At 68.4% G+C, this 57,671-nt stretch carries 56 protein-coding genes and 1 tRNA gene (2 of these 57 only partly in view); 42 read left to right on the top strand and 15 right to left on the bottom strand.

Features of this window, described 5'->3' with window-relative positions:
• A protein-coding gene (locus JOE30_RS19710; RefSeq protein ID WP_204868665.1) for an NAD(P)(+) transhydrogenase (Re/Si-specific) subunit beta crosses the window boundary here: on the top strand, positions 1-1,361 show its 3' portion. The gene continues 82 nt to the left of window position 1, outside the view; only the last 1,361 of its 1,443 coding nucleotides appear in the window; its start codon lies off the left edge, out of view; the stop codon is at positions 1,359-1,361.
• Positions 1,362-1,398: 37 nt separating this feature from the next.
• Here JOE30_RS19710 and JOE30_RS19705 read toward each other — a convergent pair whose 3' ends face one another.
• The 3 genes from JOE30_RS19705 to pdhA form a co-directional block, all read right to left on the bottom strand.
• Positions 1,399-2,052: a hypothetical protein gene (locus JOE30_RS19705; protein WP_204868664.1), complete on the bottom strand. Its 654-nt coding sequence runs from the start codon at positions 2,050-2,052 to the stop codon at positions 1,399-1,401.
• Between the two features lie 69 nt (positions 2,053-2,121).
• On the bottom strand, positions 2,122-3,150 hold the full coding sequence (locus JOE30_RS19700) for an alpha-ketoacid dehydrogenase subunit beta (RefSeq protein WP_204868663.1): 1,029 nt from the start codon (positions 3,148-3,150) through the stop codon (positions 2,122-2,124).
• Positions 3,147-4,226 (bottom strand): pyruvate dehydrogenase (acetyl-transferring) E1 component subunit alpha, encoded by a 1,080-nt coding sequence (gene pdhA, locus JOE30_RS19695; RefSeq protein WP_204868662.1) that lies wholly within the window; start codon positions 4,224-4,226, stop codon positions 3,147-3,149. Before pdhA ends, JOE30_RS19700 begins: the two co-directional genes overlap by 4 nt.
• Before the next feature lie 260 nt (positions 4,227-4,486).
• Here pdhA and JOE30_RS19690 point away from each other — a divergent pair, with 260 nt between their 5' ends.
• From JOE30_RS19690 to JOE30_RS19675, 4 genes are all read left to right on the top strand, one after another.
• Positions 4,487-5,971 carry a cryptochrome/photolyase family protein gene (locus JOE30_RS19690; protein WP_204868661.1) on the top strand — a complete coding sequence of 495 codons (1,485 nt, stop codon included), beginning with the start codon at positions 4,487-4,489 and terminating at the stop codon, positions 5,969-5,971.
• A 71-nt stretch (positions 5,972-6,042) separates the two neighbouring features.
• Positions 6,043-6,870 (top strand): SDR family oxidoreductase, encoded by an 828-nt coding sequence (locus JOE30_RS19685; RefSeq protein WP_204868660.1) that lies wholly within the window; start codon positions 6,043-6,045, stop codon positions 6,868-6,870.
• A 1-nt stretch (position 6,871) separates the two neighbouring features.
• The gene (locus JOE30_RS19680) at positions 6,872-8,089 is read left to right on the top strand and encodes an acyl-CoA dehydrogenase family protein (RefSeq protein WP_204868659.1); all 1,218 of its coding nucleotides are present in this window, start codon (positions 6,872-6,874) and stop codon (positions 8,087-8,089) included.
• Between the two features lie 47 nt (positions 8,090-8,136).
• Entirely contained in the window at positions 8,137-9,138 is a 1,002-nt protein-coding gene (locus JOE30_RS19675) for a phosphotransferase family protein (protein ID WP_204870581.1), read from the top strand.
• Positions 9,139-9,208: 70 nt separating this feature from the next.
• Here the strand turns inward: JOE30_RS19675 and JOE30_RS19670 are convergent, their stop codons facing one another.
• Positions 9,209-10,384 carry a benzoate/H(+) symporter BenE family transporter gene (locus JOE30_RS19670; RefSeq protein ID WP_204868658.1) on the bottom strand — a complete coding sequence of 392 codons (1,176 nt, stop codon included), beginning with the start codon at positions 10,382-10,384 and terminating at the stop codon, positions 9,209-9,211.
• Entirely contained in the window at positions 10,381-10,821 is a 441-nt protein-coding gene (locus JOE30_RS19665) for a thioesterase family protein (RefSeq protein WP_204868657.1), read from the bottom strand. The genes JOE30_RS19670 and JOE30_RS19665 overlap by 4 nt, the downstream gene beginning before the upstream one ends.
• Positions 10,822-10,979: 158 nt before the next feature.
• Here JOE30_RS19665 and JOE30_RS19660 point away from each other — a divergent pair, with 158 nt between their 5' ends.
• A complete protein-coding gene (locus JOE30_RS19660; RefSeq protein WP_204870579.1) occupies positions 10,980-11,723 on the top strand; it encodes a GntR family transcriptional regulator in 744 nt (247 codons plus the stop codon).
• 59 nt (positions 11,724-11,782) lie between these two features.
• Entirely contained in the window at positions 11,783-12,628 is an 846-nt protein-coding gene (locus JOE30_RS19655; RefSeq protein WP_204868656.1) for an SDR family NAD(P)-dependent oxidoreductase, read from the top strand.
• A gap of 9 nt (positions 12,629-12,637) precedes the next feature.
• Here the strand turns inward: JOE30_RS19655 and JOE30_RS19650 are convergent, their stop codons facing one another.
• Together JOE30_RS19650 and JOE30_RS19645 are read right to left on the bottom strand one after the other, a co-directional pair.
• Positions 12,638-13,096 carry a PTS glucose transporter subunit IIA gene (locus JOE30_RS19650; protein WP_204868655.1) on the bottom strand — a complete coding sequence of 153 codons (459 nt, stop codon included), beginning with the start codon at positions 13,094-13,096 and terminating at the stop codon, positions 12,638-12,640.
• Positions 13,093-13,323, bottom strand: coding sequence for a glucose PTS transporter subunit EIIB (locus JOE30_RS19645; protein ID WP_204868654.1), 231 nt, complete (start codon positions 13,321-13,323; stop codon positions 13,093-13,095). Before JOE30_RS19645 ends, JOE30_RS19650 begins: the two co-directional genes overlap by 4 nt.
• A 273-nt stretch (positions 13,324-13,596) precedes the next feature.
• On the opposite strand from JOE30_RS19645, the gene JOE30_RS19640 reads away from it, so the two are divergent.
• Genes JOE30_RS19640 through JOE30_RS19625 form a run of 4 tightly spaced genes read left to right on the top strand, consistent with a single transcriptional unit; the run spans position 13,597 to position 17,620 of the window.
• The gene (locus tag JOE30_RS19640) at positions 13,597-14,847 is read left to right on the top strand and encodes a PTS transporter subunit EIIC (RefSeq protein ID WP_371831731.1); all 1,251 of its coding nucleotides are present in this window, start codon (positions 13,597-13,599) and stop codon (positions 14,845-14,847) included.
• Entirely contained in the window at positions 14,844-16,025 is a 1,182-nt protein-coding gene (locus tag JOE30_RS19635; protein ID WP_307806252.1) for an amidohydrolase family protein, read from the top strand. The genes JOE30_RS19640 and JOE30_RS19635 overlap by 4 nt, the downstream gene beginning before the upstream one ends.
• Positions 16,006-16,785 (top strand): glucosamine-6-phosphate deaminase, encoded by a 780-nt coding sequence (gene nagB, locus JOE30_RS19630; protein WP_204868653.1) that lies wholly within the window; start codon positions 16,006-16,008, stop codon positions 16,783-16,785. The genes JOE30_RS19635 and nagB overlap by 20 nt, the downstream gene beginning before the upstream one ends.
• Positions 16,786-16,816: 31 nt before the next feature.
• A complete protein-coding gene (locus tag JOE30_RS19625) occupies positions 16,817-17,620 on the top strand; it encodes an SDR family oxidoreductase (protein ID WP_204868652.1) in 804 nt (267 codons plus the stop codon).
• 18 nt (positions 17,621-17,638) lie between these two features.
• On the opposite strand, the gene JOE30_RS19620 is transcribed toward JOE30_RS19625, so the two are convergent.
• Together JOE30_RS19620 and JOE30_RS19615 are read right to left on the bottom strand one after the other, a co-directional pair.
• Positions 17,639-18,457, bottom strand: coding sequence for a shikimate 5-dehydrogenase (locus JOE30_RS19620; RefSeq protein ID WP_204868651.1), 819 nt, complete (start codon positions 18,455-18,457; stop codon positions 17,639-17,641).
• Positions 18,458-18,503: 46 nt separating this feature from the next.
• A complete protein-coding gene (locus JOE30_RS19615; protein WP_204870575.1) occupies positions 18,504-19,169 on the bottom strand; it encodes an HNH endonuclease family protein in 666 nt (221 codons plus the stop codon).
• A 133-nt stretch (positions 19,170-19,302) separates the two neighbouring features.
• Here JOE30_RS19615 and JOE30_RS19610 point away from each other — a divergent pair, with 133 nt between their 5' ends.
• From JOE30_RS19610 to JOE30_RS19580, 7 genes are all read left to right on the top strand, one after another.
• The gene (locus JOE30_RS19610) at positions 19,303-22,134 is read left to right on the top strand and encodes a DEAD/DEAH box helicase (protein WP_204868650.1); all 2,832 of its coding nucleotides are present in this window, start codon (positions 19,303-19,305) and stop codon (positions 22,132-22,134) included.
• The gene (locus JOE30_RS19605) at positions 22,134-22,895 is read left to right on the top strand and encodes an SWIM zinc finger family protein (RefSeq protein ID WP_204868649.1); all 762 of its coding nucleotides are present in this window, start codon (positions 22,134-22,136) and stop codon (positions 22,893-22,895) included. The genes JOE30_RS19610 and JOE30_RS19605 overlap by 1 nt, the downstream gene beginning before the upstream one ends.
• Before the next feature lie 64 nt (positions 22,896-22,959).
• Entirely contained in the window at positions 22,960-24,468 is a 1,509-nt protein-coding gene (locus JOE30_RS19600) for a CoA-acylating methylmalonate-semialdehyde dehydrogenase (RefSeq protein WP_204868648.1), read from the top strand.
• An 11-nt stretch (positions 24,469-24,479) separates the two neighbouring features.
• Positions 24,480-25,619, top strand: a complete 1,140-nt coding sequence (locus tag JOE30_RS19595) for an acyl-CoA dehydrogenase family protein (protein WP_027507241.1) — start codon at positions 24,480-24,482, stop codon at positions 25,617-25,619.
• Positions 25,616-26,725 (top strand): enoyl-CoA hydratase/isomerase family protein, encoded by a 1,110-nt coding sequence (locus JOE30_RS19590; protein WP_204868647.1) that lies wholly within the window; start codon positions 25,616-25,618, stop codon positions 26,723-26,725. The genes JOE30_RS19595 and JOE30_RS19590 overlap by 4 nt, the downstream gene beginning before the upstream one ends.
• On the top strand, positions 26,722-27,615 hold the full coding sequence (gene mmsB / locus JOE30_RS19585; protein WP_204868646.1) for a 3-hydroxyisobutyrate dehydrogenase: 894 nt from the start codon (positions 26,722-26,724) through the stop codon (positions 27,613-27,615). Before JOE30_RS19590 ends, mmsB begins: the two co-directional genes overlap by 4 nt.
• A 5-nt stretch (positions 27,616-27,620) precedes the next feature.
• Positions 27,621-28,403 (top strand): enoyl-CoA hydratase, encoded by a 783-nt coding sequence (locus tag JOE30_RS19580; RefSeq protein ID WP_204870574.1) that lies wholly within the window; start codon positions 27,621-27,623, stop codon positions 28,401-28,403.
• 68 nt (positions 28,404-28,471) lie between these two features.
• On the opposite strand, the gene JOE30_RS19575 is transcribed toward JOE30_RS19580, so the two are convergent.
• Positions 28,472-29,002 (bottom strand): MarR family winged helix-turn-helix transcriptional regulator, encoded by a 531-nt coding sequence (locus tag JOE30_RS19575; protein WP_027507237.1) that lies wholly within the window; start codon positions 29,000-29,002, stop codon positions 28,472-28,474.
• Between the two features lie 221 nt (positions 29,003-29,223).
• Between JOE30_RS19575 and JOE30_RS19570 the strand changes: the two genes are divergently transcribed.
• Positions 29,224-30,039, top strand: a complete 816-nt coding sequence (locus tag JOE30_RS19570) for a hypothetical protein (protein WP_204868645.1) — start codon at positions 29,224-29,226, stop codon at positions 30,037-30,039.
• A 69-nt stretch (positions 30,040-30,108) separates the two neighbouring features.
• Complete coding sequence (locus JOE30_RS19565) at positions 30,109-30,756, top strand: alpha/beta family hydrolase (protein ID WP_204868644.1); 648 nt, start codon at positions 30,109-30,111, stop codon at positions 30,754-30,756.
• Between the two features lie 27 nt (positions 30,757-30,783).
• On the opposite strand, the gene JOE30_RS19560 is transcribed toward JOE30_RS19565, so the two are convergent.
• The 3 genes from JOE30_RS19560 to JOE30_RS19550 form a co-directional block, all read right to left on the bottom strand.
• Positions 30,784-30,856, bottom strand: a tRNA-Arg gene (locus JOE30_RS19560).
• Between the two features lie 60 nt (positions 30,857-30,916).
• Complete coding sequence (locus JOE30_RS19555) at positions 30,917-31,624, bottom strand: DUF305 domain-containing protein (protein WP_204868643.1); 708 nt, start codon at positions 31,622-31,624, stop codon at positions 30,917-30,919.
• Positions 31,621-32,517, bottom strand: coding sequence for a DUF3105 domain-containing protein (locus JOE30_RS19550; protein WP_204868642.1), 897 nt, complete (start codon positions 32,515-32,517; stop codon positions 31,621-31,623). The genes JOE30_RS19555 and JOE30_RS19550 overlap by 4 nt, the downstream gene beginning before the upstream one ends.
• Before the next feature lie 157 nt (positions 32,518-32,674).
• Here JOE30_RS19550 and argS point away from each other — a divergent pair, with 157 nt between their 5' ends.
• The 20 genes from argS to JOE30_RS19450 all read left to right on the top strand — a co-directional run bounded on the left by argS (position 32,675) and on the right by JOE30_RS19450 (position 53,584).
• Positions 32,675-34,327: an arginine--tRNA ligase gene (gene argS, locus JOE30_RS19545; RefSeq protein ID WP_204868641.1), complete on the top strand. Its 1,653-nt coding sequence runs from the start codon at positions 32,675-32,677 to the stop codon at positions 34,325-34,327.
• Positions 34,324-35,742, top strand: coding sequence for a diaminopimelate decarboxylase (gene lysA, locus JOE30_RS19540; RefSeq protein WP_204868640.1), 1,419 nt, complete (start codon positions 34,324-34,326; stop codon positions 35,740-35,742). Before argS ends, lysA begins: the two co-directional genes overlap by 4 nt.
• 17 nt (positions 35,743-35,759) lie before the next feature.
• Positions 35,760-37,100, top strand: a complete 1,341-nt coding sequence (locus tag JOE30_RS19535) for a homoserine dehydrogenase (RefSeq protein WP_371831730.1) — start codon at positions 35,760-35,762, stop codon at positions 37,098-37,100.
• 91 nt (positions 37,101-37,191) lie between these two features.
• On the top strand, positions 37,192-38,124 hold the full coding sequence (gene thrB, locus JOE30_RS19530) for a homoserine kinase (RefSeq protein ID WP_204868639.1): 933 nt from the start codon (positions 37,192-37,194) through the stop codon (positions 38,122-38,124).
• A 292-nt stretch (positions 38,125-38,416) separates the two neighbouring features.
• Complete coding sequence (rho, locus tag JOE30_RS19525) at positions 38,417-40,657, top strand: transcription termination factor Rho (RefSeq protein WP_307806251.1); 2,241 nt, start codon at positions 38,417-38,419, stop codon at positions 40,655-40,657.
• Positions 40,658-40,807: 150 nt separating this feature from the next.
• Entirely contained in the window at positions 40,808-41,041 is a 234-nt protein-coding gene (rpmE, locus tag JOE30_RS19520) for a 50S ribosomal protein L31 (protein WP_027507227.1), read from the top strand.
• 100 nt (positions 41,042-41,141) lie between these two features.
• Positions 41,142-42,221 carry a peptide chain release factor 1 gene (gene prfA, locus JOE30_RS19515; protein WP_204868638.1) on the top strand — a complete coding sequence of 360 codons (1,080 nt, stop codon included), beginning with the start codon at positions 41,142-41,144 and terminating at the stop codon, positions 42,219-42,221.
• 45 nt (positions 42,222-42,266) lie between these two features.
• Complete coding sequence (prmC, locus tag JOE30_RS19510; RefSeq protein ID WP_204868637.1) at positions 42,267-43,148, top strand: peptide chain release factor N(5)-glutamine methyltransferase; 882 nt, start codon at positions 42,267-42,269, stop codon at positions 43,146-43,148.
• Positions 43,149-43,209: 61 nt separating this feature from the next.
• Positions 43,210-43,872, top strand: coding sequence for an L-threonylcarbamoyladenylate synthase (locus tag JOE30_RS19505; protein WP_027507224.1), 663 nt, complete (start codon positions 43,210-43,212; stop codon positions 43,870-43,872).
• Between the two features lie 131 nt (positions 43,873-44,003).
• The gene (locus JOE30_RS19500; RefSeq protein WP_081821490.1) at positions 44,004-45,092 is read left to right on the top strand and encodes a glycosyltransferase family 4 protein; all 1,089 of its coding nucleotides are present in this window, start codon (positions 44,004-44,006) and stop codon (positions 45,090-45,092) included.
• Between the two features lies 1 nt (position 45,093).
• Positions 45,094-45,555 carry a hypothetical protein gene (locus JOE30_RS19495; protein ID WP_204870571.1) on the top strand — a complete coding sequence of 154 codons (462 nt, stop codon included), beginning with the start codon at positions 45,094-45,096 and terminating at the stop codon, positions 45,553-45,555.
• Positions 45,556-46,032: 477 nt separating this feature from the next.
• Positions 46,033-46,758, top strand: a complete 726-nt coding sequence (gene atpB, locus JOE30_RS19490) for a F0F1 ATP synthase subunit A (protein ID WP_371831729.1) — start codon at positions 46,033-46,035, stop codon at positions 46,756-46,758.
• A 79-nt stretch (positions 46,759-46,837) separates the two neighbouring features.
• Positions 46,838-47,083, top strand: a complete 246-nt coding sequence (locus JOE30_RS19485) for an ATP synthase F0 subunit C (protein ID WP_204868635.1) — start codon at positions 46,838-46,840, stop codon at positions 47,081-47,083.
• 7 nt (positions 47,084-47,090) lie between these two features.
• On the top strand, positions 47,091-47,657 hold the full coding sequence (locus JOE30_RS19480; RefSeq protein WP_204868634.1) for a F0F1 ATP synthase subunit B: 567 nt from the start codon (positions 47,091-47,093) through the stop codon (positions 47,655-47,657).
• Complete coding sequence (locus JOE30_RS19475) at positions 47,654-48,484, top strand: F0F1 ATP synthase subunit delta (protein WP_204868633.1); 831 nt, start codon at positions 47,654-47,656, stop codon at positions 48,482-48,484. Before JOE30_RS19480 ends, JOE30_RS19475 begins: the two co-directional genes overlap by 4 nt.
• Positions 48,485-48,612: 128 nt before the next feature.
• The gene (gene atpA / locus JOE30_RS19470; RefSeq protein WP_204868632.1) at positions 48,613-50,256 is read left to right on the top strand and encodes a F0F1 ATP synthase subunit alpha; all 1,644 of its coding nucleotides are present in this window, start codon (positions 48,613-48,615) and stop codon (positions 50,254-50,256) included.
• Positions 50,257-50,298: 42 nt separating this feature from the next.
• Positions 50,299-51,273 (top strand): F0F1 ATP synthase subunit gamma, encoded by a 975-nt coding sequence (locus tag JOE30_RS19465; RefSeq protein ID WP_204868631.1) that lies wholly within the window; start codon positions 50,299-50,301, stop codon positions 51,271-51,273.
• Between the two features lie 2 nt (positions 51,274-51,275).
• The gene (gene atpD, locus JOE30_RS19460) at positions 51,276-52,727 is read left to right on the top strand and encodes a F0F1 ATP synthase subunit beta (protein ID WP_204868630.1); all 1,452 of its coding nucleotides are present in this window, start codon (positions 51,276-51,278) and stop codon (positions 52,725-52,727) included.
• Positions 52,728-52,733: 6 nt separating this feature from the next.
• A complete protein-coding gene (locus tag JOE30_RS19455; RefSeq protein WP_027507214.1) occupies positions 52,734-53,102 on the top strand; it encodes a F0F1 ATP synthase subunit epsilon in 369 nt (122 codons plus the stop codon).
• Between the two features lie 47 nt (positions 53,103-53,149).
• Positions 53,150-53,584: a DUF2550 domain-containing protein gene (locus JOE30_RS19450; protein ID WP_239532424.1), complete on the top strand. Its 435-nt coding sequence runs from the start codon at positions 53,150-53,152 to the stop codon at positions 53,582-53,584.
• 24 nt (positions 53,585-53,608) lie between these two features.
• Here JOE30_RS19450 and JOE30_RS19445 read toward each other — a convergent pair whose 3' ends face one another.
• Complete coding sequence (locus JOE30_RS19445; RefSeq protein WP_204868628.1) at positions 53,609-54,190, bottom strand: cob(I)yrinic acid a,c-diamide adenosyltransferase; 582 nt, start codon at positions 54,188-54,190, stop codon at positions 53,609-53,611.
• Positions 54,191-54,255: 65 nt separating this feature from the next.
• Between JOE30_RS19445 and murA the strand changes: the two genes are divergently transcribed.
• Positions 54,256-55,509 carry a UDP-N-acetylglucosamine 1-carboxyvinyltransferase gene (gene murA, locus JOE30_RS19440; protein WP_027507211.1) on the top strand — a complete coding sequence of 418 codons (1,254 nt, stop codon included), beginning with the start codon at positions 54,256-54,258 and terminating at the stop codon, positions 55,507-55,509.
• Positions 55,510-55,527: 18 nt separating this feature from the next.
• Here the strand turns inward: murA and JOE30_RS19435 are convergent, their stop codons facing one another.
• On the bottom strand, positions 55,528-56,910 hold the full coding sequence (locus JOE30_RS19435; protein ID WP_307806250.1) for a PLP-dependent aminotransferase family protein: 1,383 nt from the start codon (positions 56,908-56,910) through the stop codon (positions 55,528-55,530).
• A gap of 123 nt (positions 56,911-57,033) precedes the next feature.
• On the opposite strand from JOE30_RS19435, the gene JOE30_RS19430 reads away from it, so the two are divergent.
• Positions 57,034-57,671 carry the 5' portion of a pyridoxamine 5'-phosphate oxidase family protein gene (locus JOE30_RS19430; RefSeq protein ID WP_239532423.1) on the top strand. The gene runs 58 nt beyond the window's last position, so only the first 638 of its 696 coding nucleotides appear in the window; the start codon lies at positions 57,034-57,036; its stop codon lies beyond the right edge, outside the window.

The following is a 57,671-nucleotide window of genomic DNA, read 5'->3' as shown; positions in this document are numbered from 1 at the left end:
CGGCGGTGCGTGGTAACTGGATCGCCGCTGTCGGTATGGGTATCGCTGTGGTGGCGACTCTGATCGAGGTCCGCGACACGGCGGCGATCAACTGGATTCTCATCGCCGCGGGTCTGGCGATCGGTGTCCTGCTGGGTGTGCCGCCGGCCAAGCGCACGAAGATGACGGCGATGCCGCAGCTGGTGGCGCTGTTCAACGGCGTGGGCGGCGGCACGGTCGCGTTGATCGCGTGGTCGGAGTTCATCGAGACCGACGGTTTCTCCGCGTTCCAGCACGGTGAAGAGCCGACGGTGCACATCGTCATCGGATCGCTCTTCGCCGCGGTCATCGGCTCGGTGTCGTTCTGGGGTTCGCTGGTGGCGTTCCTCAAGCTGCAGGAGCTGCTGAACAAGAAGGTGGAGAAGGCGTTCGTGAAGAACGCCCGCATCTTCCAGCTCACCAACATCGTGTTGCTGCTTCTCGCGGTGGCGGTGTCTATCTACATCGGTCTGCGCGCCACCCCGGGGGAGGGCACCTCGCAGTGGTGGATCGTGCTGGTGCTCGTCGCGGCGGCACTGATGGGCCTGTTCGTGGTGTTCCCCATCGGCGGCGCGGACATGCCGGTGGTGATCTCGCTGCTCAACGCGTTGACGGGTCTGTCCGCTGCGGCGGCGGGGTTGGCGCTGAACAACACCGCGATGATCGTGGCGGGCATGATCGTCGGCGCGTCCGGCACCATCCTCACCAACCTGATGGCGACGGCGATGAACCGGTCGATCCCGGCGATCGTGTTCGGGTCCTTCGGTGGCGGCGGCGGCGCCGCGGTCGGTGGCCCGGACGACGCCGGCGGCACGGTGAAATCCACCTCGGCGGCGGACGCGGCGATCCAGATGGCGTACGCCTCGCAGGTCATCGTGGTCCCCGGCTACGGTCTCGCGGTCGCGCAGGCTCAACACGCGGTCAAGGACATGGCGTCGATCCTCGAGTCCAAGGGCGTCGAGGTGAAATACGCGATCCACCCGGTCGCCGGGCGCATGCCGGGTCACATGAACGTGCTGCTCGCCGAGGCCGACGTGGAGTACGAGGCGATGAAGGAGATGGACGACATCAACGGGGAGTTCTCCCGCACCGATGTCACCCTCGTCATCGGCGCCAACGACGTCACCAACCCGGCGGCGCGCAACGATCCGAGTTCGCCGATCCACGGGATGCCGATCCTGAACGTCGACGAGTCGCGGTCGGTGATCGTGCTCAAGCGGTCGATGAGCTCCGGCTACGCCGGTATCGACAATCCGCTGTTCACGGCGGACCGCACGTCGATGCTCTTCGGTGACGCCAAGAAGTCCGTCAACGCCGTCATCGAGGAACTCAAAGCCCTCTAGGACGCGCCTGCTGCACCGGCCCTGATGCCCCGCCCGCTCACCGGCGGCGGAGCATCAGGGCCGCGGTGTCGAGAGGGTTCCTGGCCTCGCGGGCAGCCGCGACGGGGGAGTGCGCCATGACCACACCGGCCGCGCCCCACCACATCCCGGTGACCAGCAGCGCCCCGACGATGCCGATGCCTGACGCCCCCGCGGTGACCACGGCGGCGAGGGCCACGCCGGCGACGAGCGCCGAGCCCAGCCCCAGTACGACGGGACGCAGCCGACCGGGCACGACCAGCGCACCCGACACGATCACCGAGGATGCCGCGACCACGCGGCCGTCGGGAAGTGCCGACGTCGCGAGGTGATCGGACAGCCATGCCGACCCGGCTGCGGCGGTCAGCGTCGACCCGAGGCACAGCATGAGGATCGCTCCGATGCCGTACGGCAACTTGCGCACCACCGCGACCACCGTCAGCGCGGCGACCACCACCAGCACGGTCGTCACGTCGATGACGTCCAGCACCGTGTCGGCCGGGGCGTACAGAGCCTCGAGCGCGACCGACGCCGGCGGGTAGCGCACGCCCAGCAGTGGTAGGACGGCGTAGAGCACGACCAGTGCCGCCGCGGACACTCCCGTCAGCGCCCACCACCGAGGGGTGGTGCGGCGGGCGCGAAGCGCGATCTGTTGCGTCGTCGTGGTACTCACGGGTCCCCATGATGGCGCACGAGGCTGGCAGATTCCTGTGACGGGGCGCGATTGTTCCTGTGCGGCGCGTCAGCCTGCGAGAACCGTGTCGACTCCCGTGAGGATCCGATCGACGTCCGGGAGATGGTGCCGCTCGAGGCGCGCCGGCGGGTATGGCACGTGGAAGCCCGTGACGCGCTGAACGGGTGCCTCCAGCGAGTAGAAGCATTCCTGCGACACCTGGGCCGCCACCTCCGCCGCGATGCCGAGGTAGCCCGTGTCCTCGTGCACGACGACGAGGCGCCCGGTCCGACGCACGGACCGACAGACCGTGTCGGTGTCCAGTGGTGAGAGCGACCGGAGATCGACGACCTCGAGGCTGTGGCCCTCGGACTCCGCCACCTCGGCTGCCTTCAGTGCGGTCTGCACCATCGACCCGTAGGCCACCACCGTCGCGTCGGTGCCGGTGCGGCGCACGCGAGCGGCGCCCAGCGGCAGATCGGGCGCATCGGTCGCCCACTCGCCCTTGTCCCAGTACCGGCGCTTGGGCTCGAGGAACACGACCGGATCCTCCGAGTGCACGGCCTGCTGGATCATCCAGTACGCGTCGTGAGGCGTGCTCGGGCTGACCACCCGCAAACCGGCCGTATGGGCGAAGTACGCCTCGGGCGACTCGGAGTGATGTTCCACCGCTCCGATGCCGCCGCCGAAGGGAATGCGGATGACCATCGGAGCGCCGACGAGTCCGGCGGTGCGATACCGGATCTTGGCCACCTGGGACACGATCTGGTCGAAGGCGGGGTAGACGAACCCGTCGAACTGGATCTCCACGACCGGGCGGTAGCCACGGAGCGCCATGCCGAACGCGGTGCCCACCATGCCGGACTCGGCGAGAGGCATGTCGAGTACGCGCTGGTCGCCGAAGTCCTTCTGCAGTCTGTCGGTCACGCGGAACACACCGCCGAGCTTGCCGATGTCGAGGCCCATCAGCACGACCTTGTCGTCGTCCTCGAGGCATGCACGCAGACCGGCGTTGATCGCGCCACCGAGGGTGCCCTTGACGTGGAGATCGGACGACGCGGTGGTCGCGCCGGCGCGGGAGAGAGTTCCGGTGGTCATCGCAGTGTCTCCTTCTGGCGGTCCACCACAGCGTGTGGTTCGGCGTAGACGTGGTCGAGCAGGGTGGTCGACTCCGGATCGACGGCGGAGATCGTGGCGGAGCGGAGCCGCGCGGCGACGTCGTCGGCGGTCGCGGCAATGTCTTCGCGCACGGACGGCGTCAGCGCGCCCTCGCGGGTGAGCAGTCTGTCGAGTCGATCCAGGGGATCGCGCGCCGCCCACACGTCGCGCTCGGCGTCGGCGCGGTACCGCGTCGGATCGTCCGAGGTGGTGTGCGGGCCCATGCGGTAGGTCATCGCCTCGATGAACGTGGGGCCACCGCCGGTGCGGGCTCGGTGCGCGGCGGCGCGCGTCACGGCGAGGACGGCGAGGGCGTCGTTGCCGTCGACACGCAGGGCGGGCATGCCGAAGCCGGCGGCACGGGACGCGAGCGGGAGCGGGCTCTGCAGCGCGACGGGCTCGCTGATGGCCCAGTGGTTGTTCTGGCAGAAGAACACGACTCCGGCTCCGAACGACACCGAGAACGACAGCGCCTCCGAGATGTCGCCTTCGCTGGTAGCGCCGTCGCCGAAGTAGGCGACCGTGGCGATCTCGGCACCGTCGAGCCGCGCTGCCATGGCGTAGCCGGTGGCATGCAGACCCTGCGCGCCGACGATGATCGCCGGGTTGGTGATGTTGTACTCGTCGGGATCCCAGCCGGAGTGCGCAGTACCGCGCCACAGTGCGGTGAGCTTCTCCACCGGCACGCCTCGGCAGTACGCCACCGCGTGCTCGCGGTAGCTCGTGAAGATGTAGTCGTCGGCGGTGACGGCGTGGGCGGAGCCCACCTGGGCTGCTTCCTGACCCAGCAGCGGTGCCCACAGTCCCAGTTCGCCTTGACGCTGCAGCGCGGTCGCCTCGGTGTCGATGCGGCGCGCGACCACCATGTCGCGGTACATGTCGAGCATGTGGGCGGCGTCGACGTCGGCGACGAGTCGCCAGTGCTCGGGGTCGTGCACTCGTCGGCCGTCGGGTTGGACGAGTTGCACGGGATGCGCGATGCGATCGCCCCGCGGTGATGTGTTTGATCGGGTCATGGTCTTCCTCTCCGCCGGTGCGCGGACCTCGTCGTGAGAGGAGGGCGCACAGTGTGGACGAGCCGTGTGTGGCTCACCTCACAGCATGCTCGCCTGACCGTATTGCGCAAGTGATAGCTGCGAGAGTGAGCAACTCGCTCGGTGGTTGCCCCACCGACACGCACAGAACGAGCAGGATGGGCGTCGGGTGACGGTGTCGGACGGTCACGCGTAGCGGTTCCCGGCCGGTTGGCCCCGCGGAGGACGGGGAACAGCAGAGCATGTCCTCTCCGGCTCCGCTCTGGGTGTTCGCCGATCAGCTCGGCCCCCACGTCCACTCGTCCGAGGAGATGGTGGACCGCGACGTCGTCATCATCGAGTCCGCACGCGCGCTGGGACGTCGACGGGGTCATCGGCAGAAGGCCCACCTGTTGCTGAGCGGCATGCGGCACCTCGCCGAGGAGTTGGGCGATCGAGCGACGTACATCCGTGCGGACACCTACCGCGAGGGACTCGCTCGCGTAGGGCGCCCGGTCGTCGTGCACGAACCGACGTCACGGCGGGCCGAGGCCTTCGTCCGTCGTCTTGCCGACGAGGGCCTGGTCGAGGAGATCGTGCCGACCCCGACGTTCGCTCTGTCCCGTGCGGACTTCGCCGACTGGGCGGGCGGCAAGAAGGCGTTCCTCATGGAGAACTTCTACCGAGAGCAGCGCCGCCGGTTCGACATCCTGATGGACGGTGAGAACCCGGTGAGCGGAACCTGGAACCTCGATGCGGAGAACCGAGAGAAGCCGCCGAAGAAGCGGACGACCCTCGGTGTTCCCGAACCGTGGTGGCCCGAGGAGGACGACATCGACGCCGGCGTGCGCAAGGATCTCGACGCCATGGACGTCGACTGGTCCGGGGAGGACGGACCGCGTCTCTTCGCCGTCACCGCAGCCGAGGCGGCGTCGGCGATGGAGACCTTCGTGGCCACCCGCCTCGCCACGTTCGGTCCCTACGAGGACGCGGTGATGGCGGCGGACTGGACCATGTCGCACTCGCTGTTGTCGGTGCCGTTCAATCTCGGTGTTCTGCACCCGTTGGACGCGGCGCGCGCTGCCGAGCAGGCCTACCGGGACGGCACGGCCCCGCTGGCGAGCGTCGAGGGGTTCGTACGCCAGATCCTCGGGTGGCGCGAGTACGTGTGGCACCTCTACTGGCATCTGGGCGAGGACTACATGCGCACCAACGCCCTCGATGCCGACACTCCGCTGCCCGGATGGTTCCAGACCCTGGACGCGGAGGAGGTCACCGCCGCGTGTCTGTCCGACGCTCTCGCCGGCGTGCACGATCGCGGGTGGGTGCACCACATCCCACGCCTGATGATCCTGGGAAACCATGCGCTGCAACGGGGGTACGACCCGCGGGCGCTCACCCGGTGGTTCACCGAGCACTTCGTCGACGGGTACGAGTGGGTCATGCCCGTCAACGTCTTCGGCATGAGTCAGCACGCCGACGGAGGAGTGATCGCGACCAAGCCCTACACGTCCGGCGGCGCGTACATCGACCGGATGACCGACCACTGCAAGGGCTGCGCGTTCGACCCGAAGAAGCGGGTCGGCGAGGACGCGTGCCCGTTCACGGCGGGGTACTGGGCCTTCACGCACAAGCATCGCGAGCGGCTGGCGAAGAACATGCGCACACGTCGAGCGGTCAGTTCGATGGAGCGGCTCGGCGACATCGACGAAATCATCGAGCAGGAGCGGCACCGGACCTCTTTCTGAACTCGAGGTCGACCTCGAGTTCGCGGACCCTGGAAGCCCGTCACCCACCACGCATGCCTACTATCTGAATGATGCGGGTCACAGACAAGGTCGCCATCGTCACGGGAGGTGGCGCCGGGATCGGCGCCGCCCTCGCCACTGCACTGGTCGAGGCCGGGAACTCGGTCCTGGTCGCCGATCTCGACGGGGCGGCCGCCGATGCGGTCGCCGCACGACTGGGGGAGCGGTGCATCGCCGTCGGCGGGGACGTCGCCGACGACGCGGTGATCGCCCTGATGATCGAGCGGGTCGAGGAGGCGTTCGGGCCACTCGACATCTACATCGCCAACGCCGGGACGACGGCAGGGATGGGACTCGACAGCACCGACGCCGCCTGGGACACCGCGCTGTCGGTCAACGTGCTCGCCCATGTGCGCGCAGCGCGCGTGGTGATCCCGCGATGGATCGAGCGCGGAACGCACGGCTACTTCCTGTCCACCGCGTCCGCGGCGGGGCTGCTCACCCAGATCGGATCGGCCACCTATTCGGTGTCCAAGCATGCGGCCGTCGGCTTCGCCGAATGGTTGTCGGTCACCTACGGCGACAAGGGCATCGCGGTGAGCTGCCTGTGCCCGATGGGCGTCAACACGGCGCTCCTGAACTCGGGCTTCGACAGTGACGCCGAGGGCGCCTCGGTGGCGGCCTCCGCCGTGACCGGCGCCGGCACCGTCCTCGAACCGGAGGACGTCGCTCGCATCGTCCTCGAGGCGATGGAGACCGAGAAGTTCCTCGTTCTTCCGCACCCCGAGGTGCTCACGTTCTACTCGCACAAGAGTGCCGACTACGACCGGTGGATCGCCGGGATGCGTCGGTACCGGACCTCACTCGAGACGGCCGCACGGCCAGGACAGGATCGCTGACATGGATTTCGCGTACTCGGATCGGTGCAAGGACTACCAGCAGCGCCTGCTGGCGTTCATGGAGGAGAAGGTCTACCCGGCGGAGGCGGTCTACGCCCAGCAGATCCTGGAGTCCGGTGATCCGCACTTCCAGCCGCCGATCCTCGAAGAACTCAAGGCCGACGCCAAGTCTCGCGGCCTGTGGAACCTCTTCCACCCGGATCCCGCCTACGGCCCCGGCCTGACCAACGCCGAGTACGCGCCGCTCGCGGAGATCATGGGCCGCAGCCCCGCGATCGCGCCCGAGGCCTGCAACTGCGCCGCACCCGACACCGGCAACATGGAGGTGTTCACCCGCTTCGGCACGGACGAGCACAAGGAGAAGTGGCTCGCCCCCCTGCTCGAGGGCACCATCCGCTCGGCCTTCGCCATGACCGAACCCGATGTCGCCAGCTCCGACGCGACCAACATCGCGATGTCCATGGTGGCCGACGGCGAGGACTGGATCCTGAACGGCCGCAAGTGGTGGACTTCCAACGCCCTGCACCAGAACTGCAAGGTGTTGATCGTGATGGGCAAGACGGCGCCCGAGGCGTCGACGTACGAACAGCAGTCGATGATGGTCGTGCCGATCGACGCGCCCGGCGTCACCGTCCTGCGTGGCCTGCCGGTGTTCGGCTACCAGGACCGCGAGGGCCACGCCGAGGTCCTGTTCGAGAACGTCCGCGTCCCCGGCAAGGACGTGCTCGCCGGACCGGGTGCCGGCTTCATGATCGGCCAGGCACGTCTCGGCCCCGGCCGAATCCACCACTGCATGCGTGCGATCGGAATGGCCGAGCGCGCACTGGAACTGATGTGTGACCGTGCGTCGTCCCGCGTGGCGTTCGGCAAGCCGATCGCGGCGCAGGCCAACATCCAGGACTGGATCGCCGAAGCCCGCATCGACATCGAGATGGCCCGCCTCCTCACGCTCAAGGCCGCCTGGATGATGGACGAGTTCAGCAACAAGGAAGCGCGCGTGGAGATCGCGGCCATCAAGGTCGCCGCGCCCGCGATGGCCCTGAAGATCGTCGACCGCGCCATCCAGGTGCACGGCGGCGGCGGTGTCTCCGACGACTTCCCGCTCGCCAGCATGTACGCCCACCTGCGGACGCTGCGTCTCGCCGACGGTCCGGACGAGGTGCACAAGCGGACCATCGCGCGCACCGAGCTCGCGCCCTACCGCAAGGTCGACAAGTGAGTACCGGAACCACGCCGGGCCTCGACGACGGTGCGGTGACGGCGTGGATGGAGAGCCTCGACATCGGGGTCTCGGGGCCACTGACCTTCGAGCGCATCGGCAACGGGCAGTCCAACCTCACGTTCGCCGTCACCGACGCTGCCGACGGCCGGTGGGTGCTGCGCCGCCCGCCGCTGGGCACGCTGCTGGCGTCGGCGCACGACGTCGCCCGTGAGTACCGCATCCTGTCCGCGCTGCAGGACACCGCGGTGCCCGTGCCGACGACGATCGCGCTGACCGACGACCCCGCTGTCACCGATGCGCCCCTCGTGCTGATGAGTCATGTCGACGGGTTGGTCGTCGACAGCCCGGCCGTCGCGGGAACGCTGTCCGAGGAGCGTCGACGGGCCATCGGTGAGGCGATGCCGGCGACGCTCGGAAAGATCCACGCCGTGGATCTGGAGAGCACCGGCCTGGTGGATCTCGCCAGTCACAAGCCCTATGCCGCACGGCAACTGAAGCGGTGGTCCGCTCAGTGGGAACAGTCGAAGACGCGGGAGGTCCCGGACATCGAGCGGCTGGCCACTGCGCTGGCGGCGTCGGCCCCGGAGCAGACCGAGGTCTCGTTGGTGCACGGCGACTTCCATCTGAGCAACATCATCACCAGCGGAGCCGGCGAGGGAAACGTCGACGACGCCATCGTCGCGGTGGTCGACTGGGAGCTGTGCACGCTGGGCGATCCGCTCGCCGACGTCGGAGCGCTGCTGGCCTATTGGTCGGAGGCCGACGACGACAACGTGGGCATGTTCATGTCCTCCACGTTGCCGGGCTTCCCGAAGAGGAACGAGTTGGTCGACCTCTACGCCGCCGCCACCGGCCGCGACGTCTCGGCTGTGGGGTACTGGCACGCTCTCGCGCTGTGGAAGCTGTCCGTCATCGCCGAGGGCGTCATGCGCCGGGCCATCGACGACGAGCGCAACCGGGCCCGCGACGGTTCGCCGACGACGGATCTGGTGGACGGCATCATCGGCCGCGCCGTCGCCACGGCGGAGGAAGCCGGGATCCTCTGAGTGGGCTCCGCCCCCGTGCGCCTTTCGCGTACCCCTGGATACGCGAAAGGCGCACGAGGAGCGCCGGCCCTCAGGCGCGTCGGGTGAGGCCCAGTCGGACGACGAGGCCGAGCACGAGCGCCCAGAAGGCCGAGCCGATCCCCGCGATCGCCACACCCGAGGCGGCGACCACGAACGTGATGGCCGCGGGCACCCGGTCCGCCTCGGTGCTCAGCGCGGCGGCCAGCGAGGCCGCGAGGGTGGCCAGCAACGCCAGCCCGGCAACGGTTTCCACGATGCCGGCCGGCGCGAGGGCGACGAGGGTCGCCAGCGCCGCAGAGGCGAACGCGAGGGCCAGATACGACGCCCCGGCAGCCACCGCCGCGATCCACCGACGATCCTTGTCCGGGTGCGCGTCCGGGGCGGCCGCGAGGGCTGCGCTGATGGCAGCGAGGTTGACGGCGTGAACACCGGCGGGTGCGGTGATCGCCGTACCGACACCGGTGACGGTCATCGAGGCTCGCCACGGCACCGCGTAGCCGAAAGAGGCCATGACGGCCGTTCCCGGGATGTTCTGCGACGCCATCGTCACGATGTAGAGCGGCAGCGCGATGCCGATCAGCGCCTGCCAGGTCCAGGTGGGTGCGACGAGGTCGAGGCTGGGTAGCAACGATCGGGCGCCGATCTCGGTGTCGCCCGTCGTGAGCGAGATGCCGATGACCACGGCGGCGACGGCGAAGGCCGCCGGGACCGCCCAGCGCGGCGAGAAGCGCAGCAGCACGACCCACGTGACGACGACAGGGGCGACCGCCGCGGGGTTGTCCGCGAGGGCCCGCACGGGTTCGAGACACAGTGGCAGGATGACGCCGGCGAGCATCGCCTGCGCCAGAGACACCGGGATCGCCGCGATGACGCGACCGAGGCCGGACCACACCCCGGTGAGCACGATCGCGATGCCCACGGTCACGAACGCGCCCACGGCCGCCGGCCATCCGCCGACCACCGCTCCGGTACCCGCGAGCAACGCGGCACCGGGCGTGGACCAGGCCAGCGTGATCGGGATGCGGTATCGCAGAGCCAGACCGGTGATCCCGAAGGCCATGACGAGAGACATGGCGAACAGTCCCGACGCAGCCTGCGCCTCGCTCGCACCCACCGCACGCAGTCCCGTGAGCACCACGGCGAACGAACTGGTGAAGCCGACGAGCGCCGTGACCACACCCGCGCCGATCGGCACGGCGAGGGACACCCGGCCGGGGGCGGTCACTGTCCGAGTGCCTCGACGACCGCGCGGATCTCGGCGGGGACCGGTGTCGGGCGGCGGGTCTCGGCGTCCACGTAGACGTGCACGAACCGTCCCGCCGCCGCCGGGGTCAGGTCGTCGCCGTCCACCCGGAAGATGCTCAGCGCGTACACGATCGAGGTGTTGCCGAGCCTCTCGACGGCGATGCCCACCCGCAGGTCGTCGGGAAAGCTCAGTTGGCTGAGGAACCTGCAGGACGTCTCGGCCACCACTCCGATGGCCGAGAGTGTGCGGATGTCGAGGCCGGTGCTCTGCATGAGCCACCCGTTCACCGCGGTGTCGAAGTACGAGTAGTAGGTGACGTTGTTGACGTGCCCGTAGTGGTCGTTGTCCTCCCAACGGGTGGCGACGGGCCACAGGACGGGGCAGTCGGCTGCGGACGGGGCTGGGCTCTCGGTCATGCGGGTGAGGATTCCATCCCCGTGCGCCTTTCGCGTGTCCCAGGGTGCGCAAAAGGCGCACGGGGCGCAGCCACGGTAGTAAGTTGGACGGGACCAGTCCGTACCGCTCGCGCCACAGATCGCTCCGGTCGCGCCGATTCTCGGGAGTACACGCCGTGGTGATGCCCGTCCACCTTCGCGACAGTGCCGTACCCAAGCACGAGCAACTGCGCGCGATCCTGCTGCACCGGTGCACCAAGGAGCTGCAGCCGGGCGATCTCATGCCGAGCGAACGGCGCCTCATGGAGGACTACGGGGTCAGTCGGATCACCGTGCGCGAGGCCATCGGTCAGCTCGTCAACGAGGGCCACCTGGTGCGGGTGCGCGGCAAGGGCACGTTCGTCGCCAGCCGGCCCGTCCAGTCGAGGCTCCATCTCGCGTCGTTCTCGGAGGAGATGCGCGCGCAGGGTCTCGAGCCCACCACGGTGGTTCTCTTCGCACGGCTCGAGGATCCGTCGGTCGCCACCATCCGTGCACTGGACATCGCCGCGGGTGGCAAGGCGTACCACATCAAGCGGCTGCGACTGGCGGACGGAGAGCCCGTCAGTGTCGACGACGGGTGGTACGACGCCGCCGTGCTGCCGGGTCTCGTCGATCTCGATCTGAGCAAGTCCATCTACGACGCGGTGTCCTCCCACTACGGGCAGACCATCGACCGCGCCGAGCAGACGGTCAGCGCGACGGCGGCCGACAACGACACCGCGACACTGCTGGGGACGAAGCGTGGGGCGCCGGTGCTGTACTTCGACCGCGTGTCCTTCAGCGGTGACCGGCCGATCGAACACACGGAGAGCTGGTACCGCTGCGATCGGTATCAGCTCACGATGGAGGTCCAGGGCGGACGGCGGCCGGCACGGCGCTGACGCCGTTCGCTCGTACACTCCGGTCGAGGCGTTCCATCCGCAGATCGAAAGGCTACTTCGTGCCCACTCCCCATTCGCTCACCGGTCGCACCATCGTCGTGACGGGAGCGAGCGACGGGATCGGGCGCATCGCTGCGCGGACCCTGGCAGAACGTGGTGCGGAGGTGCTCGTCGTGGGCCGCTCACCGGAGAAGACCGCCGCCGCGGCCTTGGAGATCGGTGGTCGCGCCTTCGTGGGGGACTTCGCCTCGTTCGACGACGTACGACGGGTCGCGGACGAGCTCCGGAATTCCGTCGATCACATCGACGTCCTGCTGAACAATGCGGGTGGAACGTTCGATCCGTCGAAGCGCACCGCCGACGGGCACGAGCCGAACGTCCAGATCAACCATCTGTCGCCGTTCCTGCTCACCCACCTGCTGCTCGACCGACTCGGCGGTCCGGCGGGCAGTCGCATCGTCAACACGTCGTCCGTGGGCAACCTCGGTGGACGAATCGACCTGCAGGACATCGCCTACGATCACTCCTCGCCGGCCGAGTTCCGCGCCTACTGCACCAGCAAGCTGATGAACATCGGCTTCACCCGCGGCGCCACGGAGCGATGGTCCGACCGCGGCATCACGTCGGTGGCCGTCCATCCCGGAGCGGTGCGCAGCAACTTCGGCAACGCCAACGTCCTGTTCCGGGTGATCTACCGGACCCCGCTGAAGTACGTGGCCTCGATCAGCGCCGAGTCGGGCGCCGAGCCGTTGGTGTCGGTGGCGGTCGACAAGCCGGACGCCGAGGTCGCCGGGATCTACTACAGCCGCCACAAGGCTCGCGGTCGCACGAACGGGCAGGTCGACGATCCCGCCGTGGTCGACGGGCTGTGGACCGAGTCGGAGAAGCTGGTCGGGCTGGCCTGACCCGGCCCGTCAGAGGGTGAAGAGCGCCTCGCCGGCAGTGACGGACGACCCGACCGACGGCGTCGCGATGGAGTCCGCGGCCGAGTCCATCACGACGACGGGGCACACGTCGTCGAATCCGGCGGCGGCGACGGCGGCCGGGTCGTAGCGCACGACGACGTCTCCCGCCGACACCGAATCCTTCTCGGCCGCGACGAGTTCGAAACCCTCGCCCTTCATCGTCACGGTGTCGATACCGACGTGCACCAGCACTCCCTTCCTGTGCTCCGTCAGAACCACGAAGGCGTGAGGGTGCAGCTTGAGGATGCGACCGGACACGGGAGAGTGGACGTCCACCATTCCGGTCGTCGGAGCGGGTCTGACAGCCACGCCGGCGCCGACCATCTGCGAGGAGAACACCGGGTCGGGGACGTCGGCCAGTGCGATGACGGTGCCCGCGAGCGGGCTGCCCACGGCGGTGTCGGTCACAGGAGGTCGTCGATGTCCTCGGCGAGGGTGTCCGCCTCGGGCCCGACGATGACCTGCACGGCCGTCCCCTTGTGGAAGACCCCGTGTGCTCCGGCGGCCTTGAGAGCGGCCTCGTTCACGAGTGCTCCGTCTCGCACCTCGGTGCGGAGCCGCGTGATGCAGGCTTCGATCTCGACGATGTTCCCGGCTCCTCCGAGCCCGGCGACGATGGCGTCCGCCTTGGACATGCGGTGCTCCTTCCGCTCGGTGACCCGCCCCCCTGCGCGATGCGATGCCGGTGGGCGTACTCACACTTTCTGTTTGACATCAGGCTTTCACCTGGTCAAACTACAACTGGTTATGACCGGACAGTACCCGTGATGGAACCGGTCCACAACACACACGAGAAGAAGGTCGCCATGGCCGGCACGACTGCCACCGGGAACACCGCACCACAGACGCCCACCGAGAAGAAGGACTCCCGCGCACTCGCCGGGTTGCAGCGATTCGGGCGCAGTCTCATGCTGCCCATCGCCGTGCTCCCCGCCGCGGGCATCCTGCTCCGCATCGGCCAGCCCGATCTGCTCGGACGCTTCACCCCGCTCGAGACCACCGCGTCGGTCATCTCCGCCGCCGGGCAGTCGGTCTTCACGTGGCTGCCCCTCATCTTCGCAGTCGGCATCGCGATCGGCTGGGCGAAGAAGTCGGACGGCTCCACCGCGCTGGCCGCGGTGGTCGGCTACATGGTGGTCGACGGCGTCTTCACGGCCATGTCGCCGGTGGTGCTCGACGGCGAGGTGGACGCGAACGGCGACCCTGCCGTCATCGACTACGGCGTGCTGGCCGGCATCATCATCGGTCTGCTCTCCGCCGTGCTCTGGCAACGCTTCTACCGCCAGAAGCTGCCCGACTACCTGGGCTTCTTCAGCGGCCGACGCCTCGTCCCGATCCTGACGGCGATCACCGGTCTCGTGGTCGGCGTCCTGATGTCCTTCGTGTACCCGCTGTTCTACAGCGCCCTGAACTGGGTGGGCACCACCGTCGCCGATCACTCTGTCGTGGGCAGCGGAATCTACGGTTTCGCCAACCGCATGCTCATCCCGACCGGCCTGCACCACATCCTCAACTCCGTCGTGTGGTTCCTCGTCGGCGACTACACGGACGCGAGCGGACAGATCGTCCGAGGCGACCTCAACCGCTTCTTCGCCGGTGACCCGAGCGCCGGAGTGTTCATGACCGGCTTCTTCCCGATCATGATGTTCGCGCTGCCCGCCGCCGCCTTCGCCATCTACCGCAATGCGAAGCCGTCGCAGAAGAAGCTCGTCGGCGGCATCATGCTCTCGACCGGTCTCACGGCCTTCGTCACCGGTATCACCGAGCCGCTCGAGTACTCGTTCATGTTCGTCGCCTGGCCGCTCTACATCGTGCACGCCGTGCTGACGGGTACCTCGATGGCGTTGACCAACGCACTGGGAATCCACGACGGCTTCTTCTTCTCCGCGGGCGGTATCGACTACCTGCTGAACTACGGGATCGCCACCAAGGCATGGCTTCTCATCCCGATCGGTCTGGTCTACGCCGTCATCTACTACGTGCTGTTCAGCTTCGTCATCAAGAAGTGGAACCTGCGCACGCCCGGACGTGAGGACGACGTGACCCTCGACGACGCCGCCGTGACCACCGGCGCACCGGCGGCCACCACCGCATCGACGGACGCCACCGACGCCACGACCGCGCCGACGGACGAGCCGGCCGGCGGCGGCTCGGCGTGACTCTCCTCCGCGGGCGCGTCGTCCTGGTGGACGGCGTGCTCGAGGACGGGGTGGTGGAGTTCGAGGACGATCGGATCGTCCGGGTGGGCCCGGCCCGCGAGTGGACGGACATCGCCGTCCCGCCGTCGTCCTCGACGATTCTGCCGGGCATGGTGGACGTGCACTGTCACGGCGGCGGGGGAGCAGGCTTTCCCGATGCCACGGCCGACGCCGTCGATGCCGCTGTCGCGCATCACGTGTGCAGCGGGACGACGACCATGCTCGCCTCACTCGTGTCCGCCCCGCGCGAGGTGCTCGTCGACAGGACGACACTGCTGTCGGACCTGTGGCGGCGCGGCGACATCGCGGGCATCCACCTCGAAGGTCCGTTCCTTGCCCGCAGCCGTTGCGGTGCACAGGATCCCGCGGCGATCGTCCCGGGCGATCCGAGTCTCCTCGACGCCGTTGTGGCGGCAGGCGGGGGAGCCGTGCGGTCGATGACGCTGGCACCGGAGACCGCGAATCTGGACGCCCTTGCTCGGGTGATGGCCGAGAACGACATCCGTCCGAGCGTGGGCCACACCGACGCCGATGCGGCCACGGTCACGGCAGCGCTGGCGCGTCTGACCGGGCGCGTGAGCGCCACCCACCTGTTCAACGGGATGCCGCCGCTGCATCATCGGGCGCCCGGACCGGTCGCCGCGTGTCTCGCAGCGGCGGGACGCGGCGAGATGGTGCTCGAACTCATCGGCGACGGAGTGCATCTCGACGCCTGGACGGTCGCCATGGTGGTCGACCTCGTCGGACCCGACGGCGTCGTGTTCGTCTCCGACGCCATGGCCGCGGCCGGGATGAGGGACGGCCCTTACCGATTGGGCTCGCTCGACGTGACGGTGGCGGACGGGGTGGCGCGACTGACACAGGACGGCGATGAGCCGGGAGCCATCGCGGGCGGAACGTCGACGGTGCTCGACATCGTGCGACGGGCGGTGACCGAGTCGGGCGTCGACCTGGTGTCGGCGGTGCGCATGGGGGCGACCACACCGGCTCGGTTCCTCGGCCTGCAGGACACGGTGGGGCGCCTGGCGGCCGGGATGCGCGCGGACATCGTGATCACCGATACCGATCTGACCGTGACGAGCGTCGTGAGGCGCGGACGAGTGGAAGTGGGTGTGCCGGATGGAGATCGTCATCCGTGACGACGCAGCGGCGGTGCACCGCACCGTGGCGGACATCGTCGAACGCAGGGTTCGGCAGGGCGCCGCGGTGTTGGGCGTGGCGACGGGGTCCACCCCGTTGGGGACGTACCGGGAGCTCGGTCGGCGGCATCGCGAGGAGGCGTTGTCGTTCGCGTCCTGCCGGGCGTTCCTCCTCGACGAGTACGTGGGCCTGCCGGGCAACCATCCGCAGTCGTACCGTTCGGTGATCGCCACGGAGTTCGCTGCGGAGATCGACATCGACCCGGATGCCATCGATGGTCCGAACGGCGAGGCGGCGGACATCGCGGCCGAGTGCGCTCGCTACGACGCCGCGATCACCGCGTCGGGCGGCGTGGACGTGCAGCTGCTGGGCATCGGGTCCGACGGCCACATCGGCTTCAACGAACCGGGGTCCTCGCTGGTCTCTCGCACGCGGGTCAAGACCCTCACGCGCCGCACACGGGAGGACAACGCGCGCTTCTTCGACTCCGCCGACGAGGTACCGCATCACGTGATGACCCAGGGTCTGGGCACGATCCTCGAGGCCCGCCATCTGGTCCTCGTCGCACTCGGCGAGGGGAAGGCGGAGGCACTCGCCGCGTCGGTGGAGGGACCGCTGGCCGCGTCCTGCCCGGCGTCGGTGATCCAGATGCATCCGCACGTGACCGTGGTCGTCGACGAGGGCGCGGCGTCGGCGCTGGGGTCGAGTGACTACTACCGGTACGCGTTGTCGGAGAAACCCACATGGCAGTACTTCTGATCGTCGGACGTCCTGTCCTTAGAGTGAGCGGATGAGCTTGTCGAAGCTGCGCGCGCGTCTCCGCGGATCCACCGTTCTCGTCACCGGCGCGAGCTCGGGACTGGGTGCCGATTTCGCACGGCGCTTCGCGTCCCTCGGGTGCGACGTCGTGCTCGTCGCCCGGCGACTCGATCGCCTCGAGGAGCTGGCGACGGAGATCTCCTCCCGGCACGGTGTCACCGCCACCCCGGTCGCCGCGGACCTCGCCGTGCCCGGTGCAGGATCGGCGCTGAAGGCGACTCTCAGTCACCGCGGCATCACGGTGCACTCGCTGGTCAACAATGCGGGGTTCGGCACGCACCAGCCGTTCGTCGAGGAGGATCCGGTGACGCTCGGCAACGAGATCGCCGTGAACATCGGCGCGGTCGTCGATCTCTCGCGTGCGTTCCTGCCGGACATGATCGAGCACGGCGCGGGTGTGCTGATCACGCTCGCGAGCACGGCGGCGTACCAGCCGCTCCCGGGAATGGCCGTCTACGCGGCGAGCAAGGCGTTCGTGCTCAGCTTCACCGAGGCGCTGGCCGTCGAGACGCGCGGCACCGGTGTCACCGTCATGGCGGTCTCGCCGGGTCCCACCGAGACCGAGTTCTTCGAGGTGCTCGGCGGTACGGACGCCGCGTTCGGGAAGATGCAGACGTCGGAACAGGTCATGGACACGACGTTCGCGGCGCTCGCGGCGAAGCGGCCCCCGGCCTCGGTGGTGTCCGGAGTGAACAACAAGCTGCAGTCGGCCGGTGTGCGGTTGCTACCACGCCGCGCCGCCCTCGAGGTCACCGCCAGAATGTTCCGGAAGTAGTCGGCTGGTCGAAGGACCTCAGCGCCGACTGAACTCCGAGGCCCGCTGGATCTGCTCGGTGCGCAGGCGCACGCCGGTGTACAGGGTGAACTGTTCCGCGGCCTGCAGCGCCACCACCTGCGCACCGGTGATCACGGGCTTGCCGGCGGCGCGGGCCGCGAGGATCAGCGGTGTCTCGGACGGCACCGCGACCACGTCGACGACGGCGCGAGCGGCGCCGATCTGCTCGGTGGCGAACGGCAGCGCGTCGGAGTCCGGACCGCCGGCCATCCCGACGGGTGTCACGTTGACGAGGACGTCGGCCGCGACCTCGTCGGCGGTGGCCGACCAGCCGTAGCCGTATTTCTCGGCGAGGGCCGGTCCGGTTCTCTCGTTGCGCGCCACGACAGTTCCCGTGGTGAAGCCCGTGTCCCGCAGGGCGGCGACGACGGCCTTGGCCATGCCGCCACTGCCCGTGACCGCGACCGACCACGCCGGGTCGAGACCGGCCTCGCGGACGAGGTCCGCGACGGCCTGGTAGTCCGTGTTGTAGGCGTGCAGCACGCCGTCCTCGTTGACGATGGTGTTCACCGAGTCGATCGCGGACGCCGAGTCGTGCATGACGTCGACGTGCTCGATGCACGACTCCTTGAACGGCATGGACACTCCGCAGCCGCGAATTCCGAGCGCACGGATTCCGGCGACGGCCGCGGGGAGGTCGGTGGTGGTGAACGCCTTGTAGACGAAGTTCAGATCCAGCTCGTCGTAGAGGTAGTTGTGGAACCGGGTCCCGATGTTGCTGGGCCGCCCCGACAACGACATGCAGAGCTGGGTGTCTTTGGTGAACACACGCGACATGTCGGGCAGCGTAACGGTTCCCCCGACGGCTCGGGTTCGGACGGAGTCAGGGGCAGGAGTTCGACACCGTGGTCAGCACGTCCCGGTCGGCCACGGTGACGGGAAGCCCGTACCGGACGGCCACCGTGAGGAACCGCCCCGCGTAGTAGCAGTGGTACGCGCCGTTGGGAGGCATCCAGTCCGAGGGGGTCTTGTCGCTCTTCGACTGGTTCTCCGGACCCGACACGGCCATGAGGTTGTACGTGATGTCGTTGGCGAAACGGATGCGCTGATCGAGCGGCCACTGCCAGGCGCCCATGTCCCACGCCGCCGCCAGCGGGTAGGTGTGGTCGATCTGCACGTCGCCCGCGCTCTGCTTGCTGAACGGCAGCACCGATCCCGTGAACGGATCGTTCAACGATCCCGCCACGACGACGCAGTCGTTGGTCCCGGGCCGGAACTGCACGTCGGTGAGCGCGAGCTGCAGCACGTTGTCGCGGGTGCCGCAGCCGTCGTGTCCGCCCGGGCCGTCGTAGTCGTCGGTCCAGGCGGGACCGAAGACGCACCCGTCCCCGGCCTTGCAACTGCGCTCGTACCCCGGCACGTCGGGCCGTGAGTCCACGACGGTGACCTGCGCGAGCAGTGACTCGATCGTCGTCGCGGGGGGACTGCCCGGTGCGGGAGTGGGCGCGCCCAGCAGCGTCGAGCAGCCGGTGAGGACGGCCAGGACCATCGCGGCGACGAGCGCGGACGCGAGACGCCGCGTCGGCCGGGTCGAGGAGAAGGTCACGAGGAGCGAGTATGCCGGGTGGGTCCGACAGGACGCGGGACGTTCTGCACAGGCCTCGCAGTGATTGGATGACACCATGCTCCACGGCCTCTGGACCCCCGGTCGAGGCCTGATGTTGTGGGAGGACGACGACGCCCCGAGCGGCGACCGTCACTCCGCCGACACGCTGGAGCTCCCGCCTCACCTGGCCAAGGTGATGTCCCGACGGATGCGGCACCGTGTCGACGTCACCCTGCCGACGCCGCGGGGACATGTGGCGGTGTCGATGCCGTCGATCGCGCTGGCGCCGTCGGACGCAGCCGAACTGCTGTTGCGCGTTCCGCCGCACCACCCCGCGATCTCCGGGGATCTGCGCTATCTCGCCCTCGTGGTGGCCGGGGTCGAGCGGTGGGTCCGTGCCGCGCGAGTGGTCCCGGTGCAGGTGCGGTTCGAGTCGCAGTGGTGGCTGCGGTGGCGACTGGTCGGCGGGGAGCCGCAGCGCGCGTGGCGCGCGGAACTGGCGGCCGCGATGCCGCCGGTGCAGAGTGCGGAGGGCGGGGCGCGCGCCGTCCTCGACGACCTGCTCGCCGAGGTGACGGATCCGATCGTGCGCCGCGTCATCGGACGTCCCGGAGTCGAGCACCCGCTCCTGTGGTCCCTCGTCGAGGAGGAGCCGTACGAGGAGGGATCGGCTCGCTCCGAGGCGGCACTGGAGCAGTGGCGGGCGAGCCTGCGCGGTGACGAGCCCGAGCTGGTCCTGCGGCTGACCGAACCGGACGACGACGAGGAGTCCGGGGAGCCGTTGTGGCCGCTCGAGGTGTTGCTGCGTCCGGACGGCGAGGCGCCGACGCCGGTGGTGGTGCACCGCGGCGGGGCGCCGGGTGTGCGCGACGCGGAACTGTTCCGGGTAGCGGTGGCGAAGCTCGGCGAGGCGATGGCCGCGTACGAGCCGCTGCGCTCGATGGCGACGGACTCCGGCTCGCTCGACATGCTGCTGCCCACGGCGGCGGTGACCGACTTCGTGCTGCACGGGGTGGAGAAACTGCGTGCCGTCTCGGTCGGGGTGTTGCTTCCGCGGGCGTGGAGTCGACTCGACGCGTCGTTGCGGTTGAAGGTCGACTCGCCGCCGTCGCCCACCGCTGAGAACCGGGCGGTGGGGTTGGACGAGATCGTCTCGTACGACTGGCAACTGGCCATCGGCGACATGGAACTGACGCCGGAGGAGATGGCCCGGCTCGCGTCCACGAAGGGCGACCTGGTGCGACTGCGCGGCACCTGGGTGCAGGCCGACGGAACCGCCCTGAGCCGAGCGATCGAGTACGTGAAGAAGCAGAACCGGGACCGCGCCCTGCCGCTCGCCGCGGTGCTGGGGCAGTTGTCCGCCGAGAGGCCGCCTCCGGTCCCCGTCGAGCGGATCGAGGCCACGGGCTGGGCGCAGAAGCTGCTCGACCCGGACCGCCGGCCGGAACCGGTGGAGGTGCCCGACTCGGTGCACGCGACGCTGCGGCCGTATCAGCAGCGCGGTGTCGAGTGGCTCGCCTTCATGAGTTCGGCCGGCCTCGGGGCGGTGCTGGCCGACGACATGGGGTTGGGGAAGACGCTGCAGCTGCTGGTTCTCCTGGCGCACGAGCGATCGGCGACGCCGACGTTGCTCGTCGCGCCCATGTCGGTGGTGGGCAACTGGCAGCGCGAGGCGGCGAAGTTCGTACCGACTCTGCGCGTGCTGGTGCACCACGGGCCGGATCGCGCGACGGGGGACGACCTGACGGCTGCGGTGCGCTCGCACGATCTGGTGGTCACGACGTACGCACTGCTGGCCCGTGACGTGGGCGAACTGTCTGCGCAGACCTGGCGACGGGTGGTGCTCGACGAGGCCCAGCACGTCAAGAACAGCAGTACGGCGCAGGCCCGCGCGGCGCGGGCGATTCCCGCGGCGCACCGGATCGCGTTGACGGGCACGCCCGTGGAGAACCGGCTGGACGAGCTCCGGTCCATCTTCGACTTCTGCAACCCCGGCATCCTGGGCACCCCGGCCACGTTCCGGGCGCGCTTCGCGATCCCGATCGAACGCGAGAAGGAGGAGACCGCCGTGGCCCGGCTGCGCTCCCTCACGTCACCGTTCGTTCTGCGACGGGTGAAGACCGACAAGACGGTCATCGCGGATCTGCCCGACAAGTTCGAGATGACCGTGCGATCGAACCTCACCGCCGAGCAGGCGAGCCTGTACCAGGCCGTCGTCGACGAGATGATGCGACAGATCGCCGAGAGCGAGGGCATGGCGCGCAAGGGTGCGGTACTCGGCGCGCTGACCCGGCTCAAGCAGGTGTGCAATCACCCGGCGCACTTCCTCGACGACGGGTCGACGGTGTTACGTCGTGGCAAGCACCGTTCCGGCAAGCTCGCACTCGTGGACGACATCCTCGACTCGGTCCTCGGCGACGGCGAGAAGGCGTTGTTGTTCACCCAGTTCACGGCGTTCGGCTCGATGGTGGCGCCGTACCTCGAACGCCGGTTCGGCGTTCCCGTCCCCTTCCTGCACGGTGGCGTGAGCAAGGGCCGACGGGACGCGATGGTCGAGGAGTTCCAGTCCGCCGGCGGTCCCCCGATCATGCTGCTCTCGCTCAAGGCGGGTGGCACCGGGCTCAACCTGACTGCTGCCAATCACGTGGTGCACCTGGACCGGTGGTGGAATCCGGCGGTGGAGAACCAGGCGACGGATCGTGCGTTCCGCATCGGCCAGCGCAAGGACGTCCAGGTGCGCAAGCTGTTGTGCGTCGGCACCGTGGAGGAGCGCATCGACACCATGCTGACCACCAAGAAGGATCTGGCCGATCTCGCGGTGGGCTCCGGCGAGAGTTGGATCACCGAGTTGTCGACGGGGGAGTTGCGCGACCTGCTCACGCTCTCCGAGGACGCGGTGGGCGACTGATGGCGCAGTTCGACCAGTTCGGCCCTCGGCGGCGGATCCCGGACGGCATCGCGGCGAAGACCTCTCGGGGCGCCTTCGGTCGCACGTGGTGGGGCAAGCAGTTCGTGGAGACCATCGAGTCGATCGCCGATGCAGGGCGGCTCTCGCGCGGACGGACGTACGCCCGCGGCGGGCAGGTGATCTCCCTCGAGCTCCGGCCGGGGCGGATCGACGGCGACGTCCAGGGCAGTCAGGTGGAGCCGTTCTCGGCGTCCGTGAGCATCGCTGTCCTGGATCCGTTCGACATGGACGCGCTGATGTCCGACGTGCAGGAGTCGCCCGGCATGCTGACCGAGCTTGCCTCCGGCTCGGTTCCGCGGGCGCTGGGGCCGCGGCTGCTGCTGTCGAGTGCGTCGCAGCTCGATTTCGACTGCACCTGCCCCGACAGCGGGTGGCCCTGCAAGCACGCCGCGGCGCTGACGTATCTCGCCGCGGAGCGGATCGACGAGGACCCGACGCGCCTGCTGGCGCTGCGCGGAGTCGACCTCGATGCCCTGGTGGGGTTCGTCGAGGACGCGGAGGCGACGGTCGATCCGGACGATCATTTCGGCGACGCGACGACGCTGCCCGCGCTGCCGGACCCGCTGTTCTCGCCGGCGGCGGACGATCTCGAGGCGTCGTTGCTGCGCATCGCGTTGCGGACGGCGGACGTCGACGAGCGGGGGGTGCGGTCCGCGATGGCGGAGCTCGACGCGCTCTATCGGCGGATGGGCGGGGCGTGATCCTGGACATACATGGACGTCCGACTATAGGATCACCTCACTCAACGACGACGAAGGTGGATCCGTGACCCGAGAACTGACGCACTACATCGGTGGACAGCACGTGGCGGGGGAGTCGGGCCGTTTCTCCGACGTCTTCGACCCGAACACCGGCGAGGTGCAGGCCCGCGTTCCTCTCGCCAGTACGGCGGAGGTCGAGGCTGCCGTGGCGGACGCCGAGGAGGCACAGGTCGAGTGGGCGCTGCAGAACCCGCAGAAGCGCGCCCGCGTCCTGATGCGCTTCCTGGCCCTGATCAACGAGAACATGGAGCCGCTCGCCCAGCTGCTCTCCTCCGAGCACGGCAAGACCGTGGCCGACGCCAAGGGCGACATCCAGCGCGGCCTCGAGGTCGTCGAGTTCGCCACCGGCATCCCGCATCTGCTCAAGGGTGAGTTCACGGCGAGTGCCGGAACGGGTATCGACGTGTACTCGATGCGTCAGCCTCTCGGTGTCGTCTCCGGCATCACCCCGTTCAACTTCCCGGCGATGATCCCGCTGTGGAAGGCCGCGCCCGCCATCGCCTGCGGCAACGCGTTCATCCTCAAGCCGTCCGAGCGGGATCCCTCCGTGCCGCTGCGGCTGGCCGAGCTCTTCCTCGAGGCCGGCGGCCCTCCCGGCATCTTCAACGTCGTCAACGGCGACAAGGAAGCAGTGGACGCGATCCTGACCGACCCCCGCATCAGCGCGGTGGGCTTCGTCGGATCCACGCCCATCGCCCAGTACATCTACGAGACCGCCGCCGCGCACGGCAAGCGCGCCCAGTGCTTCGGTGGCGCCAAGAACCACGCTATCGTCATGCCCGACGCCGACCTCGACGAGGTGGCCGACGCACTGATCGGCGCCGGCTACGGCAGCGCGGGCGAGCGCTGCATGGCGATCTCAGTCGCGGTACCCGTCGGCGAGGAGACAGCGGAGGCCCTGCGCGCCAAGCTGGTCGAGCGTGTCGAGAAGCTCAGCGTCGGACGCAGCGACGACGCAGGCAGCGACTTCGGACCGCTCATCACCGCCGAGGCCGTTCAGCGCGTCACGGACTACGTGCAGATCGGCGTGGACGAGGGTGCGGATCTGGTGGTCGACGGCCGTGGCTTCTCCCTCGCCGGCCACGAGAACGGGTTCTTCACCGGCGCAACGCTGTTCGACAAGGTGACGACGGACATGCGCATCTACAAGGAGGAGATCTTCGGACCGGTGCTGCAGATCGTGCGTGCCGCCGACTACGAGGAGGCTCTGCGCCTGCCGTCGGCCCACGAGTACGGCAACGGTGTCGCGATCTTCACGCGCGACGGTGACACGGCGCGCGACTTCACCGCGCGGGTGAACGTCGGCATGGTCGGCGTCAACGTCCCCATTCCGGTGCCGATCGCCTACCACACCTTCGGTGGCTGGAAGCGGTCCGGATTCGGCGATCTCAATCAGCACGGCCCGGATTCGGTGCGGTTCTACACCAAGACCAAGACGGTCACCCAGCGGTGGCCCAGTGGCCGCAAGGAAGCAGTGGCGCAGAACCACTTCGTCATCCCGACGATGGACTGACGGTGGCGGACATCTTCGCGCTCGACGAGGACGAACGCGCGATCAGCGAGACGGCAGCGGATTTCGCCGCGGAGTTCCTCGCTCCGAACGCCGTGGAGTGGGACCGGACCAAGCACTTCCCGGTCGACGTCCTGCGCAAGGCCGCCGCTCTCGGTATGGGCGGGATCTACATCGCCGAGGACGTCGGTGGCTCCGGTCTGCGCCGCGTCGACGCCGTGCGGATCTTCGAGAAGCTGGCCGCCGGTGATCCGTCGATCGCCGCGTACCTGTCGATCCACAACATGGTGGCGTGGATGATCGACACGTACGGCTCCGACGATCAACGGCGACAGTGGCTTCCGGCTCTGTGCTCGATGGAGACCCTGGGCAGCTACTGCCTCACCGAACCGGGCGCCGGATCCGACGCGGCCGCATTGTCGACCAAGGCGGTGCGCGACGGTGACACCTATGTCCTGAACGGCGTGAAGCAGTTCATCTCGGGTGCCGGCGAGTCCGCCGTCTACGTCGTCATGGCACGCACCGGCGGGCCCGGCCCGTCCGGCATCTCCGCGTTCGTCGTCGAGAAGGACACGCCGGGACTGTCGTTCGGTGCCAACGAGGCCAAGATGGGCTGGAACGCGCAGCCCACCCGCCAGGTGATCCTGGAGGACGTCACGGTGCCCGCCGAGAATCTCCTCGGCGGCGAGGGCAACGGGTTCCGCATCGCGATGAACGGTCTCAACGGCGGTCGTATCAACATCGCGGCGTGCTCGCTGGGCGGCGCGACGGCGGCTTTCGACGCCGCGGTGTCCTACCTCGCCGACCGTCGTGCCTTCGGATCACGGCTGCTCGACGCGCAGGCCCTGCAGTTCCGCCTGGCCGACATGCGGACAGATCTCGAGGCGGCCCGGGTCCTGCTCCTGCGCGCCGCGAGTGCTCTCGACGCCGATGCTCCCGACAAGGTGCAGTTGTGTGCGATGGCGAAGAAGTTCACCACCGACGTGGGCTTCACCGTGGCCAACGACGCGCTCCAGTTGCTCGGTGGCTACGGCTATCTCAGTGAGTACGGTCTGGAGAAGATCGTCCGCGATCTCCGAGTGCACCAGATCCTGGAAGGAACGAACGAGGTCATGCGAATCGTCATCGCCCGATCGGTGGTGGGTGCCGCGTGAGCGACACCGCCACGGAGAACTCCGACGTCCTGCTGACGGTCGACCGCGGGGTCGGCACGGTCACCCTGAACCGGCCGCGCGCCATCAATGCGCTCAGCCACGCGATGGTGCGCGACATCGACGCGGCGCTCGTGCGGTGGGAGGACGACCCGTCGGTGCGCGCCGTCCTGATCACCGGCAACGGTGAGCGCGGACTGTGCGCCGGCGGCGACATCGTCGCGATCCACGACGACGCGAAGACGAAGGCAGGCGAGAACTGGCCGACGGGGTCCGCCACCGCGCAGTTCTGGCGGGACGAGTACGTCATGAACTCGCGGATCAACCGGTACGGCAAGCCGATCGTCGCTCTGATGGACGGTGCGGTCATGGGCGGCGGAGTGGGTATCTCCGCTCACGCGACGGTCCGCATCGTGACGGAGAAGTCGAAGGTCGCGATGCCCGAGGTCGGCATCGGCTTCGTTCCGGACGTCGGCGGGACGTATCTCCTCGCCCGGACGCCCGGCGAGATCGGCACCCACCTCGCGCTGACCACCGCGCGCATGACGGCGGGCGACGCCGTCGCTGCCGGATTCGCCGACCACTACGTGCCCACCGAGGATCTGCCGGCGTTCGTCGAGGCTCTGCACACGGGCACCGTCGACACCGCGCTGTCGCTCGTCTCGCCCGTTCCCGAGTCGGCTCTGGCGGCGCAGCGTGAGTGGATCGACGCGGCCTACACGGGCGACGACGCGGCGAGCATCGTCGCGCGGTTGCGCGCCGACGGTCGCGACGAGGCCGTCGCGGCGGCCGACGCGATCGAGACGAAATCCCCCACGTCGGTGGCGGTCACGCTCCGCTCACTGCGCCGCGCGGCCGCGGCGTCGTCGCTGGACGAGGTACTCGATGACGAGTACCGCGTGTCCATCGCCTGCCTGGACAGCCCCGACCTCGTCGAGGGCATCCGCGCGCAGGTGGTGGACAAGGATCGGCAACCACGCTGGACGCCTGCCCATCTCGACGACGTCACCACCTCCGACGTCGATCGTTTCTTCGCACCGCTCGGCGACGCCGAGTTGGGTCTGACGTCCGCCGCGGCGGACTCCGTCTCGAAAGGACCACAATCGTGAGCACCGTGATCGCCTTCCTGGGGCTGGGGCACATGGGCGGGCCGATGGCGGCCAACCTCGCCGCGGCCGGCCATGACGTCCGAGGCTTCGACCTCGTTCCCGCCTCGCTCGACCAGGCACGGGCGAAGGGAATCACGGTCGCCGAGTCGGCCGCCGACGCCGTGGCGGGTGCCTCGGTGGTGGTGACGATGCTGCCCAGTGGCAGGCACGTCCTCGACTGCTATGCCGACGTCGTCCCCACCGCCGATGCCGGCACGCTCTTCATCGACTCCTCGACCATCGACGTGGCCGACGCCCGAACGGCGGCCGACGTCGCGCGGGCCGCGGGCCATCGAGCCGTCGACGCTCCCGTCTCGGGCGGCGTCGGTGGGGCCACCGCGGGCACGCTGACGTTCATGGTCGGCGGCGACGATGCTGCCGTCGCCGAGGCGAATCCGCTGCTCGAGATCATGGGTCGCAAGATCGTGCACTGCGGACAGAGCGGCAACGGCCAGGCGGCCAAGCTGTGCAACAACATGATTCTCGGGGTCTCCATGATCGCCGTCAGCGAGGCCTTCGTACTCGGGGAAAAGCTGGGGCTCACCAATCAGGCACTGTTCGACGTCGCCAGCACGGCATCGGGACAGTGCTGGGCGTTGACCACCAACTGTCCCGTTCCGGGGCCGGTGCCGACGAGTCCCGCGAACAACGACTACACGCCAGGGTTCGCCGCAGCGTTGATGCGCAAGGATCTGGGTCTCGTGTCGGAGGCCGTGCGCGCCAACGGTGTCGAGGCGCAGCTGGGCATGCTGGCCTCGGCGATGTACGAGGCGTACGCCGCCGAGCACGGGGACAGGGACTTCTCCGGCATCGTGCAGGACATCCGCGAGCGTTCGGGCGGCACCGCGTGAGCGACATCGAGACACCGAAGTTCGAGACGATCGCGGTCGAGACCAGGGGCCGTGTCGGTGTCATCACGCTCGATCGCCCGAAGGCGCTGAATGCGTTGAACTCTCAGCTGATGATCGAGGTGGTCGCCGCGGCCGTGGCGTTCGATCGTGATCCGGCTGTCGGGGCGATCGTGGTGACCGGCTCCGAGAAGGCGTTCGCGGCCGGTGCCGACATCAAGGAGATGCAGTCCAAGACCTACATGGAGGTCTACACGCAGGACTTCTTCTCCGAGTGGGACGCGTTCGCCGCAGTGCGTACGCCGACCATCGCCGCCGTGGCGGGCTACGCCCTCGGCGGGGGATGCGAGCTGGCCATGATGTGCGACATCCTGATCGCCGCGGACACGGCTCAGTTCGGCCAACCGGAGATCGCTCTGGGGGTGATCCCCGGAATCGGTGGCTCGCAACGGTTGACACGTGCCGTCGGCAAGGCCAAGGCGATGGAGATGTGTCTGACCGGCCGCAAGATGGGCGCCGAGGAGGCGGAGCGAGCAGGGCTCGTGTCGCGGATCGTGCCGGCGGCCGATCTGCTCGCCGATGCGCTGGAGACGGCCGAGACGATCGCCGCGAAGTCGCTGCCCATCGCCGTCATGGCGAAGGAAGCCGTGAATCGGGCGTTCGAATCGACTCTGGCAGAGGGTGTCCGGTTCGAGCGTCGCCTGTTCCACTCGACGTTCGCCACCGACGATCAGACCGAGGGCATGACTGCCTTCACCGAGAAGCGTCAGCCGGTGTTCCGCCACCGCTGATCCGGCCGTACCGAGATCCGGTGCGACTCTCCTCGCCGAGCGAGGGGAGTGGCACCGGATCTCTGCTGTCACCAGCCGGACGTGTCCTCGTCGTCGAAGTCCCCGGCGCGCCGACGGACTCCCGCGAGGATGGACACCAGTCTGTCCAGATCCGCACCCGCGACTCCGGGGAGCCCGAACACGCGGTCGTTGAGATCTTCCGTCGCCTTGACCGCCAATTGCCGTCCAGCCTCGGTGATCTCGACGAGTGTGGTGCGGCGATCCGTGGGGTGCGGCACCCGCGTGACCAGGTCCGCCTTCTCCAACCTGTCGACGGCGTTGGTCACCGACGTGGGGTGGACCTGCAGGCGTGCGCTGGCCTTCGCCATCGGCAGCGCGCCGGTCTTCGTGAAGGTGAGGAGGGTCAGCAACTCGTAGCGAGCGAAGGTCAGCCCCGTGGGCTTGAGGACCTCCTCGACGCGCGCCATCATGATCTGCTGGACGCGCATGATGGACGTGACCGCAGCCATGCCGTCGGCGGCGTCCGACCATCCGTGGCGGATCCACTGACGGTGAGCTTCCGCGATGGGGTCCAGCGGAAGCTTCGGCGCTGACGACATGTGTCGATCTTCCCACGTTCACACGGCGGAGCGACTCGGCGCGCAACCGAGTCGATCGCCACAACCGTCACATCTGCATCATGCGACACTTTGGTATCAATGCAGTCTCGACGACCGTGACCTGACGAAACCCGTGATCGAATCGGACCACACGGTTCCCACGGGACCGCACGCGCATCTCGATCCCGAGATCGTCGACCCCGAGCCATTCAGGAGCATGCATGCGTACATTCCGTCGGCCTCGTCGAACGGTGGCCGCCCTGGCCATCGCCTGCGCCGGAGCGCTCGCGCTGCCGGCCGTCGCCTCTGCCGATCCGGCGCCCGCGCCCGACCCGTTCCAGCAGGCGCTGGCCACTCTCGAGGGATCCGCTGCGCCGGGGGACGTCGCCCTCGAGGCAGCGCGCGCCGTGCTGGGTGCCGCACCGTCGGTCGATGTCGCGGAGCCCGCCGGTACGAACCCGCTGGCGCTGCTGGACGCTGCGAACGGACTGCTCAGCGGCTTCGGTCTCACACCGTTCTTCTACCCGACGGCCGCGATCAACTGCTCCGCGCTCCCGGGTGCGCCGCTCGGCATCGTGCCCGCGGTCGCCGGCTCGGCTCCCGGCCCGTACACGCCGAAGGTGCCGGGTGTCACCATTCCGAACCTGCCCGGCATCGACACGACCATCGCTGATCCGGGCGAGACGCTGTACGCCTTCGTTCCGGCGCCCGGCGGCATCGTGAACGACGGGGCGAACAAGTCCGGCATGCAGGTGGCGTGGTTCAACGTCAACTCGTTGAAGGGCGGCTTCGCCGATATGGGCGGGCTCACCGATGTCGTCCTCGCGGAGATCGTCGAGCCGCTTCCGGAGCCGTTCCGCACGGCCGGTCGCGACCTGCTGAACAACAACCTGTCGAAGTTCCCGAACGCGGGTGTCCGCCTGGCACCCGTCGCCACGGGCTCGGGCACCGTGCTGTCGGCGATCTTCGGCCAGGTCTCGCACGACGGCAAGACCTGCGCGTTCTTCCCGACGGTGGGGCTCACTCAGGTTCCCTGATACCGGACGCACGAGAAGAACGGGCATCGACCACTGTGGTCGGTGCCCGTTCTGCGTTACGGTCGCGGCATGACGGAGGGGACGGTGCGGGAGTGGCGGGCCGACGGGATCCACGGCGTCGTCCACGAACCTGCCGGTGCACCCGTCGCGACGGCGGTGCTCGCCCACGGAGCGGGAAGCAACTGCGACGCAGCGGTTCTGGTGGCCGTGGCCACCGAACTCGCGGACCGTGGAGTACTGACGGCGCGGATCGATCTCCCGTTTCGTCAGGCGCGGCCCAAGGGCCCGCCGAATCGAGCCGGGGCCGCCGCTGATCGTGCCGGTATCGCCGCCGCGGTGCGGGCGCTGGGTGCGCGGGGGCCGGTGATCGTCGGGGGTCACTCGTACGGCGGCCGCCAGGCCTCGATGCTCCTCGCCGAGGACCCCGGCATCGCGGACGCTCTTCTCGCACTGTCTTATCCGCTGCACCCGCCGACGAAGCCGGACACCCTGCGGACCGAGCACTTCCCGGCCATCGCCGCGCCGACTGTGATCGTGCACGGCTCGCGGGACACGTTCGCCACCGGCGACGAACTGCGCGAGCACACGGCGCTGATCGGGGGAGCGGTGACCATCGTGACGATCGAGGGAGCGGGACACGACCTGGCTCCCGCGAGAAAACCGACGGCACGGCTGACGGCCGACGCCGTGATGACGGCGCTCGTGGCGAACACGTGACAGCGCTCGCGCCGCGCGAGTGATGGGTGCCCCCGGCAGGATTCGAACCTGCGGCCTTCCGCTCCGGAGGCGGACGCTCTATCCCCTGAGCTACGGGGGCGCATCGGAGCGAACTCCGATGTGCCGTTTCGGGCGGTGCCAACAGTAGCGCATCACGCGATCAGAGCGGAGCAGCACCCTTCTCGGTGAGCATCTGCGTCATCAGCTGAGCCTCCGAGGTCTGGGTGTTCACCATCGTCTGCGCGAGATTGCGCACCGCGGGAGTTTCCGAGTGCACAGCGCCGTACTCCATCATCGGCAGACCACCCTCGTGGTGACGCAGCATCAGCTGGAGGAACAGCACGTCCAGTGCGGGACCGGTGGCGGCGCGCAACGCCGTCATGTCCTGCGTGCTCGCCATGCCGGGCATGGTCTGCACGGGACCGGCGGACGAGCCGGACCGGGACATGGACGACATCGACGAGCCGGACATGGAGTGTCCGCCGTCCTCCGTCATCCAGCCCATGTAGCCGCCCGTGGGCAACGGCGCGGCGTCCCAGAGTGCCAGCCAGCCCTGCATCTGCCCGGCCTGGTTCTGCTGGGTGGTGAGGATGTCGTACGCGAGATTCTTGACCAGCGGGTCGGAGGCGCCACTGAGTGCGATGGTCGCCATCTCGATCGCCTGGTTGTGGTGCACGGTCATGTCCTGCGAGAACCCGACGTCGACCGAATCGGCTCCAGGTGTCGGTGCCGGATCGTCCCGCAACGGGGTCTGCGCGAGGAAGCCGACGGCGAACCCGATGACGAGCAGGGCCACCGCGCCCAGGACAAGCAGGGCCGATCGCTGACTCCGCTGCGTCGTGGGCCGCTCCTCCGTCGTCGCGCTCACGGTGTGGGCACTGCCGCGCCGTCGTTGGGCAGACCGTCGGTGGGCAGTCCGTCGGTGGGAAGGCCCAGCCCACCCGGAAGCTGGCCCCCACCCATCTCGGAGGCATCGGGAGTCAGGCCCTCGCCGCTCATCGGCACCGCATCGGGGCCCGGTGCACTGGCGTCGAACGGCGGCGGGTTGTCCTGGTCGAAGGTCTCGGGCGTCGTGGAGCAGCTCGCGCCGACCTCCGGGTAGGCGTAGCGGTTCAGACGGAGCGCCGCGATGAAGTGGTCGATGCGCGGATCGTCGACGCTGTCCAGCTTCAACTGGTGGCCCCACGACTGCAGCGAGATCGGCGAGTCCAGGCCGGGGTAGGCGGACATCAGCATGTACTGCTGGTTCTCGACCTTGGCAGCCAGCGTGGAGATCTGGTCCTCCGAGAGTTCGTCCGGGTTGTACGCGATCCACACGGCACCGTGCTCGAGTGAGTGCACGGCGTTCTCGGTGCGCAGACCGTCCGGGTAGACCGTGCCCATGCAGTTGGCCCATACCTGGTCGTGCGGCCCACCGAACGGCGGCGACTGGTCGTAGGCGACGCGCTGGGAGCCGGTGACGTGCAGCGCAGCGGGGTAGTCCTGCGTGACGACGCCCTCGATGCCCGTCGACGGATCCTGGTTCTCCTCGGTGGGAGCGAAGCGCTGCGCCTCGGCGCGGTCCTGGTACTTGGGCACCAGGTTCCAGGCCAGAGCGCCGATCAGCGCGATGACCACGACGGATGCCGCCACCGTCAGCCACGGAATCTGACGTCGCTTGCCCGACCCGACGCTGGAGGGGACACCACCCTTGTTCCGGGTGCCGGTCTTGCTGGCAGCCTTGATGGCCTTGGCTGACTTCTTGTCGGAACCGCTTGGCATGGTCGGAGCGCTCTTTCGATCGAGGAGATGAGTGGCCGCGTACTCGAGGCAGCCCCACTGTACGGAGGGAGTCTGAGCCCTCGCTGAAGCGCTCCCGTCGGACCCACCGGTGACCGCGGTCGGGGTGCGGTGCAGCGAGACCATAGGATAAGGCCCCGTGACTCCCGCCGACCTCGCCGAACTGCTGCATGCCACCGCAGCGGCCGTGCTCACCGAGCACGGACTCGATCCTGCCGTGTTGCCCGCGACGGTGACGGTGGACCGCCCGCGCAATCCCGAGCACGGCGACTACGCGACCAACGTCGCGATGCAGGTGGCCAAGAAGGCGGGCGTCAGCCCCCGCGACCTGGCGACCTGGCTCGCGAACGCTCTGGCCGGTGCCGACGCCGTCGATGCGGTCGACGTGGCCGGCCCCGGATTCCTCAACATCCGGCTCGCGAAATCCGCTCAGGGCGCCATCGTGGAGCGCGTGCAGCGCGAGAACGATCGCTACGGCTGGTCCGACGAGCTCACCGGTACCTCGATCAACCTGGAGTTCGTCTCGGCCAATCCCACGGGTCCCGTGCACCTGGGCGGCGCCCGCTGGGCCGCGGTCGGCGACGCCCTGGGGCGCATCCTCACCTCGCGGGGTGCCGCGGTCACCCGCGAGTACTACTTCAACGATCACGGCGCGCAGATCGATCGGTTCGCACGCTCGCTGGTGGCCTCGGCGCTGGGTCTGCCCGCTCCGGAGGACGGCTACGCGGGCGAGTACATCGCCGAGATCGCCGCGGCCGTCGTCACCCAGCGTCCGGACGTGATGGGTCTGCCCGACGACGAGCGGCAGGAAGTGTTCCGGGCCCTCGGCGTCGACGCGATGTTCACGAAGATCAAGTCCGATCTGCACGAGTTCGGCACCGACTTCGACGTCTACTTCCACGAGAACTCGCTCTTCGAGTCCGGCGCGGTCGAGCGCGCGGTGGAGACGCTGAAGTCCTCGGGCAACCTGTACGAGAAGGACGGGGCCTGGTGGCTCCGCAGCACCGAGTACGGCGACGACAAGGATCGCGTCGTGGTCAAGAGCGACGGCAACGCCGCGTACATCGCCGGCGACATCGCGTACTTCCAGGACAAGCGATCTCGCGGGTTCGACCTGTGCATCTACATGCTCGGCGCGGACCACCACGGGTACATCGGTCGGCTCAAGGCGGCTGCCGCAGCCTTCGGCGACGATCCGGCGACCGTCGAGGTGCTCATCGGTCAGATGGTCAACCTCGTCCGCGACGGTGTCGCCGTGAAGATGAGCAAGCGTGCGGGCACGGTGATCTCCCTCGACGACCTCGTGGAGGCCATCGGGATCGACGCCGCGCGGTACGTGATGGTGCGGTCGTCGGTCGACTCGTCGATCGACATCGATCTCGCGTTGTGGGCGAGCCGGAGCAACGACAACCCGGTGTACTACGTGCAGTACGCCCACGCCCGGTTGTGCTCTCTCGCCCGCGGTGCCGAGGAGCTGGGCGTCTCCGCCGCGGATCCCGACTTCGCGTTGCTGACCCATGCCGCGGAAGGTGACCTCGTCCGTACCGTCGGGGAGTTCCCCCGCGTCGTCGCCAGTGCGGCGGGGCTGCGCGAACCCCACCGGATCGCCCGGTACCTCGAGGAGTTGGCGGGTGCCTACCACCGGTTCTACGGAGCGTGTCGAGTACTTCCCCGAGGAGACGAGGATCCGATGCCCGTCCATACAGCGCGGCTCGCCCTGGGCGACGCCACCCGGCAGGTCCTGGCCAACGGCCTGGCCATGCTCGGTGTCAGTGCACCGGAGAAGATGTGAGCGCGCATCCCGCCGGACCGCGGCACGCGGAGCAATCGGGGCCCGGCACCCCGGAACGTCCGGCGGACAGCGCGGCACTCACGGACCTGCACCCGAAGGTGTTCCCGCGCAACGCAGCTCGTGGTGACGACGGCGTCGTGACGCTGGCCGGTGTTCCGGTGACGGAACTCGCAGCCACGTACGGCACGCCGCTGTTCGTCATCGACGAGGACGACTTCCGGTCGCGCTGCCGCGAGATGGCGGAGGCGTTCGGCGCCCCCGAGCGGGTGCACTATGCGTCCAAGGCCTTCCTGTGCGGGGAGATCGCGCGCTGGGTCGCGGACGAGGGTCTGTCCCTCGACGTGTGCTCTGGCGGCGAGCTGGCGATCGCACTGAACGCGGGCTTCCCGGCGAACCGGATCGCGATGCACGGCAACAACAAGTCGCGGGCCGAACTGGAAGCGGGAGTGCGCGCCGGTGTCGAGCACGTCGTGTTGGACTCGATGATCGAGATCGACCGGCTCGACGAGGTCGCTGCCGCGGCGGGAACGGTGCAGGACGTCCTGATCCGCATCACCGTCGGGGTCGAGGCGCACACGCACGAGTTCATCGCCACCGCGCACGAGGACCAGAAGTTCGGCTTCAGCCTGTCCGACGGAAGCGCGCTCCGCGCCGTCAGCCGCGTGTTCGAGACCGACAATCTGCGCCTCGTCGGCCTGCACTCGCACATCGGATCCCAGATCTTCGAGGTCGACGGGTTCGAGCTCGCGGCCCACCGCGTGATCGGGTTGCTGCGCGACATCAAGGCAGAGTTCGGCACCGAGAAGACCTCGCAGATCACCGTGGTCGATCTCGGCGGCGGCATGGGCATCCACTACGTGCCGGGGGACAACCCGCCCCCCGTACAGGATCTGGCCGCCAAGCTCGCCCACATCGTCGAGTCCGAGTCGGCGGCCGCCGGGATCACCACTCCGACACTGGCAGTGGAGCCCGGACGCGCGATCGCGGGACCGGGCACCGTGACGTTGTACGAGGTGGGCACCGTCAAGGACGTGACCGTGGACAGCACCCACACCCGCCGCTACATCAGCGTCGACGGGGGCATGAGCGACAACATCCGGACCTCGCTCTATCAGGCAGAGTACGTCGGTCGCCTCGCGTCGCGTACGTCGCAGGCTCCGGCAGTCCTGGCCCGGATCGTCGGAAAGCACTGCGAGAGTGGGGACATCGTCATCCGCGACACGTGGCAGCCCGAGGATCTCGGCCCCGGTGACCTGTTCACCGTGGGCGCGACGGGTGCGTACTGCTACTCGATGTCGTCCCGGTACAACCTTCTGCCCCGTCCGGCCGTCGTCGCCGTGCGGGACGGGCAAGCGCGGCTGGTACTCCGCCGCGAAACGTTCGACGACCTGCTCAGCTTGGAGGTAGACCGGTGACCGCTCCAGAATCGTCAGTGTCGTCGGAGGCCGCGGAGGCCGCGGCCTTCGTCAGTCCCGTGGACAAGCCGATCGGCGTCGCCGTCCTCGGTATGGGGAACGTCGGCAGCGAGGTCGTGCGCATCCTGCTCGATCACGCCACCGATCTCACCGCCCGCGTCGGTGCGCCGCTCGTGCTGCGGGGAGTCGCGGTGCGCGACATCGGCAAAGACCGCGGCATCGACCCCGACCTGCTGACCACCGACGTGCGCGCACTCGTGGCGCGCGACGACGTCGACCTGGTGGTCGAGGTGCTCGGCGGCATCGAGCCGGCCCGCGAGCTGATCCTCGCCGCGCTCAACGCCGGCAAGTCGGTCGTCACGGCCAACAAGGCTCTCCTCGCCGAGTACACCGGTGAGCTGGCCGATGCCGCCGAGAGTCACCGCGCCGACCTCTACTTCGAAGCCGCTGTGGCAGGCGCCATTCCGGTGGTCCGGCCGCTGATGCAGTCCCTCGCCGGCGACCGGGTGAACCGTGTCATCGGCATCGTCAACGGCACCACGAACTTCATCCTCTCGGCCATGGACGAGACGGGTGCGGACTACGCGGACACGCTCGCAGAGGCGGGACGGCTGGGATACGCGGAGGCGGATCCGACGGCCGACGTCGAGGGCTTCGACGCTGCGGCGAAGGCCGCCATCCTGGCCTCGCTCGCGTTCCACACCCGGGTGACCTCGGCCGACGTGCACCGCGAGGGAATCTCCTCGATCACCGCGGCGGACATCGCCACCGCGCGTGCGTTCGATTGCACCGTCAAGCTTCTCGCGCTGTGCGAGCGTGTGAGTGACGACGATGGCAACGACCGCATCTCCGTCCGCGTCTACCCGTCTCTCGTACCGCTGTCGCACCCGCTCGCCTCGGTGTCGGGTGCCTTCAACGCCGTCGTGGTCGAAGCCGAGGCCGCGGGACGGCTCATGTTCTACGGCCAGGGTGCGGGCGGTGCTCCCACCGCGTCCGCCGTCATGGGCGACCTGGTGATGGCGGCGCGCAACAAGTTCTACGGCGGCCGTGGACCCGGCGAGTCGACGTACGCCAAGCTCCCCGTCGCACCCATGGGGGACACCCCCACGCGGTACCACGTCAACATGCAGGTCGCCGATCGCGCCGGAGTGCTCTCCGCTGTCGCGGCCGAGTTCGCGAAGAACGACGTCAGCATCTCCACGGTGCGTCAGGAGGGTGCGAGCAAGCATGCCCGTCTCGTCGTCGTCACGCACCGGGCCAAGGACTCGGCTCTGGCGGCCACCGTGGACGCGCTGAAGGAACTCGACATCGTCACCGCGGTCACCAGCGTTCTCCGACTCGAGGGAACGTCCGAATGACCGGGATCTCGATGGCGGGATCGACTGCGGCGCTGGGGTCGTCGGTGAACCCGGCAGCTCCCGAGTCGGCATAGTGGCCGGGCCGGCCGACGTGACGAGGACACTCACCACCGGGACGGTGGCGCACGCCCGCGTGCCTGCCTCCAGTGCCAACCTCGGACCAGGGTTCGACACGCTGGGGCTCGCCCTGGGCCTGTTCGACGACGTCGTCGTCACCGTGGCGGAGTCCGGGCTCGACATCGAGGTCGACGGTGAGGGTGCGCGCGAGGTTCCGTGGGGTCCGTCGCATCTCGTCGTACGAGCGATCGAGCGTGGTCTCGAGTCGGCCGGCGTGTGGGCGGACGGCCTGAAAGTGCGGTGCCACAACAGGATTCCCCATTCCCGCGGCCTCGGCTCGTCGGCGTCGGCAGTGGTCGGTGGGCTCGCCGCGGCCAACTGCCTCGCGGCGTCCCTCGATCCGGCTCTCGCGCTGTCGCCCGAGCAGATGGTGCAGCTGGCGGCCGAGTTCGAGGGCCATCCGGACAACGCGTCGGCCAGCGTGCTCGGCGGCGCCGTGGTGTCCTGGAGCCGCGAGTCCGGCCCGCCGGAGGGGCCGCGCGCTTATGCGGCCGCCCGTCTCGACGTGCACCCGGACATCGGTGCGACGGTGCTCATCCCGACCGAACGTTCCTCCACGGCGCACACCCGCGGACTGTTGCCCGACCTCGTTCCGCACCGCGACGCCGCGTTCAACGCGAGCCGGTCCGCGCTCGCGGTCGTGGCCCTGACCACGCGACCCGATCTGCTGATGGTGTCCACCGAGGATCGCCTGCACCAGCCCTACCGGGCCTCCGCCCTGCCGGTGACGTCGCGATGGGTCGAGACCCTGCGCGCACACGGGCACGCCGCGACGGTCTCGGGCGCGGGACCCACCGTGCTCGTGCTCGGAACGGCGAGCATCGCGCGCGACTTGGCCGACCGCGCCGGCGACGACGGGATGACGGTGCTGGAGCTGGACATCGCGGACGGCGTCACGACGCGCTGACGCGGACATTCTTGCCCGTACCTCGCATCACGGCTATTGTGGTACGCGTCCGTACATCGTGCGCAGTCAGCGCGCCGATTTCTCCAGGGCATTACTTCCCGGCCTCGAGCTCCAGCGGTGCCGCCGTCGTCGATCGGCGCGCCACGGCCGCCAGGGAAGTCGCATCCTGGAACAGCCTTCGCTCTTCTGCACGACGCGAACGTACGCGGCATCCGAGTTCGACACGAGAGTCGAACGGCGGAACGAACCCTCGATCAGCGCACCAGGCGCGCGAGGGAAGGAAAGGACCTCCGTGACCGATACGGAATCTATCGCTGCTCCGGCGACCCAGTCCGACACGCGCCCGCGCACGTCGCGCCGCGGTGCCGGACTCTCCGGGATGGTGCTCACCGAGCTGCGCGGACTCGCGTCCGAACTCGGCATCAAGGGTGTCTCCGGGATGCGCAAGGGTGACCTCGTGTCCGCGATCGAGGCCAAGCAGGTGCCCGCGTCCGCGGCTGCCACCGAGGCACCCTCGCGCGCACCCCGCGTGAGCCGGTCCGCGCCGGCCGCCACGTCGGACGCACCGTCCGCCGGCGGATCCGACGCCGTGGCCCCTCGGGATTCCGGAGCCGACGGTGCGAGCGCCGGCGCCTCCAGTTCCGACACCAGTACCCCCAGCGCCGACACCTCGGGTACCGACGGTGCAGCGTCCGACGGCGCCAACCCCGACGGCCCGCGTCGCACGCGGAACCGTCGCGGCGCGACCCGCCGTGCCGGCGCAGCGGAGTCGACCGACACCGTCGCCGAGTCGCAGAACGACTCTGCGCCGACGCAGGACGGCCGCGCGCACCAGTCCACCGACGCGGCAGCGTCGACCACGACGGCTCCCGCCGAGACCACGCGCACCGACGGTGGCGACGACCGCGATCAGGGCGACGGTGATCGTCAGAACGGCGACCGGCCGCGCCGCGAGCGCCAGGGACGTAACCAGGGCGACCGCAACCAGGGCGACCGCAACCAGGGCGACCGCAACCAGGGCGACCGCAACGATCGCAACCAGGGCGACCGCAACGATCGCAACCAGGGCGACCGCAACGATCGCAACCAGGGCGACCGCAACGATCGCAACCAGGGCGACCGCAACGATCGCAACCAGGGCGACCGCAACGATCGCAACCAGGGCGATCGCAACGATCGCAACCAGGGCGATCGTAACGACCGCAACCAGGGCGACCGCAACAACGGTCCTCGTGACAACGGTCCCCGCGACGACGAGGACGGCGAGGGCCGCGGCAGGCGGGGACGTCGTTTCCGCGAGCGCCGCCGTGGTCGTGATCGTGACGGCGCTCCCGAGGGCGGCGGCAACCAGCGTGATCGTGAGCGCGAGCCCGAACTGCGTGACGACGACGTCGTGCAGCCCGTCGCCGGCATTCTCGACGTGCTCGACAACTACGCGTTCGTCCGGACCTCGGGATACCTCGCGGGACCGAACGACGTGTACGTCTCCATGAACATGGTGCGCCGCAACGGCCTCCGTCGCGGTGACGCACTGACCGGTGCCGTGCGAGTGGCCCGCGAGGGGGAGCAGAACAACTCCCGGCAGAAGTTCAACCCGCTGGTCCGTCTCGACACGGTCAACGGTGCGCCGCCGGACGGCAACCGCAAGCGCCCGGAGTTCAACAAGCTGACGCCGCTGTACCCGAATCAGCGGCTGCGCCTCGAGACCACGCAGAACATCCTGACGACGCGCGTGATCGATCTGGTCATGCCGATCGGCAAGGGGCAGCGTGCGCTCATCGTGAGCCCGCCCAAGGCGGGTAAGACCAGTGTGTTGCAGGCGATCGCGAACGCCATCGCGACGAACAACCCCGAGTGCTACCTGATGGTCGTGCTCGTGGACGAGCGTCCCGAAGAAGTGACCGACATGCAGCGCAGTGTGAAGGGTGAGGTCATCGCCTCCACCTTCGATCGTCCGCCGGGCGACCACACCTCGGTCGCCGAGCTGGCGATCGAGCGCGCCAAGCGTCTGGTCGAGGACGGCCGCGACGTGGTCGTGCTGCTCGACTCGATCACGCGTCTGGGCCGTGCGTACAACAACAGCTCGCCGGCCTCGGGTCGCATCCTGTCCGGTGGCGTCGACTCCACGGCGCTCTACCCGCCCAAGCGTTTCCTCGGTGCCGCACGCAACATCGAGAACGGCGGATCGCTCACCATCATCGCCACGGCGATGGTGGAGACCGGCTCGACCGGTGACACGGTGATCTTCGAGGAGTTCAAGGGCACCGGCAACGCCGAGCTCAAGCTCGATCGCAAGATCGCCGAGCGGCGCGTGTTCCCGGCGGTGGACGTCAATCCGTCGGGCACCCGCAAGGACGAGCTCCTGCTCAGTCCCGATGAGGCGGCCGTGCTGCACAAGTTGCGTCGGGTGCTCTCCGGGCTCGACTCGCACCAGGCGATCGATCTGCTGATCGACCGACTGAAGAAGAGCAAGAACAACATCGAGTTCCTCATGTCGGTCTCCAAGACGGCGCCCGGTTCCCCGGAGGACTGACCCCCGAGGATCGACGGAACAAACGTCTCGGCACCGATGTTGAGACGATTACCAGCGCGGACAGCTGCTCTGGCATACTGATCGGCCGAGTCCGGTTCCGGTTCACGCTCTCGACAGTCGAGGCGACCCGGCGACCATGAAAGGGACACCATGAAGGCAGGAATCCACCCCGATTACACAGCGACGACAGTCGTGTGTGGTTGCGGACATACTTTCGAGACCCGCAGCACCAACTCGGCGGAGCGCATCAACGTCGAGGTCTGCTCGCAGTGCCACCCGTTCTACACGGGCAAGCAGAAGATCCTCGACACCGGCGGCCGCGTGGCTCGCTTCGAGGCTCGCTACGGCAAGCGCGCAGGCAAGAAGGCCGACGCCGACAGCTAGCTCTTCCGCCGACGCCCGTTCCGAGATTCGTCTCGGGGCGGGCGTCGGTCGTTTCTGCACCATTTTTCGTTGCATTTCTGGGTTCGACAGGGAGAACACCGTGGCTGCCTCCGCGACACCGTCCGCGATCGACGACATCCTCGCCGAGCACGCCGGACTCGAGCGCGACCTGTCCGATCCGTCGCTGCACGACGATCCGGCGGCGGCTCGCCGCGCCGGCAAGCGGTTCGCGCAGCTGGCCCCGATCATGAGTGTGTACTCCAAGCTCAGTGCCGCCCGTGACGATCTCGAGGCGGCCCGCGAGCTGGCGGCCGACGACGCGAGCTTCGCCGCCGAGATCCCGGCACTCGAGGCGACCGTGGCCGAGCTCGACACCACCCTCACCGACCTGCTCGCGCCCCGTGATCCCCACGACGCCGACGACGTCGTGCTGGAGGTCAAGTCGGGTGAGGGCGGCGAGGAGTCCGCGCTGTTCGCGTCCGATCTCGCGCGGATGTACGTGCGGTACGCCGAGCGCCACGGCTGGCGCGTCGAGATCCTCGACGCGAACGTCTCCGATCTGGGTGGGTACAAGGACGCGACGTTGTCCATCAAGGCGCGCACCGACACCGCCGACGGTGTGTGGTCGCGCTTCAAGTTCGAGGGCGGCGTGCACCGGGTGCAGCGGGTACCCGTCACCGAGTCGCAGGGTCGTGTGCACACGTCGGCGGCCGGCGTCCTGATCTACCCGGAGCAGGACGAGGTCGAGGCCGTCCAGATCGACGAGACCGATCTGCGTATCGACGTCTACCGCTCGTCCGGCAAGGGTGGCCAGGGCGTCAACACCACGGACTCCGCGGTGCGCATCACGCACCTGCCCACAGGCATCGTCGTGACGTGTCAGAACGAACGCTCACAGCTGCAGAACAAGGCGAGGGCGATGCAGGTGCTCGCCTCGCGGCTGCAGGCGGCGGCCGAGGAAGCGGCCGACAAGGAGGCCGCGGCCGGACGTGCCAGCCAGGTGCGCACCGTCGACCGGTCCGAGCGCATCCGCACGTACAACTTCCCGGAGAACCGCATCACCGATCACCGCATCGGCTTCAAGTCGCACAATCTGGACGCCGTTCTCGACGGTGACATGGACGCGCTCCTCGACGCGCTCGCCGCGGCGGACCGACAGGCGCGGCTTCAGGCGGAATGACCTCCGCGTGATCGCCGGTCCGGACGACAGTGGGAAGCTGTGTCGGTGAGTCGCGTCCCGCTACGTCTGGCCATCGTCGAGGCAACCCGCGTCCTGACCGAGGCCGGCGTCCCCAGCCCGCGGGTCGACGCCGAGTTGCTCGCCGCGCATCTGCTGTCGGTTCCTCGCGGTCGGCTCGGCCTGACCCCGTTGGTGGAGCCCGAGGTCGCTGAGGCATATCGGGCCACCGTCGCGCAGCGTGCGAAGCGAATCCCGTTGCAGCACATCATCGGAACGTCGTCACTGGGGGAGATCGACGTCGAGGTGGGCCCCGGGGTGTTCGTCCCCCGCCCGGAGACGGAGCTGTTGCTCGCCTGGGCGCTCGCGTTCCTCGAGTCCGCCGGGCGGCACCCGCCCGTCGTCCTCGACCTGTGCACCGGAAGCGGCGCGCTCGCCCTCGCGATCGCACACGCTCGCCCGGACGCCGTGGTCCACGCGGTGGAGAAGGATCCGCACGCGTTGGCGTGGGCGCGGCGCAACGCCGACCTGCGGGCGTCGGACGGCGACACTCCCGTGCATCTGCATCACGGTGACGTGACCGAGAGGACGGTGCTCACCGAACTCGACGGCGCCGTCGATCTGGTCGTGGCGAACCCGCCCTACGTGCCGACGAGTGCGCGGCTCGATCCCGAGGTGATCGACCACGATCCGCACGTCGCGCTGTTCGGAGGCCCGGACGGGCTGTCCGTCATCGAACCGATGATCGCGAACATCGCGCGGTGGTTGCGGATCGACGGGGGAGTGGGCATCGAGCACGACGACTCGCACGGAGACCGGGTGGTCGCCCTCCTGGAGGGGCGAGCGGTGTTCGGAGACGTGTCCCAGCATCGGGATCTCGCGGACCGCCCACGCTTCGTCGTCGCTCGTCGGCAGCGCCGGATCACCTAGGACGCGAGAGCACGCCACCGCTGCGCAGGCGTGCCGTGCACGCAGTGGCAAGATGGGCCGGGTGTCCACCGTCTACGACTGCTCCGATTCCGCCTCTCGCGCGGCAGGTCTCGATGCCGCCAAGCGTGCGCTGTCGTCCGGCCGACTGGTCGTGATGCCCACCGACACCGTGTACGGGCTGGCCGCCGACGCCTTCGACAGCAGTGCCGTCACGGATCTGCTCCGCGCGAAGGGCCGCGGGCGCGACATGCCGGTGCCGGTGCTCGTCGGGTCCTGGCACACGATCGACGGCCTCGTGCTGGGAGTGCGGCAGGCGGCGCGCGATCTCATCCGCGCGTTCTGGCCCGGAGCGCTGAGTCTCGTCGTGCACCAGGCGCCGTCGCTCGCGTGGGACCTCGGCGACGCCCGCGGCACCGTCATGCTCCGCATGCCGCTGCATCCGGTGGCTCTCGAGCTGCTGCGTGAGGTGGGCCCCCTGGCCGTCTCGAGCGCCAACATCTCCGGCCGCCCGCCCGCCGTCACGGCGGAGGACGCCCGCGTCCAGCTCGGCGGGTCCGCGGCCGTGTATCTCGACGGCGGTCCGGCCGAGCACGCGCTCGCGTCGACGATCGTCGACCTGACGGGGGACACCCCGCGCATCCTCCGCGTCGGCGCGGTCTCGACGAGCGAGATCGCCGAGGTCCTCGGAGTGACCGCCGAGTCGCTCGTCGCCGGAAGCGCCTGACGTATGCCGCACTCGGCTCCGCCGCGGGAGTCACCGTGGTGACGGCCGTGCCCGTGCCCGCGCACGCGAGTGTGCTCCTGGCGCAGTCGGACGGGGGCGCCGGTGTCCCCATCCGCGAGCTCCTTCTCGTCATGCTCACGGCAGCGGTGGTCACGTTTCTGGTCACCGGAGCCGTCCGGCTCGGCGCCCTGCGTTTCGGCGCGGTGGCCGTACCGCGTGAGCGCGACGTCCACGTCACCCCGACGCCCCGGCTCGGGGGCATCGGCATCTACCTGGGGCTGCTCGTCGCGCTGCTCTTCGCGCAGAAGCTGCCGGCACTCACTCGCGGGTTCGAGTTCACCACCGATGTCCAGGCCGCCCTGGTCTCCGGCTTCATCATCATGGCCGTGGGTGTGGTCGACGACCGGTGGGGCCTCGACGCACTGACCAAATTCGCAGGTCAGGTCACCGCGGCCGGTGTCCTGGTGCTGATGGGCGTCAGCTGGTACCTGTTGTATCTGCCGTGGGGCGAGGGGTCGACGCTGATCCTGGATCAGCTGCAGGCGGGCCTGGTGACGGTGCTCATCGCCGTGGTCATGATCAATGCGATGAACTTCATCGACGGTCTCGACGGCCTCGCCGCGGGCGTCGGATTGATCGCCGCGGTGGCCATCTGTCTGTTCTCGGTCGGACTGCTGCACGAGCAGGGCGGTGACGTGAGCGCCTACCCGCCCGCGATGATCGCCGCGGCACTCGCCGGTGCGTGCCTGGGGTTCCTGCCGCACAACTTCCAGCCGGCGCGCATCTTCATGGGCGACTCGGGTTCCATGGTCATCGGCCTCATGCTCGCCACCGTCGCGACCAGTGCGTCCGGACGTATCGGCCTCAGTGCCTACGGCACACGCGACCTCCTGGGTCTGCTGACGCCATTGCTGCTGGTGGGCGCGATCATGTTCATCCCGATCCTCGACCTCCTGCTCGCGATCGTGCGCCGCACGCGTGCCGGCCGGAGCCCGTTCAGCCCCGACAAGATGCACCTGCATCACCGTCTGCTGCAGATCGGTCACTCGCATCGCCGCGTGGTTCTGCTCATCTACTTGTGGGTCGGTGTGCTCGCGTTCGGCGCGGTCGGCGCGTCCCTCTTCGATCGCCGCCTCGTGGTGCTGCTGCTCGCCGGCGGACTCGTCTTCGCCCTGGTGGTCACCGCGGTGCCGTCGTTCCGGGACCCGGGCCGCCGGTAACCTGCGTGTCGTGACCTTCTCGCCCGCACCGATCCCGTCCTCCACCGCACCGCTCCGCGCCGCCGTCCGGTACGGCGTCATCGCCCTCCTCGGCCTCGCCGTGGTCGCCGCGATCATCGCGGTGCTCGCCGCAGGCCTCGAGGGTCTGTGGGGCGCACTGCTCGGATCCGCGGTCGGTGGTCTGTTCATCCTCGCCACCGCCGCATCCGTCCTGTTCTCGGCGAAATTGCCGCCGACCGCGGTCGGGGCGGTCCTGCTGGGCGGCTGGATCGTGAAGATGCTGATCGCGGTGATCGTGCTCGGACTGCTTCGGGGGATGGACTTCTACAACCGCCCGACACTGGGCATCGTGGTGCTCGCGTCCCTGGTCATCGTCCTGGGGGCCGAGATGTACGGCATCTTTCGGCAGCGTGTTCCGTACGTCGATTCCCCCGCGGGCGATCCCGACTCGGACGTTCAGTAGTACGACATTTTGTAGTAGTGTCGTCCGCGGAGCGACCCCCGACACAACTCAGCGTGTTGTGTTGATAAAGTTCCTTTCGAGCGAGGGCTTAACGGGCGTAACGGACACATCGCGCCGCCCGGAACTGTCTTTGCAGGTGATCGACGTCACCGAAGCTGTTTCTCGTAGTCCACGCCATGTGAGAGTGTGTACCGCGACGAAGCGTCCGTTTCGAGACGTCGCGTCACCGAGTCGACGAAGTCGCCGACACCCGACAGACGCGGGACCGTGAGCACGGTCCGACGCGGCTGACGACTACTCGAGCCGACCCGAGTCGACTTGTAGATCGTCCTAGCTCGATCGTGCCCGAATGCCATACGTCCGATCGAACCGTGGGTGTCCTTCGCCTGCGGCCGAACACGGGAGAGACCGCTGAGCGTCACCAACTTGGCCGCGGAGTTCCATCCGCCGTCACTGTCCGACTTTTTCCCACCGGCCATCCTGTTCGAGGGCACCCCGTTCGAGCTCGACCGGTTGATGCTCGTCCGCATCCTGATGACCGTCGTGCTGATCGCCTTCTTCGCACTGGCGATGCGCAGCCCGAAGATCGTGCCTCGCGGCATCCAGAACATCGGCGAGATCGCTCTCGGCTTCGTCAAGGACCAGATCGCGAACGAGGTTCTCGGCAAGGAGCAGGGCAAGCGTTTCCTGCCCGTCATCGCCACGATCTTCTTCGCCGTTCTCTTCCTGAACGTGTCGGGCATCATCCCGTTCATCAACATCTCGTCGAATGCCCGAGTGGGCATGCCGATCGTGTTGGCGGCCCTCGCGTACGTCGTCTTCAACTACGTCGGCATCAAGAAGTACGGGTTCTTCAAGTACGTGAAGAGCAGCATCGTGGTTCCGGGTGTGCCGATCGCGATGCACGTGCTGCTGATCCCCATCGAGTTCATCTCGACCTTCATCCTGCGACCGTTCACGCTGACGGTGCGACTCATGGCCAACATGCTCGCCGGCCACATCATGCTGGTGCTGTTCTTCAGCGCGACGCAGTTCTTCTTCTTCGAGGCCGCTGCGGGCATGAAGGTGTTCGGCATCTTCTCTCTCGTGGCCGGCTTCGGCTTCACTCTGTTCGAGATGCTCGTCATCTTCCTGCAGGCCTACGTGTTCGCGCTGCTGACGGCGGTCTACATCGACCTCGCCCTGCACGCAGACTCGCACTGACCATCCGAACCACCAGCCACCTGACAGAACCTGACCCGCTGCCGTCCGGTCGTGGGCAACAGAAAGGGAACGAATCACAATGAGCCTCAGCTACCTCGCGCAGGAAGCCCAGGAAATCACCGGCAGCGGCTACGGAGCCATCGGCTACGGCCTCGCGGCCATCGGCCCCGGCATCGGTGTGGGCATCGTGGTCGGTAAGGCCATCGAGGGCATCGCGCGTCAGCCCGAGCTCGCCGGCCAGATCCGCACCAACATGTTCCTCGGCATCGCGTTCACCGAGGCCCTCGCGCTGATCGGCCTCGTCGCCGGCTTCGTCTTCGCCTGACATCGCCATGACGACGCCAATCGCAGTCCTCGCAGCAGCGGAAGGGGGAGAGGACGTCAATCCTCTCCTTCCCGCCACCTACGACATCGTCTGGTCTGCGATCTGCATCGCCGTCATCGGGTTCTTCTTCTGGAAGTACGTTCTTCCTCGCTTCCAGAAGGTGCTCTCCGACCGGTCCGAGCAGATCGAGGGCGGGATCAAGCGCGCCGAAGAGGCACAGGCCGAAGCCAAGGAGGCGCTCGAGCAGTACCGCGCCCAGTTGGCCGACGCACGCCAGGAAGCCGCCAAGATCCGTGAAGACGCACGCACCCAGGGTCAGCAGATCCTCGCGGAGATGAAGACCAGTGCACAGGCGGAGAGCGACCGCATCGTGGCCTCCGGTCACCAGCAGCTCGCGGCTCAGCGTCAGCAGATCGTCACCGAACTGCGTGCCGATCTCGGCCGTACGGCTGTCGAGCTGGCCGAGAAGGTCATCGGCGAGCAGCTGTCCGACGACGTCAAGCGTGCCGGCACGATCGATCGTTTCCTCGACGAACTCGATTCTGTCGGCGCAGATTCCGCTAGCGGGAAGTGAGCACCATGTACGCAGCGAGTCGTGAAGCCCTCGCCGAGGCCCGCACCGTCCTGACGGCCGAGCTCGATGCGGCGTCGGATGGGACGTCGGCTGCCGCCGGCGCCGGATCCGACCTCTTCGGGGTCGTGTCGGTGCTCGACGGTCAGCGTCCACTGCGCGCCGCACTCGCGGACGCGTCGGCTGCTTCGGACGCGCGACGCGCGCTCGCGGGCCGCCTGTTCGACGGCAAGATCGGTGCAGCGGCCGCCGCCGCACTGCAGGCCGCCGTCGCACAGAACTGGTCGTCGGCCCGTGACCTCACCGACTCGCTCGTACTCCTGGGCCGTGAGGCACTCCTGCGCGCGGCGCAGGACCAGGATCAGTTGGGCACCGTGGAGGACGAGCTGTTCCGTCTCGGCCGCATCATCGCCGGCGATCCTGCCCTCGAGCAGGCGCTGTCCGATCGAAGCAAGCCCGCCGAGGCGTCGGGATCGCTCCTGTCGACGTTGCTCTACGGCAAGGTCACCGCGATCACCGAGGCCCTGGCAGTCCAGGCCGTCGGCCGACTGAAGGGTGCTGCACCGGCATCCGTGTTCGGCGAACTGTCCGCACTCGCGGCCACTCGTCGTGACAAGGAGGTCGCTCACGTCCGCAGCAGTACCGAGCTGAGCGACGATCAGATCTCTCGACTCACGTCCAGGCTGGAAGGTATCTACGGCAAGTCCGTGACCGTCCACGTGGAGGTGGATCGGGAACTGCTGAGCGGACTGATCGTCCGTGTCGGCGACGAGGTCATCGACGGTAGTGGTACGGGTCGTCTCGCCTCCCTGAGGAAGTCGCTCCGGTGAGCGGTACGCAACGCAGCATCCGAGTTCTGTAGCAAGCCCAGTTCGGTAACAAGCCCCACCCCGCGTTTCGGACGTCGACCGCACAGCCGGTCCGGCCACGAAACACCAGACAGTGAGAGCAGGAAAACATGGCGGAGTTGACGATCTCCTCCGACGAGATCCGTAGCGCGATCGAGAGCTACACAGCGAACTACGCACCGGAGTCCTCTCGTGAAGAGGTCGGTCTGGTGTCCGACACGAGCGATGGAATCGCTCACGTGACGGGACTCCCGTCCGCGATGTCGAACGAGCTGCTGGAATTCCCCGGCGGCATCCTCGGCGTGGCCCTGAACCTGGACGATCGCGAGATCGGCGCCGTCATCCTCGGTGACTACCAGGACATCGAAGAAGGCCAGGAAGTCAAGCGCACCGGCGAGGTCCTCTCGGTCCCCGTCGGCGACAACTTCCTCGGTCGCGTCATCGACCCACTGGGCAAGCCCATCGACGGTCTCGGCGACATCGAGTCGAACGAGCAGCGAGTCCTGGAGCTCCAGGCAGCCTCGGTGCTCGAGCGTCAGCCCGTCGAGGAGCCCCTCGCGACCGGCATCACCGCCATCGACGCACTCACCGCGATCGGTCGTGGCCAGCGTCAGCTGATCATCGGCGACCGTAAGACGGGTAAGACCGCCGTCTGCGTCGACGCCATCATCAACCAGAAGGCCAACTGGGAGTCCGGGGACGCCGACAAGCAGGTGCGCTGCATCTACGTCGCCATCGGCCAGAAGGGTTCGACCATCGCGGGCGTCAAGTCCGCTCTGGACGAGCACGGCGCCATGGAGTACACGACCATCGTCGCCGCTCCCGCGTCCGACTCGGCCGGCTTCAAGTGGCTCGCCCCGTACACCGGTTCGGCCCTCGGCCAGCACTGGATGTACCAGGGCAAGCACGTCCTCATCGTGTTCGACGACCTGACCAAGCAGGCCGAGGCGTACCGCACCATCTCGCTGCTGCTGCGTCGCCCGCCGGGCCGCGAGGCGTACCCCGGTGACGTCTTCTACCTGCACTCCCGTCTGCTCGAGCGGTGCGCGAAGCTGTCCGACGAGCTCGGTGGCGGTTCGATGACGGGTCTGCCGCTGATCGAGACCAAGGCCAACGACATCTCGGCCTTCATCCCGACCAACGTCATCTCCATCACCGACGGCCAGGTCTTCCTCGAGTCGGACCTCTTCAACAAGGGTGTCCGTCCCGCCATCAACGTCGGTACCTCGGTGTCCCGAGTCGGTGGCGCGGCGCAGACCAAGGGTCTGAAGAAGGTCGCCGGTTCGCTCCGTCTGGAGATGGCGCAGTTCCGCGAGCTGGAGGCGTTCTCCGCGTTCGCGTCCGACCTCGACGCCGCCTCCAAGGCGCAGCTCGAGCGCGGTGCCCGCTGGGTCGAGCTGCTCAAGCAGGACCAGTACACCCCGGTGTCCGTCGAGGACCAGATCGTGTCGATCTACCTGGTCGACGCGGGTTACTACGACACGGTTCCGGTCGAGGACGTTCGTCGCTTCAACCGCGAGCTTCTCGAGGATCTGCACCGCAACGCGTCGAGCGCCTTCGAGGCGATCGCGGGCGGCAAGGTTCTCAAGGACGAGGCCGCCGACGCGATCACGAAGGCGACCGACGAGTTCAAGCAGGGCTTCCTGACGTCCTCGGGCGAGCGGATCGTCAACGAGGCAGAGGCCGACGCGCTCGACAAGGGTGACGTCGACCAGGAGAAGGTCACCGTCACTCGCAAGACTGTCAGCAAGTGATGAGCGGACCCGTGGCACGTCGAACAGGGAGTGAGGTGACAGATGCCCAGCATTCGTGAGCTGCGCTCCCGGATCAGGTCGACCAACTCGATCAAGAAGATCACCAAGGCGCAGGAACTGATCGCGACCTCGCGCATCACCAAGGCGCAGGCCCGCGTCGAGGCGTCCAAGCCGTACGCCACCGAGATCACCAAGGTGCTCTCGGCGTTGGCCAGTGCCTCGGGTTCGCTGGACCATCCGCTGCTCACCGAGCGTGCGGAGCCCAAGCGGGCGGCCGTGCTCGTCGTGACCAGCGACTCGGGCCAGTGTGGTGGCTACAACTCCAACATCCTGCGTGAGGCCGAGGAGCTCCAGCAGCTCCTCAAGTCCGAGGGCAAGGAGCCGGTCATCTACGTTCTGGGCCGAAAGGGCCTGACGTACTACACGTTCCGCGATCGCGATGTCAAGGGTGCGTGGACGGGCTTCTCGCAGCAGCCGGCCTACACCGATGCCGCGAAGGCCGCCAAGCACCTCGTCGAGCTGTTCATGGCGGGGTCCGGTGAGGAGATCGAGGCACCGAACGGCGAGGGCACGGTCGAGGGTGTGGACGAGCTCCACATCGTCTACACCACCTTCGTGTCGATGCTGTCGCTCAAGCCGACGGTGCGCCGCATGGCTCCTCTGGAGATCGACTACAACGACGAGGAGATCGAACTGGGCGCAGACATGCTCAGCGACTCCCCGTCGTCGAAGGAGGTCACCGCGCAGTACGACTTCGAGCCGGAGGCGGACACGCTGTTGTCCGCGCTGCTCCCGAAGTACGTGAGCACCCGCATCTACGCCGCACTGCTCGACGCGGCGGCATCCGAGTCGGCCGCACGTCGCACCGCGATGAAGGCCGCCACGGACAATGCCAACGATCTGGTCAATGCCCTGTCACGCCAGGCCAACCAGGCACGCCAGGCTCAGATCACCCAGGAAATCAGCGAGATCGTCGGCGGCGTCGACGCGCTTGCCGCGAGCTCAGGAAGAGACTGAACATGACCGCAGCAGTAACCGATAGCACGGGTTCCGGCGCCAAGTCGTCCGAGAACGGGCGCGTCGTGCGCGTCATCGGTCCCGTCGTCGACATCGAGTTCCCCCGTGGGTCCATCCCCGCGCTGTTCAACGCGTTGAACGCAGAGATCGAGCTGAAGGCCGTCGCCAAGACGCTGACGCTCGAGGTCGCCCAGCACCTCGGCGACAACCTCGTGCGCACCGTGTCGATGCAGCCCACCGACGGCCTCGTCCGTGGTACCCCCGTCGTCGACTCCGGCAAGCCGATCTCGGTTCCCGTCGGTGACGTCGTCAAGGGCCACGTGTTCAACGCCCTCGGCGACTGCCTGGACAGCCCCGGACTCGGCCGTGACGGCGAGCAGTGGGGCATCCACCGCAAGCCCCCGGCCTTCGATCAGCTCGAGGGCAAGACCGAGATCCTCGAGACCGGCATCAAGGTCATCGACCTCCTGACCCCGTACGTCAAGGGCGGAAAGATCGGCCTGTTCGGCGGCGCAGGCGTCGGCAAGACCGTGCTCATCCAGGAAATGATCACCCGTATCGCGCGTGAGTTCTCCGGCACGTCGGTGTTCGCCGGCGTCGGTGAGCGCACGCGTGAGGGCACCGACCTCCACCTCGAGATGGAGGAGATGGGCGTTCTGCAGGACACCGCCCTGGTGTTCGGTCAGATGGACGAGCCGCCGGGCACGCGTATGCGCGTCGCCCTCTCGGCTCTCACCATGGCCGAGTACTTCCGCGACGTGCAGAACCAGGACGTGTTGCTCTTCATCGACAACATCTTCCGGTTCACGCAGGCAGGCTCCGAGGTCTCCACCCTCCTCGGCCGCATGCCGTCCGCCGTGGGCTACCAGCCCACCCTCGCCGACGAGATGGGTGAGCTCCAGGAGCGCATCACCTCGACGCGTGGTCGTTCCATCACGTCTCTGCAGGCCATCTACGTGCCCGCCGACGACTACACCGACCCCGCACCGGCGACGACCTTCGCCCACCTCGATGCCACCACCGAGCTGTCGCGTCCGATCTCGCAGAAGGGCATCTACCCCGCTGTCGATCCGCTGACGTCCACCTCGCGCATCCTGGAGGCGTCGATCGTCGGAGACGAGCACTTCCGCGTCGCCAACGAGGTCAAGCGCATCCTGCAGAAGTACAAGGAGCTGCAGGACATCATCGCCATCCTCGGTATGGACGAGCTGTCCGAGGAGGACAAGGTCACGGTCTCGCGTGCCCGTCGTCTGGAGAAGTTCCTCGGCCAGAACTTCATCGTCGCCGAGAAGTTCACCGGTGAAGAGGGTTCGGTCGTGTCACTGTCCGACACCATCGAGGCGTTCGACAAGGTCACCAAGGGCGAGTACGACCACCTTCCCGAGCAGGCCTTCAACAGCTGCGGTGGACTCGACGACGTCGAGGCCGCAGCCAAGAAGATCTCCGGAAAGTAGTCCGAGATGGCTGAGATGGACGTCGAACTGGTCGCAGTCGAGGAACGCCTGTGGTCGGGAACGGCCACGCTGGTCAGCGCTCAGACCACCGAGGGCGAGATCGGCATCATGGCCGGACACGAGCCGGTTCTCGGTCAGTTGATCGAGGGCGGCACCGTGGCCATCACGACGGGCGACGGTGAACGGCGCGTCGCCGCCGTGCACGGTGGTTTCCTGTCGGTCACGGGCCGGACCGTCACCATCCTCGCCGAGTCCGCCGAGTTCGCGGAGGACATCGACGTCGAGGCTGCGCGGTCCGTGCTGTCCGAGGGCTCCGACGACGAGGAGGCGCTCGCGATCGCACGCGGGCGTGTCCGCGCGGTCGAGCGGGCCTAGGTACACGAGAAGAAGCCGCGGCGGGTTCCGAAGAGATGACGTCCTGGATGACACTGCTTGTCGTTCTGGTCGTGCTGCTCGGAGGGCTCGCCGCGGCTTTTCTGTATCGGTTGGTGCTTCTCCGCCGCGGGGGCACCGCCGTGATCCTGCGCAGTCTGCCCGCAACCGCGGGGAGTGGGTGGCGCCACGGCATCGTTCGTTACGGCGAGAACGTGCTCGTGTTCTACAAGCTGTCGAGTCTGCGACCTGGACCGGACCGCCGGATGATCCGCCAGACTCTGATCCAGGGCGAGCGGCGCAGTCCGCAGAACTCCGAATTCGACATCATGAGTGACGAGACCGCGATCGTCGAACTCGACGCGGGGGACCGCCGCTACGAGATCGCCATGGAGCGCGGCCCCTTCACCGCATTCACGTCGTGGCTCGAGTCGAGGCCGTCCGACCGGTCGCAGCGCAACATGCCGGGCAGCGGTCCGACCTGACGCCGGGGTCTTTCGGACCTGTGGTCAGTCGCGCGAGCGCTCGCCGCCCGGCTTCCACAGGACGTCGCCGTCCGGGTTGGTGACCCGCCCGAGAATGAACAGCAGATCCGACAGCCGATTGAGATAGGTCGCCGGCAGAGTCCCTGTCGTGTCGGGATGTGCTTCGACCGCGGCCCACGCGGCGCGCTCCGCCCGGCGCGCGACGGTGCGCGCCTGATGCAGGAACGCGGACGCCGCGGTACCGCCCGGGAGAACGAAGGACGTCAGCGGCGCGAGGGTGTCGTTGAACTCGTCGCACCACGTCTCGAGCCGAGTGACGTAGTCCGGCGTGACGCGCAGCGGTGGGTACTTCGGGTTCTCCTGGATCGGAGTCGAGAGGTCGGCTCCGGCGTCGAACAGGTCGTTCTGGATCCGGCGCAGTACCGTCGCCACGCCCTCGGGCGGTGATCCGAGCGCCAATACCAGCCCCAGAGCGGCGTTCAGTTCGTCGCACTCCGCATAGGCCACGACCCTCGGGTCGTTCTTGGAGACTCGGGAGAAGTCGCTGAGACCTGTGGTCCCGTCGTCGCCGGTACGGGTGTAGATCGAGGTCAGATGAACCGCCATGGATCAACCCTACTGGCAGTCGGCCGATGCTCTGATCGACGACCGATGCCTCTACTGTTGACGTCGTGAGTGAACGTTTCCTGGTCACCGGCGGTAGTCGTCTCTCCGGCGACGTGTCGGTCGGTGGGGCGAAGAACAGCGTGCTGAAGTTGATGGCTGCGGCGCTGCTCGCCGAGGGCACGACCACCCTCACCAACTGCCCCGACATTCTCGATGTCCCCCTCATGGCCGACGTTCTTCGTGGGCTGGGGTGCGACGTCGAACTCGAGGGGGATGCCGTTCGCATCACCACCCCCGCAGAGCCGAAGTATCACGCCGACTTCGCGGCGGTACGCCAGTTCCGTGCGTCGGTGTGTGTCCTGGGTCCGCTGGTCGCGCGGTGCCGCAAGGCCGTGGTGGCCCTGCCCGGTGGGGACGCCATCGGCTCGCGTCCGCTCGACATGCACCAGTCGGGTCTTCGCCTCCTCGGGGCGCACAGCGAGATCGAGCACGGGTGCGTGGTGGCGACAGCGGAGAAGCTGCACGGCGCGACGATCCGGCTCGCCTTCCCGTCCGTGGGCGCGACCGAGAACATTCTGATGGCGGCGGTTCTCGCCGACGGCGAGACCGTGATCGACAACGCGGCTCGCGAGCCGGACATCGCCGATCTGTGCGCGATGCTCAACAAGATGGGTGCTCGCGTCGAAGGTGCCGGAACCCCCACGCTGACCATCATCGGCGTTCCCAGCCTGAAGCCCACCGAACACCGCGTCATCGGTGATCGCATCGTGGCGGCGACCTGGGGTATCGCCGCGGCGATGACCTGTGGCGACGTCACGGTGTCGGGGGTCAATCCCAAGCACCTCACGCTCGTGCTGAACAAGCTGAAGGCGGCCGGCAGCACCGTCACCCTGCGCCCGGACGGCTTCCGCGTCGTGCAGGAGGAACGTCCGGTGGCCGTCAACTTCGCCACGCTCCCGTTCCCCGGGTTCCCGACGGACCTGCAGCCCATGGCGATCGGTCTCGCCTCGGTGGCCAACGGCACGTCGATGATCACCGAGAACGTCTTCGAGGCCCGGTTCCGCTTCGTCGAGGAGATGATCCGGCTCGGTGCCGACGCGCGAACGGACGGCCACCACGCGGTGGTCCGCGGAGTGTCGCGGCTGTCGAGTGCACCGGTCTGGTCCTCGGACATCCGCGCGGGCGCCGGTCTGGTGCTCGCCGGCCTCGTGGCCGACGGCACCACCGAGGTGCACGACGTCTATCACATCGACCGCGGTTACCCGCGTTTCGTCGAGCAGTTGCAGGATCTCGGCGGAGACATCGAACGCGTGCAGTGACGCTCGCGCCGCTGCACGTCAGTCGCGGTGGCGCTGTAGTTCGTCGACCAGAACGGTGAGTGCCGTTCGCAGCTCCGTGTCTGTCAGTCGGCCGTAGCCGATCACCAACCCGCCCACGTCGGTGTGCGATCGAGTGGACAGCGCGACGGTCGGTACCTCGATTCCGCGGTGTGCCGCGCCGCGGGCGACCGCCTCCGCTCGTCCCGGCGGCAGGACGAGGGTGGTGTGCATACCCGCGCCCAGGCCTCGGAGTTCACCGAATCGCGACAACGAATCCCGCACTGCCGCATCGCGATCCCGGTAGCGTCGCCGAGCCGCTCGAACCGTGCGATCCCACTCGCCGTCGTCGAGCAGTGACGTCATCGCCGAGCACAGGGGTGTCGACGGGAAGTCGCCCGTGGCCAGGCGGTGGTCGAGCACCGGCTGGACGAGGTGTGCCGGCAGCACCATCCACCCGAGTCGCACCCCTGCGCCAAGCGTCTTGGCGATGGTGCCGAGGTAGACGACTCGATCCGGATCCAGGTGTGCCAACGCGGGCAGCGGCGCGACGTCGTACCGGTACTCGGAGTCGTAGTCGTCCTCGACGACGACGGTGTCGGAGGTCTGCGCATGGGCGATGAGTGCGGCACGACGTGTCACGTCGAGGGTTCCGCCAGTGGGGTACTGGTGAGACGGTGTCACGTACACGGCGCGCGTCGTCTCGGGTGTGGACGCGAGCGCGTCGACCTTCATGCCGCCGGCGTCCACGGGGACGTCGTACAGGTCCCAGCCCATCGCGATCGCCGCCGACGCCGCCGTCCGATACCCTGGATCCTCCATCGCCAGAACAGGTCTCGGTTCCGGACGGGCCGTGCGCATCGCCGCGAGTGCCAGAGTCAGTCCATGGGTGGCACCGGTCGTCACGACCACGCGATCGGGATCGACGGTCATTCCGCGCGCACGGCCGAGCAGTGAACACACGCTGCGGCGGAGACGGACGGGCCCCGCCGGATCGGGGTAGCCGGGGGGAGCGGGCTCCGCCCCGGCGATGCGCCACGCCCGCCGCCACGCCGCGGTCGCCGAGGGCGGTGTCCAGGGGATGCCTGGTCGAAGCGCGAGTCCGGGGGCAGTGCTGTCTGCCTTTGCGCGTGGACGCGCGTCGGTCACGGCAGTGGTGGTCGGAGTGACGGACCGTAGGTCGTGGGAGATGAACGTCCCGGATCCGGCGCGGCCTTCGATCCAGCCCTCTGCCGCGAGCTGGTCGTAGGCCTGATCGACGACGCCGCGGGAGACCGACAGCTCTGCGGCCAGCGATCGGGTCGACGGGAGGCGATCGCCGGCGACCACGAGTCCGTCGACGATGGCGGTGCGTAGTGCATCGGCGATCTGCAACGGGAGCGGGCGGGTCGAGGATCGGTCCACGGAAAGTGGCAACGCGTGAGAGGCCATGACGTCGAGGCCTTCCGTCGTGGGCGAAGTGGTCCAGCCAAACAGTATCGAAGTGGACCGTGACGGCGGACCACTTCGCTCCGCACACTGATTAGCATGACGATGCACGATGCCCATGGCCGGCGGCCCGACACCTCGTCGGCGGCGACAGCTCTCTCTCCGACACCCCGAACGACGTTGCGACGCAACCGAGCTCGCGCACAGGCGGATCGCGCTGCTCTGACGGACGTGCTCGACGCAGCCAGGATCTGTCACCTCGGAGTGGTGGTGCAGGGAAGTCCCCTCGTCGTTCCGACTGCGTTCGCCTACGACCTGGACGGTCCCGATGCCGAGGGGACGCTGTACCTCCACGGCTCGGTGGCTGCGACGACCCTGGGCGCTCCCGGTGACGTCTGCGTGAGCATCACGGTGCTGGACGGCCTGGTGCTGGCGCGTTCCGCGTTCCACCATTCGATGAACTATCGGAGTGCCGTGGTGCGGGGGACACCCCGTGTCGTGGACGACGAGGACGAGCGCGCCGTCGCACTCGATCTCATCGTGAACAAGCTGGTCCCCGGCCGGACCGACGTGGTCAGGGCCAACACCCGCAAGGAATTGTCTGCGACTCGCGTGGTGGCATTACCGCTGTACGAGGCGTCGGTCAAGGCACGGTCGGGTGGACCGAACGACGATGAGGGGGACATCGATGCGGGGGGAGTGTGGGCCGGCGTTCTCCCGTTGACGACGCAGGTCGG

The sequence above is a fragment of the Rhodococcus sp. PvP016 genome, from assembly GCF_017832185.1.
In the GTDB taxonomy this organism is placed as follows: Bacteria; Actinomycetota; Actinomycetes; order Mycobacteriales; family Mycobacteriaceae; genus Rhodococcoides.
The sequence above is the reverse complement of the archived record's forward strand: the minus strand, read 5'-3'. Positions and strand labels throughout refer to the sequence as shown.

Excerpts from the sequence above, each read along its gene's own strand:
- JOE30_RS19700 (WP_204868663.1), bottom strand. The coding sequence starts at position 3,150 with ATGACCACCGGAACTCTCTCCCGCGCCGGCGCGACCACCGCGTCGTCC.
- pdhA (WP_204868662.1), bottom strand. The coding sequence starts at position 4,226 with ATGACCCGATCAAACACATCACCGCGGGGCGATCGCATCGCGCATCCC.
- JOE30_RS19690 (WP_204868661.1), top strand. The coding sequence starts at position 4,487 with ATGTCCTCTCCGGCTCCGCTCTGGGTGTTCGCCGATCAGCTCGGCCCC.
- JOE30_RS19685 (WP_204868660.1), top strand. The coding sequence starts at position 6,043 with ATGCGGGTCACAGACAAGGTCGCCATCGTCACGGGAGGTGGCGCCGGG.
- JOE30_RS19680 (WP_204868659.1), top strand. The coding sequence starts at position 6,872 with ATGGATTTCGCGTACTCGGATCGGTGCAAGGACTACCAGCAGCGCCTG.
- JOE30_RS19675 (WP_204870581.1), top strand. The coding sequence starts at position 8,137 with ATGGAGAGCCTCGACATCGGGGTCTCGGGGCCACTGACCTTCGAGCGC.
- JOE30_RS19665 (WP_204868657.1), bottom strand. The coding sequence starts at position 10,821 with ATGACCGAGAGCCCAGCCCCGTCCGCAGCCGACTGCCCCGTCCTGTGG.
- JOE30_RS19645 (WP_204868654.1), bottom strand. The coding sequence starts at position 13,323 with ATGTCCAAGGCGGACGCCATCGTCGCCGGGCTCGGAGGAGCCGGGAAC.
- JOE30_RS19640 (WP_371831731.1), top strand. The coding sequence starts at position 13,597 with ATGCTGCCCATCGCCGTGCTCCCCGCCGCGGGCATCCTGCTCCGCATC.
- nagB (WP_204868653.1), top strand. The coding sequence starts at position 16,006 with ATGGAGATCGTCATCCGTGACGACGCAGCGGCGGTGCACCGCACCGTG.
- JOE30_RS19625 (WP_204868652.1), top strand. The coding sequence starts at position 16,817 with ATGAGCTTGTCGAAGCTGCGCGCGCGTCTCCGCGGATCCACCGTTCTC.
- JOE30_RS19620 (WP_204868651.1), bottom strand. The coding sequence starts at position 18,457 with ATGTCGCGTGTGTTCACCAAAGACACCCAGCTCTGCATGTCGTTGTCG.
- JOE30_RS19615 (WP_204870575.1), bottom strand. The coding sequence starts at position 19,169 with ATGGTCCTGGCCGTCCTCACCGGCTGCTCGACGCTGCTGGGCGCGCCC.
- JOE30_RS19610 (WP_204868650.1), top strand. The coding sequence starts at position 19,303 with ATGCTCCACGGCCTCTGGACCCCCGGTCGAGGCCTGATGTTGTGGGAG.
- JOE30_RS19605 (WP_204868649.1), top strand. The coding sequence starts at position 22,134 with ATGGCGCAGTTCGACCAGTTCGGCCCTCGGCGGCGGATCCCGGACGGC.
- JOE30_RS19575 (WP_027507237.1), bottom strand. The coding sequence starts at position 29,002 with ATGTCGTCAGCGCCGAAGCTTCCGCTGGACCCCATCGCGGAAGCTCAC.
- JOE30_RS19570 (WP_204868645.1), top strand. The coding sequence starts at position 29,224 with ATGCGTACATTCCGTCGGCCTCGTCGAACGGTGGCCGCCCTGGCCATC.
- JOE30_RS19565 (WP_204868644.1), top strand. The coding sequence starts at position 30,109 with ATGACGGAGGGGACGGTGCGGGAGTGGCGGGCCGACGGGATCCACGGC.
- JOE30_RS19550 (WP_204868642.1), bottom strand. The coding sequence starts at position 32,517 with ATGCCAAGCGGTTCCGACAAGAAGTCAGCCAAGGCCATCAAGGCTGCC.
- rpmE (WP_027507227.1), top strand. The coding sequence starts at position 40,808 with ATGAAGGCAGGAATCCACCCCGATTACACAGCGACGACAGTCGTGTGT.
- JOE30_RS19500 (WP_081821490.1), top strand. The coding sequence starts at position 44,004 with ATGCTCACGGCAGCGGTGGTCACGTTTCTGGTCACCGGAGCCGTCCGG.
- JOE30_RS19485 (WP_204868635.1), top strand. The coding sequence starts at position 46,838 with ATGAGCCTCAGCTACCTCGCGCAGGAAGCCCAGGAAATCACCGGCAGC.
- JOE30_RS19480 (WP_204868634.1), top strand. The coding sequence starts at position 47,091 with ATGACGACGCCAATCGCAGTCCTCGCAGCAGCGGAAGGGGGAGAGGAC.
- atpA (WP_204868632.1), top strand. The coding sequence starts at position 48,613 with ATGGCGGAGTTGACGATCTCCTCCGACGAGATCCGTAGCGCGATCGAG.
- JOE30_RS19465 (WP_204868631.1), top strand. The coding sequence starts at position 50,299 with ATGCCCAGCATTCGTGAGCTGCGCTCCCGGATCAGGTCGACCAACTCG.
- atpD (WP_204868630.1), top strand. The coding sequence starts at position 51,276 with ATGACCGCAGCAGTAACCGATAGCACGGGTTCCGGCGCCAAGTCGTCC.
- JOE30_RS19455 (WP_027507214.1), top strand. The coding sequence starts at position 52,734 with ATGGCTGAGATGGACGTCGAACTGGTCGCAGTCGAGGAACGCCTGTGG.
- JOE30_RS19450 (WP_239532424.1), top strand. The coding sequence starts at position 53,150 with ATGACACTGCTTGTCGTTCTGGTCGTGCTGCTCGGAGGGCTCGCCGCG.
- JOE30_RS19445 (WP_204868628.1), bottom strand. The coding sequence starts at position 54,190 with ATGGCGGTTCATCTGACCTCGATCTACACCCGTACCGGCGACGACGGG.